Source organism: Pseudomonas sp. GM55, from assembly GCF_000282395.1.
Taxonomy (GTDB): domain Bacteria; phylum Pseudomonadota; class Gammaproteobacteria; order Pseudomonadales; family Pseudomonadaceae; genus Aquipseudomonas; species Aquipseudomonas fluorescens_CC.
In genome coordinates this window covers 1-55,871 of the sequence record NZ_AKJJ01000079.1, presented here as the reverse complement: position 1 = coordinate 55,871, position 55,871 = coordinate 1, and the positions used below count along the sequence as shown (strand labels likewise).

The window sequence follows — 55,871 nt, the reverse complement described above, 5'->3', positions numbered from 1 at the left end:
CGATTTCCGCGCCTGATCGTTTGCGACATTTCAGGTTATGGCGCCGGTGGCCCCTATGAAAAGAAGAAAGCCTACGACCTGCTGATTCAAAGTGAAGGCGGATTCCTGTCGGTCACCGGCGGCCAGGGCGAAGAAGAAATGGCCAAGGCCGGTTGTTCAATTGCCGATATCGCGGCCGGCATGTATGCCTACACCGGCATCCTGTCTGCGCTGTTGTTGCGTGAACGTACCGGTGAAGGCAGCCACCTCGATGTTTCGATGCTGGAAAGTCTGGTCGAGTGGATGAACTACCCGATGTACTACGCCTACGACGGGGCGCCTCCGCCCCCTCGCGCCGGTGCTGCGCACGCCACCATTTATCCTTACGGCCCCTTCCCTGTCGGTGACGGCACCACCGTGATGCTGGGTTTGCAGAACGAGCGTGAATGGCAGCTGTTTTGCGAGAAGGTGCTGCTTGCGCCTGAGTTGGCCAAAGACCCGCGTTTTTCGGCCAACTTCAAACGGGTCGAGAACCGCAACGCGCTACGGGAACTGATCATCGAATCGTTCTCCACGCTCAATTTCGATGCGGTGATCGATCGCCTCGACCATGCTCAGATCGCCAACGCCCGGGTCAACGATATGCAAGGTGTCTGGGACCACCCACAACTTCAGGCCCGTGGCCGTTGGCGAGAAGTCGAAACCCCTGCTGGCCCCATTCCAAGTCTGATCCCGCCCGGCAGCAACAGCGCATTCGAACCACGCATGGATGCTGTACCGGGCCTTGGCCAACACACCGAACAGCTGCTCAGGGAACTGGGGCTGGGCGCGGAGCGCATTGAAAAAATGCGCGCCGCCGGGGCCATCTGACTGCAACGATCAAAGATTTTCGAGAGAACACTGCCCAATGAAGATCCTCGTAGCTGTGAAACGCGTGGTCGATTACAACGTGAAAGTTCGCGTCAAGGCGGACCATTCCGGCGTCGATCTCGCCAACGTCAAGATGGCGATGAACCCATTCTGTGAAATCGCCGTGGAAGAAGCCGTACGCCTGAAAGAGCACGGTGTTGCGACTGAAATCGTCGTCGTCTCCATCGGCCCGTCCACCGCTCAAGAGCAACTGCGCACCGCGCTGGCTCTGGGTGCCGACCGCGCCATCCTCGTAGAAAACGCCGAAGACCTGACTTCCCTGGCCGTGGCCAAGCTGCTGAAGGCCGTTGTCGACAAGGAACAGCCTCAGCTGGTGATCCTTGGCAAACAAGCCATCGACAGCGACAACAACCAGACCGGCCAGATGCTCGCTGCATTGAGCGGCTACGGTCAGGGCACGTTCGCTTCGAAAGTCGAAATCAGCGGCGGCAGCGTTGCCGTGACTCGCGAAATCGACGGCGGCGCGCAGACAGTTTCCCTGAAACTGCCAGCCATCGTCACCACCGACCTGCGTTTGAACGAACCGCGCTACGCGTCTCTGCCAAACATCATGAAAGCCAAGAAGAAGCCTCTCGAGACGCTGACTCCGGACGCTTTGGGCGTTTCCACCGCCTCCACCAACACAACCTTGAAAGTCGAAGCGCCAGCTGCACGCAGCGCGGGTATCAAGGTCAGGTCGGTGGCTGAACTGGTCGAGAAACTGAAAAACGAAGCGAAGGTGATCTGAATGACGATCCTGGTTATTGCTGACTATTCAAACGACCAGCAGGACAACAAAGTGCTGGCCCCGGCCACGCTGAACACCGTGGCTGCTGCCGCCAAAATCGGTGGCGACATCCATGTGCTGGTGGCCGGCGCAGGTGTTGGCGCCGTGGCTGAAGCTGCTGCGAAAGTGGCTGGCGTGGCGAAAGTGCTGGTGGCCGACAACGCTGCCTACGCGCATCAACTGCCGGAAAACGTCGCGCCTCTGGTTATCGAGTTGGGCGCTGGTTACAGCCACATCCTGGCTGCCGCCACTTCCAACGGCAAAAACATCCTGCCGCGCGTTGCTGCTGCACTGGACGTTGACCAGATCTCCGAGATCATCTCGGTAGAAAGCGCTGACACCTTCAAGCGTCCGATCTATGCCGGTAACGCCATCGCTACCGTGCAATCGAACGCTGCGGTCAAAGTGATCACCGTGCGTGCCACCGGTTTCGACCCGGTGGCAGCTGTTGGTGGTTCGGCGGCCGTTGAAGCCGTTGCTGCTGCTCACGACGCTGGCATCTCCAGCTTCGTTGGCGAAGAGCTTGCTAAATCTGACCGTCCGGAACTGACCGCTGCCAGGATCGTTGTTTCCGGCGGTCGCGGCATGCAGAACGGCGACAACTTCAAACACTTGTACGCCCTGGCCGACAAGCTCGGCGCAGCCGTGGGAGCATCGCGCGCCGCGGTCGATGCAGGTTTCGTCCCCAACGACATGCAGGTCGGTCAGACCGGCAAGATCGTGGCGCCTCAGCTGTACATCGCCGTCGGTATCTCCGGCGCGATCCAGCACCTGGCCGGCATGAAAGACTCCAAAGTGATCGTGGCGATCAACAAGGACGAAGAAGCACCGATCTTCCAGGTGGCCGATTACGGCCTGGTGGCGGACCTGTTTGAAGCGATTCCAGAAATGGCCACCCTGGCCTGACTACCGACCGACAGGAGTGAAGTGTATGAACACTATCGATTTTTCGGCCTGGATTGGTCGTCGCCAGGAAAGCCAGGATCGGATCAGCTTCAACCTGGTAAAACGAATCGCTGCGACATTGAGCGAAAAGGCACCGCAGCCCGGCGAACCGCTGCCTCCATTGTGGCATTGGGCGTTCTTTCAGGAGCCAGTTGAAGCCAGCGAGCTAGGCCCGGACGGTCATCCCTCGCTCGGTGGTTTTCTGCCCCCCGCCCACAACCGCAATCGCATGTGGGCCGGCAGCCGAATCGAGTTCTACCAGCCATTGAAGGTGGAGGCTGATGTGAGCTGTGTATCGACCATTCTCAACGTCGAAGAGAAGCACGGCCGCACGGGGTCTTTATTATTCGTCACGGTACGCCATGAGTATTTCCAGGGTGGCCAGCGCGCACTGCAGGATGAGCAGGACATCGTCTATCGCGAACCCACTCCACCCAAGCTGAGCGGCACCGAAGCGATCCCCGAGGGCCAATGGCAGGAACACGTCGAGCCCTCCCCGACTTTGCTGTTCCGCTACTCCGCAGTCACCTTCAACGGCCATCGAATTCACTATGACTGGCCATACGTCACAGAGACGGAAGGCTATCCAGGGTTAGTGGTACATGGTCCATTGATCGCCACATTGAACCTGCGTGCCTTCACCAAAGCGCACCCGACCGCGCGCTTGAAGCGCTTTACCTTCCGTGGGGTCCGACCGCTGATTTCGCCTCAACCTTTCGAGGTCGGCGGACGTTTGATCGACAGCGGCAAAGCGCAGGTCTGGGCTGGCAATCAGGACGGCACCGCGCAGATCGGTGAGGTTGAGTTCAGCCAAGGAGAAACACCATGAGTGCATCGATCATTCGCTCGGCGCTGTTTGTGCCGGCCAGTCGTCCAGAGCGTATCCCCAAAGCTATCGCCACTGGCGCGGATCGGGTCATTGTCGACCTGGAAGATGCCGTGCAGGAAAACCTCAAGGAGCAGGCCAGGGACAACCTTGAGCGCTTTCTGAGTGAAAACCCGGATGCCCGAATTCTGGTTCGGGTGAACGCGCCCGATCACTGGGCACACGCTGCGGATCTGGATCTTTGCCGACGGCATGACGGCGTGATCGGAATTTTACTGCCCAAGACGGAAAGCGCCGCGCAAGTGTGCACCGCGGGTAGCACCGGCAAACCGGTCTGGCCAATCATCGAGAGCGCCAAGGGTCTGGCGGCACTCAGCTCCATTGCCAGTGCTCAAGGCGTTGAGCGGTTGTCGTTCGGCAGCCTCGATCTGGGCCTGGACCTGAACCTGACCACCGGTAGCTGTGCCGCCGAAGAGGTGCTCAGCCACGCCCGCTATGCCGTATTGCTTTGGACCCGGGTTGCCGGACTGGCCCCGGCACTGGATGGTGTTTTTCCCTCGATCGCGGACACCATCGGCCTGCACGCCGCCGTTCAATTTGCCCGCGACATGGGCTTTGGCGGCGCCCTGTGCATCCATCCGAGCCAAGTGGCAATCATCCATCAGGCGCTAAAACCCAATGCTGAAGAATTGCACTGGGCGAGACGCATCATCGAAGCCGCAGGCTCAGGGGAAGGTGTGTTCGTAATGGATGGGCAAATGGTCGATGCACCGGTCATTGCTCGTGCACAAGCCATTCTGGCGCGCGCTGCCTCTTGAGCTGCATCAATGACAGCCTGCTAGGCTCGGGACTCAGCCAATCTGTTGCATCGTCCGGTTGAATCCACAGCCAAAAGCTGCCCCTCCAGAAGGAGCGCTTACGACCCAAAGGTGCCCTTGGCAGAGGGCTGCTAACGCTACACCGGAAACGAAAAAGCCCGCTGTTTAGCGGGTTTTTCGTTTCCGGCGGTGATTACCAGTTCATGGCATACATCTCCGGTCTTGAGTGGGGGTCACTTCAAATGAACTTTCAGCTCTTCGCAAGCCTGCAGCATTGCAGAGCGTACCGCCGGAACCTGGCTGACCACGTTCAGCAAGCCGTAGTCATGGATCATGCCGTTGTAGCGCACCGCAGTGACCGGCACGCCGGCTTGGTCCAGTTTGCGAGCGTAGGCTTCCCCTTCGTCACGCAGCACATCGGCACTCGCGGTCTGGACCAGCGCTGGCGGCAGGCCTTTCAACTGCTCAGTGGTAGCGCGCAGCGGCGAGGCGTAGATCTTGGCACGTTGCTTGGGGTCGGTGGTGTAGTTGTCCCAGAACCACTTCATCATGTTCTTGGTGAGGAAGTACCCCTCGGCGTACTGGTTGTACGACGCTGTCTCGAAGTTGGCGTCGGTCACTGGCCACAGCAGCACCTGGTACTTAATGGCCGGGGTACCTTTATCCTTGGCCATCAGGCTGACCACGGCTGCCATGTTGCCGCCGACGCTGTTGCCCGCTACCGCCAGGCGCTTACCGTCGACATTGATTTCCTTGCCGTGCTCGGCCACCCATTTGGTTGCCCCGTAGGCCTGGTTGATCGCCGTCGGGTAGTGCGCTTCAGGGGACGGGGTGTAATTGACGAACACCGCCACCGCCCCGGACCCGACGACCAGATCGCGCACCAGGCGCTCATGGGTCGGGAAGTCGCCGAGCACCCAGCCACCGCCGTGGAAGTACATGAACACAGGCAAGGTCCCCTTCACACCCGCCGGACGCACGATGGTCAAGCTGATGTTCTGGCCGTCGACGGTGATGGTCTTCTCGCTGACATCCGCCTTGGGCAGTGTCAGTTTTACCCCGGCCTGAGCGCCGGTCAGTACCGCGCGGGCGTCCTTCGGCGAAAGCAGCTCGATGGGTTTACCACTGCCTGAGTTCAATGCATCGAGGAATGCCTGGGTGTTGTGTTCGACGCCAGAGTCAGCGAATGCGTTACCGATCGACAAGGCAAGGAGCGCGCCAACGAGTGTTTTGGTCAAAACGTTCATTTCATATCTCCTGTTTCTGGTGAGGCGGGAAGTTAGACGGTGACGTGCAGACGGACATCGACGTTGCCACGGGTTGCGTTGGAGTACGGGCACACTTGGTGGGCCGCCTCCACCAACGCTTGTGCATCGGCTTGCTCCAGGCCTGGCAGGTTGATGTTCAGGTCGATATCCAGGCCAAAGCCGCCTGGGATCTGGCCAATGCCGACCCGCGCAGTGATCGAGGCGTCGGCTGGAATGCTGCGTTTGCTCTGGCTGGCGACGAACTTCAGTGCACCGATGAAGCAGGCCGAGTAACCAGCGGCGAACAGTTGCTCAGGGTTGGTGGCATCACCACCGACACCGCCCAATTCCTTCGGAGTGGCCAGTTTCACGTCGAGGTTCTTGTCGCTGGAGATGGCTCGGCCATCACGACCACCGGTTGCGGTTGCGACTGCGGTGTAGAGAACTTTCATGGCTTTCCTCACTTTTGAATGTCTTCGGGGGATTCTGTTAGCGATTTAAATGTTTGCGTTATAATAATACGCAATAAATTGCCGCTAAAAAATTTAGCGCGCAAGCTTTTGAAAAATCGTCTGTAGCTGTAACAAATTGATTTTCAAGGGGGGTTACACCTCAGTCCGCTTGGGCTCGCCCGCGCGTTGATGATGCCTTACCGTCTCAAGCAACGACCGGAGTCGGGCAGATTGCTTGTTGCTGCCAAGCCTTCGGTGTCATGCCTTCAGCCTTCACGAATGTACGGCAGAAGTGAGATTGATCGCTGAAGCCGCATTCCTGCGCGATCTCTGTGAGCAACATCGTGGAAGCCTTCATTAACTCTCTGCTCTTCATGACCCGCTGTTCACGCAGCCATCGCTGCGGGGACATCCGGGTGCTTTCCTTGAACCTGCGTGAGAAGTGACTACGCGACAATGCGCAAGCTTCGGCTAGTTCAGTCACTGAAATGCCGGTATCCAGCCTGTCCAGCATCAGTTGTTTGGCAGTTCTTATCTGCCAGGATTTGAGCTGCCCTGTCGAAGCCAGTGTGAGAGTCGCCAGCACGGTAGATTTGTCCTTGTTCATACACATCCATTAATCCAGGTAACAGGATGCGAACGCCTGACTCGAACAGCGCTGGGCATTGGAAATCCTCAGAGGTTCCAGGCCAGGCTCGTTGACTCGGTTCAGTCGACTGCGCACCCTTCGCAAGTCTGTGAACAGCCCCCAGGGCAGGGGCTGGCGATGGCTCAGACAGATGCAGCGACAGGCGCCAAGGTGGGGCCGTGCTGAACGCGCTCAGGCGCCTTGTGCACCATGGTGTAGGCGTAGTCGACGCCCATGCCATATGCACCAGAATGTTCCTTTACCAGTTCCATTACGGCGTCGTAGGTGTCGCGGTTCTTCCAGTCCCGTTGCCATTCCAGCAGCACCTGCTGCCAGGTCACCGGTACCACGCCGGCCTGGATCATGCGCTGCATGGCGTAATCGTGGGCTTCTTTGGTGGTGCCGCCGGAGGCGTCTGCAACCATATAGATTTCATAGCCGGCATCGTTCATTGCCGACAGGGCGAAGGTGGCATTGCATACCTCGGTCCACAAGCCGGAGACGATGATCTTGTTGCGACCATTTCTCTTGAGTGCGTCGCGTACCTTCTGATCATCCCAGGAATTCATGGAGGTGCGCTCCAGCAGCGGGGCGTCCGGGAACACAGCGAGTAGCTCGGGGTAGGTGTGACCTGAGAAGCTTTCTGTCTCAACCGTGGTGAAGGTGGTGGGGACATTAAAAATCTTCGCTGCCTTGGCCAAGGCAACGGTATTGTTTTTCAGCGTTTGCCGGTCAATGCTCTGAACGCCGAAGGCCATCTGTGGCTGCTGATCGATGAAGATCAGTTGGCTATTCAGCGGAGTCAGGACTTCAGTTTTAGGATTGCTCATTTTTGTTTCCTTTCGGCTTGATGATGTTCAATCGCACAAGTCTCGGGGCCCGCACCTTGCAGGCATTACCGTAGCCACGAGTGCACTCCTCAGCGTCAGTGCTTGAGGACGAGCAAAAGATAACGAAACAAGGCGCCTTTCGGTGGCGCATTTTTGCGCTCCTGTCGGCTCATTTATGAGCCATAAAATGCGCGATCGCGCTGCTAGCATTCGCCCACCCATTCGGATCAAGTCGGTCCCTCATATGCAGGAGAATGCAATGGCAGCTTCACAACCGTTCAACAAGCAGACCGCCTACTGGGGCGTTTCCTGGGAGGAGGCGTATGGCTATCCGCAGGCACGGCGGGTAGGAAACGAGATCTACGTATCAGGTCAATTCAACCATGATGAGGCAGGTAATCTGGTAGCCCCGGCGCCGCTGAACGCCGACGGTAAGCCCAGTGATTTCTCTTCGATGGGAGAGCAGATGCGGGTCTCTTACGACAACATTTCGAAGCTGCTCGCCTTGTATGGCGCAACTATGCAAGATGTTGTCGAGGAAACGCTTTATGTGCTGGACATGGACGCTGCGTTCGCGGTGGTCGGCAAAGTGCGCAAGGCGGCCTATGGCACTGAGCGGCCTCAGTGCGCGAGCAATATCATTGGGGTGTCGAGACTTGCCCAGCGTCCGCAGCTGATTGAGATCGTGTGCAAGGCCGTGATTGGCGCCCGAGACATCTGAGCTGCACTCCCGGTTTCGATCTAGGTGACCGGGAGTATCAATTGCCCCTCGACCAAGGGCTTTTGACTGGCCACGGCAGCGGCGCAGAAGGTCATGAATGCTTTGACTCGCCACGATTTTCGAATGTCCTGGTGAGTCAGCAGCCACAACTCATCCTGAAGCTCTGGCACCACCGGGCCGGCGCGTACCAACCCTGGGGTTATGTCGCCCAACATGCAGGGAAGGAATCCAAATCCCAGACCCGCCGCGATTGCAGCGCTTGCTGCTGCAACAGAATCGGTGCGGTACGCTATGCGCTCAGCAGCGACTCTGCTTTCGACATAACTTGTCGCCTTCAAACCGCAGAGCGCTGAGGAGTATGACACCCATGCCTGGCCCTCTTCGAAAAGGGGCAAGGCAGTCATCTGCTTGGCACAGCAGTAAGGTGCCCAGGCAATGTTCGCCAGTTTACGGCCCACCAGGCTTTCTGCAGGTTTTCTCGTCGCTCGAATCGCGATATCCGATTCATCCCGGGCGAGGCTAAGGGTTTCATTGCCCACCAGCACCTCGATGCTGATCCCCTCGTTCAGGGCCTTGAAGTCCGCGATGATGGGGGTGAAGAAGTACAGCAGCAGCGAGTCGCTGGTGGTAATTCGAAGTTTCCCGAGGGGGCCTTGGCCTGAACGTGAAACACGCCGCGTGACGCTGACAATATCCAGCTCCACTCGCTCGGCGAGTGCTCGCAATTCAGCACCCTCGGCGGTGAGCAGATACCCTGATTTGCGGTGATCGAACAGCGCGATGCCGAGCGTTCGCTCAACTTGAGCAACTCGGCGCGAAACGGTGGATACATTGATGCCAAGCTTCTTGGCCGTAGCCGAACGATTGCCGCAATCACTGAGCGTCTTGATGATGCGCAAGTCGTCCCACGAGAGCTGATTGACAGCCTCGCCTACGTCCCACTTCGTCCCATCAGGGGCAGCCGGAGCTTTTCCAGTTGGCGATTTCACACAGTTCGTTCCAGATGCAAAGGCGCTGATGATACGAGAAGGGGTTGAGTGAAGCAGCTACATTGTTCCGGCGATTGGTTGAAAACTGTTATGCCGACTGGCTGCATTGGGTCGTTATGAACCTCTCAGCTTCGATTAATGGCTGGTCAAATCCCCCAGCAATCGGCAGTCAAGCCCAATGCAATTGACTGGTCTGGTCAATTGCAAACGCGCGGGTCAGTCACCACGCAGAATCAGCGCATTCGCACCATCCCACTCGGCGAAGATTTTTTGCCCGCAGTACACGCCAAGCAAGTTGTAATCGGCATGCCGTTTCTGCACCTGCAACTCAAGCCCGCCGCTGGCTTCGAGATAAATGTTGACCATCGATCCGATGAACTCTTCACCGACGACGGTGCAGTTCAACCGGTTGCGTCGCCCAGGCTGCGCGGTCAGGTCGATATGCTCGGCGCTTACGCAGACCGTAACGCGCTCAGCGGGAACAACCGTTTTACCCTCCGGCAGCCGCGCCAGGAATCCACCGTGCTCCGAATCGAGGCAAACCAACCCGCTATCGTCGAAGCCAACGACAGTGCAGTCAAGGATGTTTTTACCGCCAACGAACTCGGCAACAAAGCGGTTGTGAGGCTCAAGAAAAACTTCCTGCGGCGTGCCTATCTGTTCGACCCGGCCTCGACTCATGATCACTACACGATCGGCCATTGCAAAGGCTTCGGATTGACTGTGAGTGACGTAGACAAAGGTGATACCCAGGTCCTTCTGCAGTCCGGTCAGCACGCCTTGCATGCGCACACTCAGATGAGCATCGAGTGCGCTCAGCGGTTCGTCGAGCAGCAGGATCGGCGGTTCGGTGACCAGCGAACGCGCCAGCGCCACGCGTTGGCGCTGGCCACCGGAGAGCAGGCTGATATCGCGCTTGGCAAACTCTTGCAATCCCAGTCGCTCAAGCCATTCAAGCGCCTTCTTGCGTCGCTCTGCCTTGGCCATTCCTCTCATGCGCAGGCCGAATTCGACATTCTCCAGCACGTTGAGAAACGGGAACAGTGCCAGATTTTGCCAGACCAGCGGCGTCTCCCGGTCCCAGGAGTAGAGATCGTTGATGCGCTCACCGTTAAGACGAATTTCCCCTTCACAGGGTTTATCCAGCCCCGCGAGCATGCGCAGTGTCGTGGTCTTGCCGCATCCGCTCGATCCCATGATCGCGACGAACTCGCCTTTATGGATTTCCAGGTTCATGCGCTCGACAGCCTGGTAGCTGCCGAAATGCTTGACCACGTTGTCGAATACCACCAGCGGTTGAGTCATGGCTGAATCCTTCGTGTCCGGATGATTGTCAGGGTGGTATCAGGCACTCGCGGGCTTGCGCCGACGCATCAACAGCAATTGCGCGAGAATCACCAGGGTCATGGTCGTGATGAACACGATCGTGCCGATCGCGTTGATGGTCGGGCTCACCTGCCCTTGCAAGGTGTTGAGGATCCGCACCGGTACCGTCTCGTTGAGTCCCGACACGAACCAGGCGACAGCGAACTCATCGAAGGAAACGGCCATGGTCACGAACAGCGCGGCGAAAATGCTCGGCGCCGTGAATGGCAAGATTACATAGCGCATGACCTTCCACTGATTGGCCCCCAGGTTCCAGGCCGCTGCCTCGATGTTCGGGTCCATCTGCGCCAGACGCATCCGGATGACCGCCATTGCGAATGGGGCACACATCACGATGTGGCTGATCATCACGGCGTAAATCTCGCCGGAAAGCCCGATTCGCGACAGGAACGCCAGCATCGCCAGCCCCATGATCACCACCGGAATGGTGGGCGGCAGTAGCGCGAGCGCCATGTAGATCGACTTGCCGAAGAACTGGTAACGGAAGTCTGTGTAGGCCGCCGTAAACCCAAGCAAGGTTGAGACCAGCGACACGACCACACCCACCGTGAGGCTGTTCCTGAAGGCCTGCCACACCGCCGGGTCGGAGGCGATCGTCTCGTACCAGTGCAGGCTGAAGCCGCCCAGTGGCAAGGAAGGGAAACGGTCGATGTTGAACGAGAACACGAAGCTGCCGGCAATGGGCATGAAGATGAAGATGAGCACCAGTACGACAAAGCTGCGCAGCAAGAAATTGATCAGCCGATGCTCGTTCATGTACGCCTCCGGTAAGCGAAGCGAACCGCGGCAAAAGCCAAGATGAGCAACGTCACAATCATCATCGTTGCGATCACCGCCGCCCGTGGCCATTGCTGGCCGGACTTGGTGGTGTCAGTGATCAGCGTACTCAGGGTTGGCGGCTGGCCACCGCCCAGGTAAAGCGGGCTGACAAAGTCGCCGAACGTCAGTATGAAACAAAACAGCGCCGCAACGACTATGCCGATCCGCGCCGACGGCACTACCACCAGCAACACCGTTCGCCATCGTCCACAGCCGAGGTTGTGCGCGGCCTCGATCAACGAGCGGTCGATGTACATCAGGCTGAATAATTGCAGCAAGACCACCAATGGCAGACACAGCGTGAAATAGCCGACATAGGTGCCGAACGCCGTGTTCAGCATGGCAAAGGGCTCCAGTCCGACCAGGCCAAGCGCGGCATTGAAGATACCGTTGTCGCTGAGAAACACCTGCCATGAATAGGTGCGCACCAGATAGCTGGTGAAGAATGGTGTGACCAGCAGCAACACCAGCAATTGCTTTGCCGACTCGCGGAACTTGAAGGCGATCGTATAAGCGCAGGGAAAAGCCACCAGGCTGACCAGGACCGTGGCGCCCGCCGCCATTGCAAGGGTGTGGACGTAGGCATCCCAGAAGAAGCCGCGGCTGAGCATGTAGCTCCAGTTCTGCCACTCGAACGTCGGCACCATCCGGAAATTGCGTACCAGCCAAAAGCTGATGGCCACCAGAAACACCAGCGGCAATACGAAAAAAATCAATTGCCAGATCAGGATCGGCATCGAGACACAAAGGCCAAACCACGGTAAGCGCCACACCCTCTTGGTGGCGCGGCGCGTTTCGGCGTCCGCGTTATCGCAGTGCTCCGACGGCGAAGTCTTCAACTTGTCTGAAATCATGGGGACCACCTCCGCACGGCTCGTCAAGCACCCTTGTATTGCGACCAGAAGTCGTTCCACTCATCCAGGCTCTGCTGGACCGGGAGTTCGCGGTACTTGATGCGACCATCGCGGATGTCGTCCATGACATTGCGCTGACCGAGCACCATGCCTTGGCGCCTGGCTTCGGCGGGATCGGTGCGGTTGAGCAGCTCCCAGCCTTTTTTGCTCGGGATGAGCGCTGGATAGGCGGCCATCTTCGCCGACTTGACCTGGCCTTCCGGCGAGGTGATGTACTGGATGAACTTCTTCGCCAGATCCGGGCTGTGTGCTTTCCTGGCGATGCAGTAAGACTCCGTCCATTGCAACCCGCCCTCCTTCGGCAGCACGGTTTTCACCGGTGCGCCGGTGCGTTGTAAAACGCCGGTGATCCAGTCGCCTATGCCACACATGGCATGGATCTGCCCGTTCTTGAGCGAAGAAAAGGTTCCGCCGTAATCGAAGAAGCCACCGATCTGCGGGCGCAGACTCATCATCTTCTGCTGGACCCTTTGCCAGTGCGCGACATCGATGTCGTACGGGCGCGCATTACCACCCATCAAACTGATTTGCCCGAGGTTCGGCAGGTGCCAGTCGAAGTGGCCGACCTTGCCCTTGAGGCTCTCGTCCCAGAACACGTCATAGCTCTGCACCTTGGCTTCGGGAACCAGTTGGGTGTTGTAGGCGATGCCGAGGAAGCCGAAGCGGATCAGCACCGAGTAGAGCTTGTCCCCCTGCCAGTGGCCAGGGAAATGCTGGAACTCCGGGTAGAAGTCATCGAGGGGGTAGTCAGCGGGGTCGAGTGGCTCGATGTATTCGGCGGCATTGAGTTGCTGGACATATTCGGCGTCGGACAGGATCAGATCGAAGGTGCCGGGCGGGGATTGCGAGATCAGCCCGAGCATGTTGTCCCCACCGGTGTAGTACTTGGCCCGGACCTTGACCCCGTACTTGCGCTCGAAATCGGCGACTATGTCCGGCTCGGCGTGTCCGGCCCATGCGAGGATGACCAGTTCCTTTTCCGCTGCGGCAAAGCTTCTCAAGGGCAGCAAACCGGACAGCGCCGCGGTGCCTGCCATTATGCCGGTGGTCTTGAGGAATGTACGGCGTGAAAGGTCGATGGGATTATTCATTATTGTCTCTCCCGGGTGATGGAAAGTGCGCCTGTCGCTTCTGCCAACCACACTCGTCATTCGCTGGCTGGATGCATTGCAGCAGTTCGCCATCACGCGTTTTTGTGCACGCCCGACCTGGACTTTGCCAGATCCGACTTTTCGCCACTCTTGCTCAAAAGCGGCATGCACGTATCTGATATCACGGTCAGAAACGCCAAAACAGGTGGTATTTTGTCATTTACGGGTCGGATTTAGACAAGTTGCCCCCCTCCCCATCTGATCGAATTGCCCACACGCCCTCCTTCGATTCCTGCAATCCGAGGGGGCGGTCAAACGATAGGCAAACGCCCCGAACCACCGGTTTAAAACCATCAAGCGATCAATCATTTCCAAGGGTGTGCAGATGAACAACAGCGTCGTAATTGGAGAACTCACCTGGCCGGAATATGCAGAGAAGGTCGCTACCGGCTGCCCTGTCTTTCTGCCGGTCGGCGCACTGGAGCAGCATGGACATCACATGTGCATGGAGGTCGATGTCCTGCTGCCTACCGCCATTTGCAAGGCGGTAGCGCAAAACGTCAGGGGCCTGGTTTTGCCTGCCCTGGCCTACGGCTACAAGTCCCAGCAGAAATCAGGCGGCGGCAACCACTTTCCTGGAACCACCAGCCTCGATGGCGCCACGCTGACCAGTACCGTGCAGGACATCATCCGGGAACTTGCACGCCATGGCGCCCGCAAACTGGTGATGATGAACGGTCACTTTGAAAACTCGATGTTCATTGTCGAGGGCATAGACCTTGCCCTGCGAGAACTTCGCTACGGTGGAATCAGTGACTTCAAGGTGGTCGTGCTGTCCTACTGGGACTTCGTCAACGATCCGGCCGTCATCGAAAAGCTGTACCCCGACGGATTCCTCGGCTGGGATATCGAACATGGCGGTGTTTTCGAAACGTCCCTGATGCTGGCCCTTCACCCCGACAAGGTCGATCTGAGCCGTGCGGTTGACCACCCTCCCGCCACCTTCCCGCCTTACGACGTCTTCCCCATCATCCCGGAGCGCACTCCGGCCTGCGGAACACTGTCATCGCCTAAAGGCTCCAGTCGCGAGAAAGGCGAGCTGATTCTCGAAGTCTGTGTCTCGGGCATCAGCGCCGCTGTGCGCGAGGCTTTTGATTTGGACACCTGACGAACACACGGACGTGCCGAAACAAGTACCCACGGTTAATGCTTCACCCTCCCCAAATAAAATAAAAAGGGTAAGTCTCATGTCCAGCAGCTCAACCTTGGCCCCAGGCCTCAAGCAGCGTCACGTCACCATGCTGTCCATTGCCGGTGCCATTGGCGCCGGCCTGTTCATCGGTTCAGGACACGCCATCGCCTCGGCGGGGCCCGCCGCCATCCTGGCGTATATTTTTTCCGGCACCTTGGTCGTGCTCGTGATGCGCATGCTGGGCGAGATGGCCGTAGCGTCGCCCGATACAGGATCGTTTTCGACCTACGCCGAGCGGGCGATGGGACGCAGCGCCGGCTTCACCATCGGCTGGCTGTACTGGTGGTTCTGGGTGCTGGTCATTCCGATTGAAGCCATCGCCGCTGCCGCCATCCTGCATGCCTGGTTTCCCGCCATTCAGACCTGGGAGTTCGCGATTGCAGTCACCGGCCTGCTGACATTGACCAACCTGTTCAGTGTCGCCCGGTACGGGGAGTTCGAGTTCTGGTTCGCCATGCTCAAAGTCATCGCGGTGCTGGGGTTTATCGCGCTTGGCGCGCTTGCCCTGGCGGGCGGATTGCCGGATACGACGGTGAGTGGTGTCGTTCAATTAAGCCATGAGTTCGGTGGCTTCATGCCCAATGGCATGACCGCTGTCATCGGTGCGATGCTCACCACGGTGTTCAGCTTCATGGGCACGGAAATCGTCACCATTGCCGCTGCCGAATCGCAAAACCCCTCAAAACAGATCACCCGCGCGACCAACTCCGTCGTCTGGCGAATGGGGATTTTCTATATCGTCTCGGTGTTCCTCATCATCTCCATCGTCCCCTGGAACGATCCCATGCTCATGGAAGTCGGCTCGTACCAGAGAGCGCTCGAGTTGATGAACATTCCACACGCGAAACTGATCGTCGATATCGTCGTGCTGATTGCTGTAGCCAGCTGCCTCAACTCAGCCATCTATACCGCGTCACGCATGGTCTACTCCCTGAGCAAACGCGGTGATGGCCCGCGAGTACTGCAGAAAACTTCTTCTTCCGGAGTGCCCTTTGTGGCGGTGCTGGCCAGTACGGCGGTAGGTTTCCTGACCACGGCACTCAATTACTTTGCACCCAATGAGGTGTTCTCCTTCCTCTTGGCCAGCTCCGGGGCTGTTGCGCTGCTGGTCTATCTGGTGATTGCTGTTTCGCAACTGGTACTGCGTAAAAAAATGAATGCTTCGGGACAACCGATCGCCTTCAAGATGTGGTTTTTCCCCTGGCTCAGCTACCTGGTCATTGCCTGCATCTTGAGTATCCTGGTGGTCATGCTGATCTTGCCGCAGCACCGCATGGAGGTTATTGCAACGGGTGCGCTGACCCTGTCCATCGTCTGTATGGGTGCAATCTTCAATTCCAGGAAACAGCCCGTGCATATTGCTCAAACCAAAAACGCCTAGCGCCGCCCCCCCCTGTAGGAGCTGGCTTGCCAGCGAAGGCGGTGTGTCAGGCGACATATTTATCGGATGTCACGACGTCTTCGCTGGCAAGCCAGCTCCCACAGGTTTTCTCCTTCCCGTTCACCTCTTTCCGGCCGCTCTCCACCACGGAGCTGGCCGGTTTTTTTGCTGATCACCCATGCCTTATTCCCCCACGTTATCTACGCCCCCTTCAGACAATCCAGACTCATGGCATCTTGCGTGCGTATTCCTTTCGTCACGGTCTATTGACCGGACACTCGGTGTAAAATCCTGAAGCCTGTAAACAGGGCTTACAATCACAAAAACGAGATGACGTTGCCCGTATCGGCAGCTTGCCGCGGAGCACGTCACTGATGCAGTTGAGGAGCGGTAATAATGGCGAAACTCCAGGTGGCGAAACCCGCCGCAGGACGCTCGGCGAATGAACAACAGCCAGTGAAAACCGTGGGTTTCCTGGTCATCCCCAACTTCACCACCATCGGCTTCGCCTCCGCCGTGGAAACCCTGCGCATGGCCAACCTGGCCGCGCGCAAGCCGATGTTCCGCACTGTCATCATCGCCGCCAGCCTGGACCCGGTGAAGGCCAGCAACGGCATGCGCATCCTGCCCGACCACAGCATCACCGATGCACCAAAGCTGGACATGCTGTTCGTTGTCGGATCAAACCCGATCGTCTCCGATCACAGCAGCCGACCACTGCTCAATTGGCTACGCAAGCTGGCGCATGATCAGGTGCCACTGGGTGGGATTTGCACCGGCAGCCACTTGTTGGCGCGCGCCGATCTGCTCAAGGGCTATCGTTGCACGATTCACTGGGAAGACATCGAAGCACTGAAGGAGCGTTTCCCGGGGATCATCATTTCCAACCAGCTGTTCGAGCTGGACCGTGATCGCTACACCTGCTCCGGTGGCGTGGCTTCCATGGACATGACCCTGCAGTTGATCGCCCGCGAACCCGGTGGTCGGGACATCGCTGCCCACACCGCCGAGTTGCTGTTGTGTGATCGGATCCGGGGGGCGCAGGAACAACAACGTGTGCCATTGCGGCAGAAACTGGGCACCTCGCAGCCCAAGCTCAGCCAGATGGTGGCGATCATGGAAGCCAATCTCGAGGAGCCGGTGGGCCTTGAGGAACTCGCGCGGTTGAACGAGGTGTCGGTGCGCCAGCTGGAGCGTCTGTTTCACAAGCACCTGCAACGCACGCCGAGTCAGTACTACCTGGAGTTGCGCCTTGCACGGGCGCGACAGCTATTACTGCGCAGCGAATCGCAGGTACGTGACATCGCCCTCGCCTGCGGCTTCGTTTCGCCGGCGCATTTCTCTAAATGCTACAGCCGATTCTTCGGTGTATCGCCTATTGGTGAGCGCAAGCAAGTAGCCTCCTTACATTGATTTGATATTGATATTGGCTGCTAAGGCCTAATCGCGGGCAAGCCCGCTCCCACAGTGATCTTTGTTGAACACAGATTGCATGTTCACTGAAGACCCTGTGGGAGTGGGCTTGCCCGCGATGAGGCCAGTCAGGTCACCGATAAAGGTCAGTCCTGCAAAGCCTTATGAGCAGTCTCCCGGCTCGCCAGCATGGCAATCAACGCCACCGCCGCAGCCGCCAACAGATACCAGGCCGGGGCCATTTTGTTGCCGGTCAGTTGAATTAGCCAGGTCGCGATAAACGGCGCGGTGCCGCCGAACACTGCGTTGGCGATGTTGAAGCTGAAGGCAAAACCGCTGAAGCGTACGCGAGTGGGGAATATCTCGGCGAGGAAGCACGGCAAGGTGCCATCGTTCATCGCCAGGATCGCGCCGAAGGCAATCTGGATCATCAGAATCACGATCAAAGGCTGATTCTCCAACATCCCGAACAGCGGGAATGTCAGCGCCAGGAACAATACCGAAGCGGTCACCAACATGGTCTTGCGTCCGAACCGGTCCGACAGCTTGCCCATCAGGAAAATCAGCCCTATATAGGTCGCCAGCGACACCGTCGACGCCAGGAACGAATCACTTTCGCTCATGCCCATTTCGGTGGACAGGTAGGTTGGCATGTAGCTGAGCAACAGGTAAAACGCCACGGCATTCAGGCAGGTCGCGCCGATCCCGATCATCACGCTGCGTCGGTGCACGGTCAGCAGTTCGCGAACCGGAGCGTGGGTCGCGCACTCCTTCGCCTCAAGGCGTTTTTCCATCTCCAGGAACTTCGGCGTGTCTTGCAGACTCATGCGGATATAACGCCCCACCAGCCCAAAAGGTGCTGCCAGCAGAAAGGGTAAGCGCCAGCCCCAACTGTGCAGATCCTCGACACTCATCCATGCATGCAGGCCGGCGACAAACACCGCACCGAACAGCAAGCCAGCCGCTGTGCTCGCCGGGACAATACTGGTGTACAAACCGCGTTTGCCCTCGGGCGCATACTCGGCGAGAAAGGCCGAAGCCCCGGCGTACTCACCTGAAGCGGAAAAGCCCTGGAACAGGCGAATCAGCAATAACAAGGCCGGTGCCCACAGGCCGATATGGTTGTAGGTCGGCAGAATGCCGATGCAAAAGGTCGAGACCGACATGATCAGAATCGACCATGACAGCGCACTGCGTCGCCCGTATCTGTCACCGAAGTGCCCCCAAACCAGTCCCCCCAGCGGGCGGACGATAAACGACAGCGCGAACACTGCAAAAGTCGCCAGTAGCGCGGTCGCCTTGTCGGTTTGCGGAAAGAACGTCAGGGCGATGACGGTTGCCAGATAGCCGTAGGCCGCATAGTCGAACCACTCGACGAAGTTGCCCATGAAGCTGGCACTGGCTGCGCGCCGCAGGGCCTTGCGTTCGGCCGTCTGTTCGAGCTTCTGCGCCAGGGTCGGCGTCAGGCTTGCGCTTTGAGTGCTCATTGGGCACCTCCGGTGTCAGAGGTGCGGTTATCGAAACGAAGAGTCGAGGCGTAGAACATGACAAAACCCTCTATTGTTTTACTTGGCAGGGTTAAGGCTCGGTAAATGCTGCGCGCTTTTTAGCGTGCATGCATTGTTTTGTTCCGGTTTATCTCAGCCACCGGGAAGATTTTTCGCTACAGGTCAAAGCAAAACGCCGCACAGGTTCACTGTGCGGCGCAGGGTCTTACTTCTTGATGATGTTGTGTTCCGGACCATACGGGAACTTGGTGATGTTTTCCCCACCCTGTTCGTTGACGATCAGGATGTCGTGTTCACGATACCCGCCGGCACCTGGAAGGCCTTCGGGCAACATGATCATCGGTTCAATGGACACCACCATCCCTGGCTCCAGCACCGTATCGATGTCTTCGCGCAGTTCCAATCCGGCTTCGCGGCCGTAGTAGTGGCTCAACGTGCCGAAGGAGTGACCGTAGCCGAAGGTGCGGTATTGCAGCAGATCGTGTTCCAGGAAGATCTCGTTCAATTGCAGCGCGATATCGCAGCAGCGCATGCCCGGCTTGATCAGCTTCAGACCGGCCTCGTGCACTTTGACGTTGACTTCCCACAAGCGCAGATGCTCGTCGGAGCAATGGTCCAGGAACAACGTACGTTCCAGTGCGGTGTAGTAACCGGCGATCATCGGGAAGCAATTGAGGCTGAGAATGTCGCCCTTGTTGACCTTGCGCGATGTCACCGGGTTATGCGCACCGTCGGTGTTGATGCCGGACTGGAACCAGGTCCAGGTGTCCATCAGCTCGGAATCCGGGAAGGTGCGGGCAATTTCTCGCACCATGGCCTGGGTGGCGTGCAGGGCCACTTCGTATTCCGGTACCTGGTCACGCAAGGCCTCGACGATGGCGGCACCACCGATGTCCGCGATCCGTGCACCATGACGGATGATTGCGTGTTCTTCAGCGGACTTGATCATGCGCATGCGCATGCACGGTGCGGCGATATCCACCAGTTCAGCCTGCGGATAGCGACTGGCGAGCTTGTCGCGATTGAACAAGTTCAGATGGTCGAACTCGATACCGATGCGTCCGGCCTTGGGCAAGGCCTGCTGGATCGCAACGAAGTAGTTATCGCGCTGCCAGTCGGTGTAGACGATGTTTTCAGTGCCGACGGTACGGCGCCATGGCTGACCGCCGTCGATGTTGGCGCTGATGGTCACGGCGCTGTCCTGGGTCACGACCAGCGCGTACTGACGCCCGAAGGAGCAGTACAGGAAATCGCTGTAGTAGTTGATGTTGTGATAGGACGTGAAGACGGCCGCGTCGATATTGTTCTGCGCCAGGTAAGCCCGCAGTTTGGCCTGGCGGTTGGCATATTCTTGAGCCGAGAACGTCGGGCTGGTTTTTTCGCCGTTCTTGATCTGGATGGTTTTCGGCATTTGCATGTCATTTATCCTTGTCATTGATTGAGCTACAGGAGGCGCCAATCTGGCGGGCCGCTGAAGATCATTCGAACAGATGCAAGGTGAGGTTTTTTGCGCGAATCCGACCTGTAGTTGGTCATATCCGCTGTTTGCGAAAGCGCCCCTTCGGGGGCTGCACCCGAAACAAAAATGCCCCCGGCAAGCGCGGTAAAAGCCGCTTGGCGAGGGCATTGGCAAATGGGTAGCGCGGTCAGTGTGGGAGCGACGGTACGACGACACGACCTGCTCGCGAAGGGGCCGGTGCATTCAACATTGGAGCCCGCTGACTCTGCGCCTTCGCCCCCATATGGTCGCGAGGGTGCGCGCCGAAGTACTGGCGATAGCAGCGAAAGAAATGTTGCAGCGAGACGAAACCGCACTCCCTGGCGACATCCGACAGCGACTGCTCACCGGCACGCAACAACTGCCGCGCCTGTTGCAGCCGCAAGTCCAGGTAGTGTCGGGACGGCGAACAACCCAGGCTACGTTTGAACAGCCGCTCCAGATGGCGACGGGAAATGCCCATGGTCTCGGCCAGTTCATCGATACCCAGCGTTCGGCTCAAATGCTCGCTCATCAACGCCAGGGTTGCCTGAAGTTTTTTCGGGGTGTCCTGCACGGGCAGTAGCGGCCGGGCCTGGCGTGCTGCATGTTTTTCCATCCGTAGTATCAAGCCACGACCGTGAAACCTTGCGAGAAGCTCGTGCATCAACCCTTGAACAGCCTGCGGGCCGACACAAGTCAGGCGTTGGCGGTCGACGCAGAACGGCGCAGCCACCGGTGTCAACTTGCTGAAAGCGGCAAACTCCAGTGATGCGGCGGGCTCTGGCAAGCTGCAACGGACACCCTCCAGGGCGCCAATCTGCGCCAGCAGCCAGCCTGCCTCGCCCAATGCCCCGAGGCTGATCGGTTGCGCCGCCCAGTGGCTCAGCTGCTGGCGCAGGTCTGGATCAAGATGCAGGTTATCGCCACCACAGAGGATCAACACATCGAACGTTTGCCACTGACCCAGTCGCGCGGTGGCGGTTGCGATGCCGTTGCTGGCGTTCAGTTGCTGTCTGTCCAGGCTCAGCATTTGCCACTGGCAAACATCGTGCCCTGCCAACTGGTTGGCCAGGCGCAGTGGCTCCAGTGCATTGGCCAGGGTGTACATATCGAAGGCTTCCATCAACCAGAAGCCAATACGCAGCTTTGGCGGTTGTGGTCGCTCGGATTCAGTCAGTTGCAGCATGTCCTGCTCTCCCTTCGATCAAGGTAACTCAGCACTCGATAGCGCTGACCGCCAATCCGCCACGGGAGGTCTCTTTGTATTTGTCATGCATGTCGGCACCGGTATCGCGCAGGGTGCGAATGACCCGGTCCAGCGAGATGAAATGCGTACCGTCACCGCGCAGGGCCTCGATAAACAGAGCCTCCGCACGCATTGGGCCGACGGTATGGGAGCTGGAGGGGCCGACTCCAATCTTGAACAAGTCAAAAACACTGATAGCCATCGTCGATCTCCGTGTCGCTTCAGAGGTGTCAGGAAGTCACCCGATTGTCGGCGTCAGGAATCATCAAGATGTGTCAGATATCGACCCCTAAGTGCTCGTCACTACCAAAGACGAGCTGGATGTGTTGCTCGCGCTAAGCCCCGAACCTTTCGAAGTCGTCATGGTGCTGCCAGGCCTGTCGCTATTCGACGAGGCACTGCATGGTCACTGTCGCCAATGAAGCCGGCTACTCCATCCCCAGTCACTTCGCCCATGTATTTCGCCAGCACACCGGTCTTTCCCCAAGCGACTACCGGCGCCAGCGTCAGGGCTCTGCTGGCCGCAGATAGGGCTCGATAAAGCCGCAGCCAAGGATCTCGTTCAGGCGTTGCGCATCGTTCATTCGGCGAAACAGTCCAATAGTCTTCCACGGCGCGTGACCATCGACATTGGGCGCTCCCAATCCGGCCAACAGGTCGGCGATCAGTATTGATCGGGTCTCGAAAGAGATGCGTGTCAGCCCGGTGCTATTGCCGACGCCGGCATGGGCATGAGCCCCGGAAAAGGCGATCAGGCTCCCCGGAGCGATATCGACGGCAACCCCCTCCTGCGAGTCGATCGCTTCCAGCAGATGCGGAATGGCTTCGTCGGCATCCACGGCATTGCGGCCGTCTTGATGGGATCGCTGCAAAATGGCGCGCATATCGAAATCTGCGCTCGAATTACCCAGCGGTCGCTGCCAGAGGCCTGGATACAAGGCGACGGTACGCCCTGCCGCGATGGGATAGATGGGCGCCCACCAGTTGGTTTGTGCATAGATATTCGACCCCCAGGTATCGCGGTGAAACGCGATGGTGGCCGTCGTGCGGGCACGCGGCGTTGACTGCCCTGGATCGCAATGCGGCTGAAAACGCAAATGCAGGCGATCGCACGCCAGGGTATCGGGGGCGATGCCAAGGCTTTGCACGACGTCCTGCCAGCGCTGCTGGACCTCAGCCGAGCCTGCGAAGTCGTTCTGAATTTTCGCAAAGCGCTCAGTCTGCTCAGGGTGGCTCAAATAGCGATGGATCTGTTGCGGCGACCAGGGATGCAGCGCGTCTTCGAGGAACGCACGCGTATATTCCACCAGCGCCGTCATGGGCTGCAGGTCAGTGAAGCGAATGATCTCGCCAGCATAGATCCGGTCATGCAATTGGCGAGCGGTGCTCGGTATGGCAAGCGAGCTGTACATGACTGGAAGTCCCCTGAAGATGCGCCCCTGACTTTAGATCCACGCCGATTGTGGCGAAAGTGGCAGGTGGGGCGAAAAAACGCGGATCAGGCCCTGGGGAGGTGAGCAACAGGCGACCTTCAAGCCATGAACGGGGCGCTTATGGCTGTTCTTGGCAGTTCTTGGCAGGCAGTTAACGGCCAAAAGCAGTCGGTGGACAGACTAGTGGCAAATAGATACTGCCCTGCTACCCTCTTTACCTAGTCGGGCATGCTGTCACCCCTATCGCGTTACCCTTCGATAGATCTCGCGCTTACTGCGACATGAAACGCGACATGGCATGTCGCCTAATAAATAGTAGGTGGGCCTAAAAAACGTGAAGCGATTTCTTCAAGCATTCCTTCTAGTTGGCGTGGGGATAGCGCTCGGCGCATGGCTATCTTCACAAGGCAATGGAAAAAAAGGACACACACCCGAGTTGGAGCAGGCATGGCTATACAAGAGCATCCGGCCGTGTGCTAAGCCTACGGCAGAAGAGGGCGAGACGTTTTCGCTGGCTGCGGACGTTTTGGAACAAAGTCTGCGTACTGAGGGGCTCTGGCTAGACATTGGGGTTGAGAAGTTCCTTGCTCATGGCTTCTATCGGGCGACAGACAAGGGGCTGTCGATACCGGTATGCGCACCGCAGAGCATCTATTCCAGAGCGGGTAAAGTCATTACTCAACGTCGCGGGCTCAATGGTCATATTGAACGGTACCAACTCGAACTCGCGGCAAGCATTCCAGACCCCTCGCCCTACATCGTAGATAGGGTCGGAGAAGTAGCGTTTTCGCAAGAGCCACATACTGAAAGGGAGTGGCCCTACCGAGATATCCGACCGGTCGCAAGAAGCGTCCTCGCAAACTACGGTAAGCACGCCCTGAAGTACCTTGAGGTAGCACGAGCTCAAATGTCGGACGAAGACTCGCTTGGAACGAGCGCCTCACAGATTGCTGGCGCTGCGGGCGACGACTCCGACCTGAGAAGGGTTGAAATGCTTATGAGCCAAAGGCTAGCGTCCACACCGCAAGAGCGCACTCTTTCAATAGACGAGCGCAATCGCCTATACGAGCTGGCATACACGTTTACCTATGCCGGCACTCGCGCTATTGCTCATGTTGGCCCGGTCAAAACCCTCATGACCAGAAAGGTCAAAAGCAACGCGACGATGTTTGGCTTAGTCGATCTGAACCCGAAACAAATGTGCCACGTGCTCGAGGCTGTTGGAGATTTCAATGCACTCGCTGATTACGACTACTGCCAAGATCCAAAGTATCCGTATCCGCAATGAATGTATGGCCCAACAACAGGTTCGAGCCGCCGTCACTGCTTTCTCATCGAACTGGAAAACACGGTTACAGCATAATGCGATGACCGCTAAGGGTCGACTTAAGCCGGTCGCGACCGGCTGAGACCGGCCGGAAGCGACAACCTCTCATTCTCTTCCGTGTAGGGAGCACAACTTGGACAAAAGCACTACCTACCATACACTTGGCAAACAAAGGCACGTTTTTGTTTTCTGGCTAGCTAGCCTAGGTTAGGCCTATGAACCCTCGCTATCACGAGATACACCGGGCCGAGATCAAACGACGGCTGTATCGCTACGCCGATCAACAGTGGGATGCTCTTCTTGGTGCATTCGCCACAAGCATTATCCTTGCGGGCTTTGGGGTCAGTTTCTTTTTTTCGCCCATACCAGGAAGCTGGATTATAGGATTCGTATTCTTTTCCTTGAGTGCACTTTTTTTCGCCATGTATAGGTGGTTGCTTCGTACCCTGAGAAAGCGGGAAATAGACAGCGGATGGCTAAATACATCTGATCAATTAATTTTCATACTGCTTACTTGTCTGGCTATATTTTTATCTGACACTAATGAATGGATCTATTTTTTCGTCTTTCTTTGCGCAAGTGCATACAGTACTTGGCGTCTACGACAGAACCTGCGAACTCATTTGATGCGCTACTATTTTCGCGAAGCGCGCGAGTACATTCGAGAGGTAGAACGGTACAGCCCTCGCCCTAAACGCTCAACCGTGCTGAAAGCGCCACCATAGGGAAGGAGTACTTTGGTTCGCAAGCTGACCTTTTTGACCGGCAGCAACCGGCCAGGAGCAGTCACTCAGCGCGCTTACAAAAGGAGGGGCGATTCAGTTTCCCATTCAACTGAGCTTGCTGCGATACCAGACAGCAATACGTTCATTATCAGCTTGGGATTTTCGTATTTCGAACTGCTGTGACTCGCGCAGGGCATGCTTCCAGTCGCTGCAACCGTAGCGCTTGGGCGTCTGCTCTGGATAGGTACCACCGATCCAGCGGATGGCTGCTTCCAGTCGAGTCCAGCCACCTTCAGCAAGCTTGGTTTCCGCTTCACGTAAACAGCGGCATATCCCACTGCCAGGCCAATAGATTGAACCGTCCTCCCTGATACCATCGATGAGCACATCTTCAAATGCTTGGCTCCGCATAACCGAAGCCACTTTAGCTGCTGCCACATCAATGGTTTTGGCCCAACATTGCAGATTCAGACAATGCCGATTGATGGTTTCGTAGCGTTCCTCCAAGAAGCCATCCGCCGCCTGGCAGCCTGATTCAGTCCAGAGATCGAAACGCTCAATGAAGTGGTGAACCAGTTCATTGCGCAGGTCGACCAGCTCCTTGAGGGCGGCCTTCGTTGCCTCATAGTGCTCGGCTGGCATTTCCAACTGGTGTCGATAGCTGAACCAGATCTGGTCACCGGCATCGGCTTCCGTCTGTGACTCTTCATTTTGGGACGACTGGGTCAGAAAGCATTCGGTCAGCATTCCGACCAACGTGCCCATGGTCTTTTTCTGGGCACATGCGATCTTTTGCTCACGGATGGTATGCAGCCGATCCGCAGGGCCGCTCAACTCGCCATGCGCGACTATGACTTTCAGCAGCCGTTCGTATTGTTGCAAGCGCAACAGGCAGCGCCCGAGCTTGCGCTGCACTATACGTTGAAGGTCAGGTACATCATCCGAGGGCATGGTAGTGACTTCATCCATGATTAACGACTCAGGCATAAGTGGTAGGGCTGGAGCGATTCACTGCAATACGCTTGCCCTGCCAGGAGGGTTTGTAACGCGTAAATCGGACGCTTTTCAAACTCAGTGTAGGTTGAGTCAATCTGTTGCGTCGACCGGTTGAATCCACAGCCAAGAGCGGTCATTGAGTGTCTACGAAAGCCGGCGTGAGTCCCTGCGCTTTCTCGCTCCATCACGTGATGAAATAATTGCCTATACCTTAATCGCTCCACAGCGTAGTTGCCGCCGTTGCCAGGACTACCTCGAATAACATCTGTTGCCAAGAAATTGGAGAGCTGATGCCAGGAATCAGGGTTTTGATTACCACCGTACCAGAGCGCACTGAGTTGCTGCGTCGGGCAATAGCATCAGTCTGCGCTCAGACAATCTCGCCAAACTCGGTAGTAATCGTTTGCGACCGTGCCATGAGGCCGGCGGATAGCGCCACGGCGATTGAGCCGCTGATCGAGGATGTGCATTGGCTAGAGAACCAAGGTCCGTCCGGCGTGGCAAACGCTTGGAACACTGGCATCGACTACATAGCGCAGCGCTGGCCAGACGATTACCTGGCCATTCTGGATGACGATGACACGTGGGACCCGGAGCATCTCGCGAGATGCTTGAGCTGTGCGGCGCAGGCGGACTGGCCGGACCTGGTGATTTCCGGTATCCGCGCCTGGGTGGATGGTATCGAGCAACCCCGCGAGCCGATTCGATCTGTTTGTGTGAGCGATTTCCTTGTAGGCAATCCCGGTTGGCAGGGTTCCAATACCTTCATTCGTATCGCTGCATTGCTGCGGGCTGGGTGCTTTATCCCTGGGCTGGCAAGTTGCAATGATCGTGATCTCGCCATCCGGGTGTTGAGCCTCGAAAATGTCCGCCCTGCCTTTACCGCACGCCATACTGTGAATTGGCACCATGAGCGTAGGCGTGCCTGCCTCTCCTCTGTTGGATCAGATGGAAAGCTCAATGGCCTGGCGCGGTTCCATCAACTGCACGGCTGGCGGATGACACCTGAAATTGAGGTGCGCTTCTTTACCCGCGCGCAAGATCTATTTGGCCTGCCCCGTGATCTAATACTGCAACGCCAGAAGGAATTGGATCATGCACCTTAGTGCGCCACGCCTCCGCTCGCGCATCATCTGTTCTCGCGGGGTTCACTTGCTTGGTGAATTATCTGCCAGCGCTAGGGCTGCTGAGGTAGTCATCGGTATCTGTCTGCACAATCAGGCTGCCAAGTTGCCTAGGGCTCTCGACTCGGCACTGACGCAGCAGATCGTACAGCAGGGTCGCGGAGTAATCGTGATCCTGGATGATGGTTCCACTGATGGCTGGCAATCAGCCGTCGAGTACATGTTGTCCGATCCGAAAGTGATTGTGCTCACAGCCAACTGTGGCAGCGCCGCCAAGGCCCGCAATGCGCTGCTGGATTGGGTGGATGAGCACCTGCCTGCGGCGGCCTGGGTCGCGCGGCTGGATGCGGATGACCGCTTCGCCTGCGCCGAGGCGGTTACCGCGATGGTGGGCGTCGGCGAGCAGGCTGAGGCGCGTTTTGTATTGGGCAGCAATCACCTCGAACTGGGTGGAGTGCCGCAGCCGCATAGCAATATCGCCGACTCGAAATGGCTACATGACACCGAGCGCCTGGTTCGATTCATCGAGGCCTTTTGCCTGGGGCAGGCGGATCAGGAGTTGCCGTCTTGCAACTTGCTGTTGCGCACCCGTAGCGAGATTCGCTATCCACATACGCGTAGTGCCGAAGATCACTGGCTCGTGGCCCGACTACTCATCCTTGAGTATGAGCGAGGGGTAATTCTTCCGTATCCAGTAGTGAGCGTCTATTCGTTGGGCGGTGAGCTGACCAGCGCCAACCGCCATTCGGATCATTGGTATCGTCAGCGGGAGCGTTTGGCGCAAGCAGCCCGGATGTGGACCACGCTTCGCGGGCACGGCGAATCACTGCTGGGGGTGGGGCAGGAAGGTGTGGTTTGGCGGGAAGGCGAGTGGGTACACAAGCAGTTCTACCCTTGGGCCATGAGTGCGGAAGATGCAGCACTCATTGAGACCTTAGTTCAGGGCGACGGAGGGCCGGTGCCGGGGGCACAATGGTGGCAAGCAGATGGAGGCAGCTGGCACTGCCGATACGAATGGTTCGAGAGTTTCCCCTTGCCACAGCACCTTCCCGTCGAGACGGTGAAGAGCTTTCTTCTGCAACTGCTCACCTGTGGCTACGTCACTGGTAATGTCACCCGAGCCAATTTTCGCGTTCGCCCGAACGGGCGCCTGGTGTGTATCGATATCGGGGCGGATATCACCGAGTTCACTGTGTCACGGTTTCTGGATACTGCAGCGCGTCTCTACAGTATCGGGATACTGGGCCAAGCCGACCACGATATGGCTCGACGGGATTCGACACTACGCCAACATGAGGCACTGGATACCCTGCCGGGGTTCGCGACGTTCTTCCGTGAGCTGATTGAGGCGGCCTATCCGCATGTGGATGTCGCGCGTTACTCACCAGTGTTTCCACCAGTGCGGCATGAGTCGCGGGTAACTTTATTAATCAAGGCCTGCGCCCAGGATGCTGAACTGTTGGATGTTCAGGCACGGCATATTGTCAGCCAGTTGTCTTACCCCGCTACGTTCTCACGTCGCATCCTGTTGCTCGATACCTATCCGGGTCCATTCCTGAGGCAGTACGCCAGCGCGGATTTGGCTGGGTTGGTGCGCGTGGCTGAGCGGCTTCTGGAGGACCAGGTGATAGATGCCATCTGGATTGCACCCACCAACAGCGGCGACATCAAAACAGCCTACCGCCGCTGGTTCGGTCGAGATGATGTTACCTCTAGTCACACGCACATTGGCGCACCGCTGTTCGCACAGCTTTGGGCATTTGATCAGCTTGATACGCCGCTGGTATTGCAATGCGATGTCGACATCCTGATCGGTCGGCGTGACTGGGGGCATGACTTCCTTGACGACATGTGTCGTGCCATTGAAGCCCCAGGTGTCGTCACGGTCGGTTTTAACATCCCGCAGCTAACACCAGATGTGAAACCCTATATCGGGAGGCCCGGTGAGTACCCACCGGAGGTTCGATGCGCTCTGCTTCATATTCCGCGCATGCGGGCTATGTGTCCGTTGCCTAACCGAGTCGTTGAAGGGCGCTTCGAGCTCATGTGGCATCGCAGTGTTCAGCAGGCCCAATCCAGTGCAGCGTCGCGCTCACTGCGAGGCGGTGACTCTCGTACTTACTACCTGCACCCACCGAATGTGGACAAGCACTCAGATAGCCTACCGCGCTGGCGTGATTTGGTGGCCCAGGGAAAAGAGCCGCCGCGCCAGAGAGGAAAATGGGACTTAGTTGCCGATGCCGGTTGGAGCTACCCTCCACGCGATGAGTCGTTGGTGTTTCTGTTGAAAGGGCGGCATACCGGAATCGCCAAGCTGCGGCGTAGTTTGGCTTCGCTGGCACTGCAGCGTGAGCAGGGGTTTGGCCTGATCGTGATCGATGATGGCAGCCCGGCTAACGAAACATGGCAAATTCCCATGCTGCTCGGGGACCTGCGTGATCGCACCACATTGATTCGGCGCGAACGCCGCTATGGGTATATCCCGAACTTTCTGATCGCTGTGGTGGATATCTGCCGCAACCCTGAGACGCTCATAGTCACCCTGGATCTGGATGATGCACTTATATCACCCGATGTGGCCTCCCGCTTGTTGACCGCTCAGGCGGTAGGGGCGGATCTGATCAACGGCGTGATGTTTCGCCCGGACAAACCGTTACAGGAGTATCCGCCGAACTATGAGAACGCACGCTCGCTCGGTGGCGGCAACGTCTGGTCGCATCTACGTGGTTTTCGTAAGCGACTGTTCAATGTGCTACCCAAGGACTATCTCCGGTATGACGGCGCCTGGCTGGATGAGGTGACCGACTACGGGATCATGCTGCCTCTGAGTGAGTTGGCTAGGCACCCTTATTTTATCGACGATCTGTATTGCTACTATCACCAACGTGAGGCCTACCCTGCCGATCGGAAAGCGCGACAGAAGATGCTGCTAGATTGGATCTTCAGCCTACCGCTTGCTCGAGATAGAGGAACTGCTGTACTTGAGTGAGCCGCGTGAGCAGTGTATCTATAGTTATCGAGAGTGAATTACTGTATAGCCACCAATTCGGTGTCTCCTGCCTGGTTCGGTCCAGATGAAAAAAAGGTTCGAGTTGACGTAGACGCTCGTGATTCGCATGTCCCTCCCAATCGAATCGTGAGGAGGTGGCCAATTCCACGAGGTTCGCCCGATCAACAGAGTTAGGGCCTCTCAATGCGGCGCCTTGCATCCAATCGAAAATGCAAGGATAGGGATCTAAGTGCCGCTCTGCTTCACTGGTAACTGGGTGACTTTTTGCCGTCATGTCCAGCCATTTCAGGCGCTCGCCTTGAGCAGCAATCAGATGCCACGCCAAGCGCTGTTCGCCCAGCCAATTGTGAAATGCCGCCGCCAATGGTTGCCTCGGTGCAAGTTCGGGAGCCCGGAATAGTGTGGGGCGCAGCGGCATACGAAATACTTGTAGCGATAGCCCCTGTTCCATACAGGCGTTAACGGTAGCAAGACCAGTTGACGGCAGGCACCCCAATTCGGCACCAAGTTTAGATGCCTGCTGTGAGAGTAAGTGCTGGAATTGGTCGCGCTCCGCGTCCCTCATTCCCCAACTCTGAACCTGAAATACGGCTGACTCGTTGGACCGTCGGGTCACTCGCTGATTGGATACTCGGACCTCCATCAGAGACAAGGGAGTATCGTCACTGAGATTAAAGCGAATGAATGGCCGGTCGCACTCAAACTTAGGCATTTCCCCGGGGCCATTCCCGATAACGCAGATGCCTGCGGCGGCTTGGATAGTCCATTTGTCGGTCGGGATATTCATTTTACGATATCGATTGAAGGTAGGCTGAATTCAGATCCTACAGGGGAGTGACGATTGACTGGTTCACGTTCTGACGCTCACTGAATCCTTAAAAATTTGAGCTTAATGGACAGGCGCCGATTGCGCCTGAGTGATCGCACTCTGCTCTGCGCTGCATCGTGTCCGTGGACAAGGAAAATGCGGCTATGCACAGTCCTTCGCTCGCTTACCTTGGCTTGGCTTGGCTTGGCTCGGCTTACTGACCGCTTTGGGATGTGGATTTCAGCCCATCGCGACAGACCACACAGCCAATACCGGACATGCTCCCGTCAACTGCCAGAGCATACTGACGTGAATTCCCCAGGTTCGTTCGAGTGTGAAGCAAGTCTGCTGTCGACTCATGACCCTCCGTCAACGAGTCTCACCCTGTGGCAATCAGAGGGTCCAAGTTTCTGACCGCTTGATGAACGTACATCAAGCGGCATCAGAGGCTGGCCGGACTCGTTATCCAGCAGCACAGAACGCGTCTCGTCCGGCTTGAACAGGAAACGTTCGCCCCACTGCCTCAAACTGACCACAACCGGAAAGATCTCCCGTCCTTTTTCCGTCAGCACGTACTCTTTATAGGCACTGCCATCTGATGCCGGTCTAACATCGAATACCCCGACTTCAACCAGGGTTTTCAGTCGCGATGCCAGAATATTCTTGGCTACGCCCAGGCTCTTTTGAAATTCGCTGAAGCGGCGAATGTCGTCAAAAGCGTCGCGGATGATCATCAGCGACCAGCGATCACCAATGGCCTCAAGTGTTCTTGCTACCGGGCATTCGCTGCCTTGCGGTGACGTGTCTGCGACCATCTTTTTGACCTTCCAGAATTTCGATTTGCCAAGTCTGTCCACCGGCCCGGCACAATGTGGTTGCAATTTGAAACAAGATCCAGTAACAATCGATCAGGTTTTAAATTGAAACCAGTTTAGCGCCATGGAGGCGTACATGACAGCAGATGCCGACTCAGCTACCAAACGTTTCTCCAGCCAGCCTTCGGCATTGCTGCCTGCGGACATTGAAAAAAGCAGCAGGACCGAGCGACCTCCAGGGCTTTCTCCGTCGCTCACGCTGTTGTTTTCTTTCACCTGCGCGCTTGCAGTAGCCAACGTTTACTTCGCACAACCATTACTCGACTCCATGGCTCAGAGTCTGGGTGTGGCCTCATCAACGATCGGGGTTGTGGTGACTGCGAGTCAAGCTGGATACGCGCTGGGGTTGCTGTTCATTGTCCCGCTCGGCGATCTGGTCAACCGTAAGCGGCTGATCCTGACTCAAGTACTGCTGTCTGCCATTGCACTGGCGGCAATCGGCGCATCACAGCAATGGCTGGCACTGCTGGGGGCCATGATCGTGATGGGCTTGCTGGCAGTGGTCGTTCAGGTGCTTGTGGCATACGCCGCGGTGCTGGCAACGCCATCACAACGCGGGCACGCTGTGGGGACGGTAACCAGTGGCATTGTCCTGGGCATTCTACTGGCGCGGTTTACCTCTGGCCTGATTGCGGACATCGCAGGCTGGCGCGCCGTTTACTTTGTGTCCTCGGCAATGATGCTGACCCTCGCGGCGGTGTTGTGGAGAGTGATTCCTGTCACAGCGTCGCTAAGGCATCAAGACGCCTATCCGGTGCTCTTGGGTTCGCTCTTCAAACTATTCATCACCGAGCGCACGCTGCGCGTCAGGGGCCTGTTGGCGCTGCTGATCTTTGCCGCTTTTTCCGTGCTGTGGACATCGATGGTGCTGCCATTGAGCGCCCCGCCGCTGTCGCTTTCACACACGGCCATCGGCCTGTTTGGCCTGGCCGGCGTTGCCGGCGCGCTTGCTGCCAGAAGCGCCGGTCGCTGGGCCGATCAAGGCCTGGGGCAACGAGTGAGCGGTATTTCGCTGGGGCTGCTGACGTTGTCCTGGCTGCCCATCACGTTTGCCGAGACTTCCCTGGTCGCGCTGGTCTGCGGTGTAGTGCTGCTCGACTTCGCGGTGCAGGCAGTACACGTCACCAACCAGAGCATCATTTTCGGCGCACGGCCCGACGCCCAAAGTCGCATGGTCGGCGCCTACATGTGCTTCTACTCGGTTGGCAGCGCACTGGGCGCCGCAGCCGCGACCCAGGTGTACGCGCTATGGGGCTGGATGGCCGTCAGTCTGCTTGGCGCCTCGATCAGCGCCAGTGCCCTGGTTCTGTGGTTTCTCACGCGTCATTGCTCAACGGCCAATAAAGGAAGCTCAACATGAGAATCAGGCACCTGCTGCTCGCCATCGCGATCACTGCCATATGGGGAGTGAATTTCTCGGTTATCAAACTGGGCCTCACCACCGTTGATCCGCTGATGCTTGCTGGCATTCGCTTCACGCTTTGCGCACTCCCCGCGATCATTTTCATTCCAAGACCTGATGTGCAGTGGCGTTACATCATCGGTTACGGACTGTTCTTCGGTATCGGACTTTGGGGCGTCGTCAATCTTGGCATCAAGTCTGGTCTGTCGGCAGGCATCGCGTCGCTGGTGCTTCAGTCCAGCGCGTTTTTCACCATCCTGCTCGGCTCATGGATATTCAAGGAAGCGATTTCCCGATTTCAGTATGCGGGCATGGGTCTCGCGTTGTGTGGTTTGTTGAGCATCATCTCCATCGTTGACGGGACAGTCACCATGGCCGGCCTGAGTCTGGTGCTACTGGGAGCGGTTGCCTGGAGTGCAGCCAACGTGATCATCAAGAAAGCCAGGACAACGCAAGTCTTCGCCTTCCTGGTGTGGTCGAGCGCGTTTTCGCCCATCCCTCTTTTCGCGCTTGATTACGCGATCAACGGCTCGACGGGTTACAGCTCATTGCTGGATCAACTCGACTACCGCGCCGTCCTGTCGATCCTGTTCCAGGTATACCCCAATACACTGCTGGGCTACTGGGTATGGAATTCACTTCTGAAACGTTATCCAGTGTCGACAGTCGCGCCATTATCGTTGCTGGTGCCGGTCTTCGGACTGCTTGGCTCAGTGATGATTTTCAATGAAAACCTGTCAGCCAACAAAATCGCTGCAGTCGCTCTCATTGTCTCAGGCCTTGGCATCGGTTTATTCGGACAGCGCGTCTACAGTGCTTTGCTCAAGCGCACCGGCCGGTGCCCATCGTGAAGCAACTCTAGGGCTTCTTCGCAGCGCACTGGAGCTCTTCGATTTCCTGTGCGACCAGGCTTTGTATGCGCCACATATTACGGTCACGGATGCCATGGTCTTTGAGCATTGTCACGGTCCGGTATAGATACTGGGCAGCCGAGCCCCAGTGCCCGGCTGCTCGAGCCAACACATGGGCAACCTTTTCCATGGGCAACTTTCCGGCATAGGCCATTCCGTCGCGTGCTGCGACAAAGGCCAATGCACGCAATATCCCGGACTCGGTTTTAACCGAAATCCAGCGCGGAACATTGGTCGGCGGGTTTGCGTCGATTTCCCGGAACATCAGCAGTCCCAGTTGTTTGAAGTGATCTTGTGCTGGAAGCCGGTAGGCCAACCCGTTGCAACTTCCGCCGCGGTCGAGGGCCAACATCAGGGCTGGCAACTCGCGTGTGCCGCGCCAGCGAGTCAGCTTCAGGCAGAACGACCGATGCCATCCATAGGCGGTGGCGCTACGGCTCTCGACAAATTCGAACTCCGGATTCCATATCAGTGAGCCATAGGCAAAGATCCAAAGATCTTCCGGTTTGTACTCACGAAACAGCCTCTCCACCATCGCATCAAACTCTGCTTTGGTGTGCTCGGTCGTGCCCGGCTCGGGTCCGGGGTCGGGCTCAAACCGCTCAACACAAGCAACGAGCTCCGCTGTCAGGTTTCGCCCTTGCAATCGCGTGGTTTTGTTCATCGTTCATACCGGGCTCTCAGGGCTGATCAACCGGAAAGTCTAGCACCGCAAACAACCTCACCGCCGTCCAGATCGAAAGACAGGTCATCGCCTGCGGTCAAATGGCCCACGGAGGCGAAGGGATAAACTTTGACTCGATCCATTGTTTGAACGCGACAACCACGGCACCTGGAAACTTGGCCGATGGCCTGACCAGATAGACCCCACCTGCGGTATCCAATTGCCAGTCAGGAAGCACATGCAACAGTCTCCCGGCAGCAATATCACGACTCATCAACCAGTCGCCCGCCCCCAGGATTCCCGCATCGGCGCGGGCCGCGGCAAGTAATGATTCGCTGTCATTGGCAGTCAGGTTTCCTTTAGGGGAAACCGCTTGAAGCTCGTTGCCACGATGAAGTCTCCACAGGGGAAAAGACGCAAGACCGCTGAAGCGAAGGCAATTGTGCCTGATCAAATCCTGTGGGGTTTCGGGCATGCCGTGCTTTTTGATGTAGCCAGGCGAGGCGCACAGAATCCGGCGATGGTCGCTCAGCTTCCTGGCGATCAGCCTGTTGTCTTCCAGTTCTCCAATCCGGATGGCCGCGTCAAAACCTTCATCAATGATGTCGACCAGACGCTCGCTATAGTCTGCAAGGATCGAGACCTGCGGATAAGCCGCAAGAAACTCCGGCAGCATCGGGCCGAGCCAAAGTCGCCCCATGGCTGCTGGCAGTGCAAGTCGCAAAGTACCGCGAATTTCGCTGGCACCTTCGGCCGCCTGCTGTTGCGCTTCATTCATCAACCCGATGGCTGAGCGCAGACGCTGCTCCAGCCTGGCACCGACTTCAGTGATTCGCACCTGCCGGGTCGAGCGCTCCACGAGCCGAACGCCAAGGCGCTTTTCCATTGCCGCGAGCCGCTTTGAGACGACTGTCGGGTGTCGCTGCAAAAGCCGGCCGGCACCGACAAACGAGCCTTGCGAGGCCACGGCCAGAAACGCAGCGATTTCGTCACTGTGCTGATTGTTCAGAACATCAGGATTCATGGTTTTAGAATGATCGCCCCCGAAGAACGCCCCGACTCCAGATCGGCATGTGCCAATGCTGCATCAGCCAGCGAGTAGCTGGCCCGGATCCGGGGCTTGATAATACCCGCGTCTATCGCGGCCAAAACATCCTGTGCACGCTCCTGGTACTCAGCGACACTCGTGGTATGGGCTGCCAACGAAGGGCGTGTCAGGAACAGCGAGCCTTTGGCGTTGAGTGTCGACAGCTCCACGGCTGACGGCGCACCGGATGAAGCGCCGAACGATACCATCAGACCACGGGGTCGCAAGCTGTCCAGGGATGCCTGGAAAGAAACACGCCCTATCGGGTCATAGACGACGTCGACCTTTTTCCCGTTGGTGATACGTGCGACATCCGATGCCAGGCTGTCAGCATCAAACACCAGGACTTCATCGCAGCCCGACGCTCTGGCTTTTTCGACACTGGCCTGCTTTGAAACCACGCCAATCACGGTGGCACCCAAGTGTTTGGCCCATGGCACCATGATTTCCCCCAGCCCTCCGGCCACACCGTAAAGGAGAATGGTTGTGCCCTGCCCTACGGGATAGGTGGTTTTCAAAAGGTACTGCGCAGTGATGCCCTTGAACATGACGGCTGCAGCATCATCGAACGACAGTGCATCCGGAATTTTGACCAGCCGCTGCGCCGGATAAAGCCGGGCCGAAGCATACGAGCCAATAGGGCCGGTGGCATAGGCGACGCGATCCCCAACTTGCACATTGCTGACACCGGCACCCGCAACGGCGACACGCCCGGCGCCTTCCAGCCCAAGCCCGGACGGCAATGCCATGGGCACCGCGCCCTTACGCTGGGTGACGTCGAGGAAGTTGACGCCAATGGCTTCTTGCTCAAGCCAGACCTCGCCTGGCCCTGGCGATTGTTCGCTCAGTGTCTCGAGGTTCAGTACTTCAGGATTGCCGCACTGGCTAAACCGGATCGCAGATACCATTGTCATTACCCCTTCAGTCAGAAGCTGCCTTCACATAGATGCCGCTAGTGTGAGAACTGACCCTCCAATGAACAAGACGGGTTGCGTGCAGATCATTAGTGCACAGATTGCAGCAATCACATCACAGATACCACGCGTCATTGCGTGGAACGATGCGGGTCGTAGCGATTATGCAGACGCCACCGATGCCCCCAGGCCTCGAGCAACAGCAATTCATTAATTTTATTAAATGCATTCTCACAAGGAATACAAACCGCGCATCCTGTTGTCGATTTCGCAGCGCCTGGTTCGACTATCTATCGGGGATATGATCCCAAGGGGTCGCAGACATCCCTGCACAAACACTTTCACCCGGATGAATCAGGAGAAGAGCATGCGCACACTGACCGTTGCCGCGTTCATCAGTCTGGACGGCGTCATGCAGGCGCCCGGCGGGCCTGAAGAGGATCCCGCTGGCGGATTCCGATTCGGTGGCTGGATCGTGCCCTACGCCGACAAAACTACCGGCCAGGCCGTACAGGACCTGTTCTCACAGCCATTCGAATTGCTGCTGGGGCGTCGCACCTACGACATCTTTGCCTCCTATTGGCCGCGCATTCAGCCCGACTCAACCAACCGCCCCCTTGCTGACCTGTTCAACGGCGTACCCAAGCATGTGGCCACGCATCGCGCCGATTCACTCGACTGGCAGAACAGTCATGCGCTGCAGGGCAACCTGGTCGACGCGATCAGCGCGCTCAAGCGTCAGGACGGTCCCCGGCTGTTGACACAAGGCAGCGGCGACCTGGTGCGTCAGCTGCTTGCTGCCGGCCTGGTGGACGAATTGCGGCTGATGATTCACCCCATCCTGCTGGGGCGCGGCAAGCGTCTGTTCGGCGACAACGCCCAAGCGTCGGCTTTCACCTTGTTGAACTCGATCAGCTCCCCCGGGGGTGTACTGATCGCCCGTTACATCCGCAGCGGCGAGGTGCGAACAGGTACGTTCGAGGGCGTCAGGCAGCAATAGCCTGCGCCCCTGGCAGCGCTTCAAAACCGTGCGCCCGTCTCGACACCAACGGCCCAGCTGAAATTAAGCTTGGGCTAAGGTTGCCTCTTTAAACTTCGATGCTTTTGAGTCGTCGAGCATTTCGCAGATGGGTAGTGTCGATACAAACGCCAAACCACCGTTCAGCATCGTACTGGTCAATTACAAGACCCTTGATCTGACCAGGATCTGCCTGGACCTCTTGCGCGAGCCTGTACAAAAAGCCGGGATTGCCGTCTGGGTGGTGGATAACGATTCGGCGGATGCCAGCGTCGAATATTTGCGCTCACTCGACTGGATCAATCTGATCGAACGGGATGCCCCCACCAAAGAGCCGGGCCACATCGCCCATGGCAAGGCGCTGGACATGGCGCTGGCCAGGGTCGATACCGACTACCTGTTCCTGATGCACACCGACACGTTCGTCTTCGATGCCAATGTTTTTGCGATGATGATGGAGCACTGCACAAAGGATCGAAAAGTCATCGCGGTCGGCTGTACCGAGCAACTCAATCGCGGCTTGCCAAGGACTGTCTGGCGCTTCACTTCACGCTTCGCCAAGCACCATTTCCGCCGCCTGAAACTGTCCCTAGGCCTGCGCTCAAAAGAACCGAAGCCCTACACCGAGACATACCTGAAAAGCTTCTGTACCCTGTGGAATTGCAGGCTGATGAAACAACAGGGTCTGCATTTTCAGATCGATGATCGTGTGCCCGGCTATGAGCTGCAGGATCGTGTGATCGGGCTTGGCTACAAAGTCGTGTTTCTTTCGCCCGGCAAGATATTCAAGTACCTGGACCACGTCCAGGCCGGCACCGTCGCCGCCGCTGGCGGATATGGCCAGGATCACCGACGGACCAGAATGTACCAGGACATTCTCAAGCGCTTCAGTGCGGACAGCACCTCGATGTCTAAATAAATCTGCACATCCGCTACCAAAAAGCCCACTGGCCGTTGTCGGCTCAGTGGGCTTTTTTGCATCAGGTTGACGCTGATTCACTGTTTCATGATGAACGTCGCCAGGCTTTTCAGGTCGTCCGAGCTTAACTGCGCAAAAGGTGGCATGGGGACATCCCCCCACTTACCGCTACCGCCGTGCTGAATGCTGGACATGACCCGGGCCAGTGCCTGCGGGTCATTGGCATATTTGGCCGCCACATCATGATAGGCCGGGCCGACGACCTTATGATCGACCGCATGGCAGGACAGGCAGGCGTTGTCCTGAAGCAAGGCCGAGGCGACTTTCGCAACCGACACCGTGGGTGGCTGATCCGCCGGGGGGGTCGAGGCCGCCTGAACATCGGCATCGCTCGCCTGGGCACTGCCGTAGGTCACCGCCAGGTAGGCGCCGATAACACTCACATCCCGGTCGCTGATCGGCGCACCGTACACGTGCTGCATCTTGCCCGCTTCGGCGGTCCACTGCGCCAGGCTCATGCCCGGCGGCTGGAAGTTGATGTAATCGGCCGAATGGCAGATGGAACACTTCTGCCGGGCCAATGGGTAGCCCGGCAATGTACTGGGCTTCAAGGCAGCCGTTTCGGCCGGCAACGTAATCGAAAGGGGTGCGGCGCCAGCCATGCTGGCCAGACCGACCTGAGCCGCGCACAGCAAGGCGGTCATGAATTTCATGGGTTTCATGCGGCCTCCTCAGGCGACGGTCACGTGGCTGGTTTCTACGACGTGGCGGCGATAGCCACCGGGGTTCCAGTCGGCTTGCAGCGGTTGCGTCTCGCCGGCACTGTTGCTGGCTCGTACCATCAACTGTGTGGCGCCCTTGCTGGTAAAGGTGATCGGCAATGTCCACTCGCGGAAGGAGAAGCGGCCAAGGTCCTGCCCGAGGGTGGATTCACGCCAGGTCTTTCCGCCGTCGATCGACACCTCCACCTTGTTCACCCCGGTACCACCGTCGAACGCGATGCCCTTGAGCACCACGCTTTTGTTCAGAGGCAGTACGTCGCCATGCTTGACGCTGGTAATGAAACTGCGCACCGGCAATCTGGAAATCGGTTGGGTTTTCGCCGGCGTAGTGCCGGGAGCAACGCAGAAGCAGTCGTTATCCGGAACCCGATAACCCTTGGCCATGAAGAAACCGTCGTAGGCATGGTCGACGACTTCGATCTCGCTCAGGTGCTTGACCCAGTACGTGCCGAAATAACCAGGCACCACCAGACGAATCGGATAACCGTTGAGGAATGGCAGGTCAGTGCCATTCATCGACCAGGCAATCATCGGCTCGCCGTCCAAGGCATGGCCGATGTCCAGCGCCTTGATGAACTCCGGCGTGCTTGGCAGCACCGGTTTATCCAGCCCACGGAAGGTCACTTGCCTGGCCTCGGCCTTCACGCCGGCCTTTTCCAGCACCGCCTTGAGCGGCACCCCCAGCCAACGCGCATTGCCCATGGAGCCATTGCCCAACTGAGCGCCGAACACCCGCGGCATCGAAAAGCCACGGCTGTTGCCCGAACACTGATTGACGGCCACCACCTCCACCGGCTCGGCGAGGGCCTTGAGCTCGGCAAGGGACAGTGACAGCGGCGTGTCGACCACACCCTTGATCGTCAGGCGGTAGGTGTCGGGGTCGATGCTGGTCGGAAAATTGGCCAGGTGATAACGCACGAAAAAGGCGTCATTGGGCGTGATGGCCCCTTCATTGAAGACAGAGAACGGCGTCTCCAGATGCGGTGGACGCGTGGTCACCAGGGTCAAAGGGCGTTTTTGCGGGTATTGCACCAGCGGTCGTGGGCCCGCGGCAAAGGTCACCTCATTGGCAGACTCACTGGCGGCACCGGTTTCCTCGGCGGCCCTGGCAAGGTTGGCCAACGGCGAGGCCGCCAAAGCCAAGGTAAAAGCATCGCGTAAAACCCGCCGCCGGCTCGGCTGGCTGCTGTCTACAAAACTGAACTTCATTGCACGCTCTCCTTGATTGTTTTATCGAGATGCAACTGACAGTCCCTCGTCAGGATGAAGAGGCATCAGCCTTGATGTGTCAGTGCGGGTTCTCTTTATTGTTCGGTGTCGATAAACAAACCAGTATCGTCACGTGCACATGGGTTGCTTCGCATTGAACGTCAGGGACTTGGCAATTGATGACAGGGGCTGCGAAAGAGAAATTCATGGCTTGCGCGCAAACGTCCTACAGCCCCCCACCAACACCGAGTAGGAAAAATCTGATTTCACCCATTAGCGGCTTTGGGATGAACCCTGCCTGCCCGGAAGAACGTACATTCCCTCCCGCAAATATTGATTGCCAAGGAGAGGTCGCATGGCGTTTGACGCATACATCAAAATCGAAGGCATTCCGGGCGAAGCCCTGGACGAAAAGTACCGCGACTGGATCGAGGTCAACGGCTACAGCTTTGGCACTCGCCAAAGCACTTCAGCCACCGCCAGCTCTGCCGGTGGCGCGACGGCCGGCCGCACCACGCTAAGCACCTTCACCTTTACCAAGGTCTTGGACAAATCCAGCTGCAAGTTGATGGAGGCGAGTTGCGCCGGCGACCACCTGAAAGAAGTCACGCTGGTGCTCAGCCGTGCGGGGGCTGACAAGCTCAAGTATTTCGAGATCGTGCTCGAGGAAGTCATCATTGCCGACTACATGCAAAATGCCAGCGCCGGCATTCCGGTAGAAATCGTGCAACTGGACTATGGCCGCATCAAGACAGTCTATACCCAGCAAAAACGCAGCGATGGCGCCGGCGGCGGCAATGTAGCCGGCGGATGGGATCGCATCGGCAACAAACGTTATTCGTGAGGCTGACATGGCACAGCCTCTGGCGTTCATCAATGCGCAATCCCAGACTTACGCGTCCCTCAAGGCCCACCTGGGCCTGACCGGTATCGCCAAGAACAAGTTCGATGCACTCAACAGCCATATCGCCAACTCGGTGGTGCTGGCGGGCGAGCTTGTGATCATCGGCGACGTGTCGACTCAATCGAGTACCCATGAAGAGGCGTACCTGATGGCCAGGGCGCGGGAAATCCACATCGCCCTGCTGACCAATCAGGTCGACGCCGACGACTTCCTGCTCGATAACTTCGAACTGCTCCAGGAAATGCTCGCTGACGGTGCTATCGGCGCCGGTGTCGTCAGTGACGGCTGGAGCAAACACATGGCCGCGATCAAGACCACCCTGGAGGAGATCGAACAGGCCCATAAAGACTATCTGCGCAGCGGATCGATAGCGGCCCGGGACCGGTTTTACACCGAACGCGCCCGGTTGTTCGGCAAGCTGGAAACACAACTCGGCAATGTAACGTCCTACGGCTCTGGGCTGCGTTATCGAGGCTCGATAAAACGCATGCTGGGGATTTCGACCAAGAGCTACATGAGCACCGGGGAGATTGCCGGTTATGCGCAGAAGGTCAGCGGCGTGGCCAGGGCGGCGAAGCTGATCAAGCGAGGGGTCTATATTGGCGTCGCGCTGGACGTTGCCTCTGCCGGGCTGAGTATCCGGCAAGCATGTGCGTTGGGGCGGGAGGATGAATGCACGAAGGCCAAGTATGTTGAGGGGGCTTCGCTGGCGGGAACCTTAGTGGGGGGTAGCGCTGGGGGAGTCATTGGCGGCTATACGGCAACTCTCGGATGTTTGTTTGTTTTGGGAATAGCAACTGGTGGTCCTGGGGGACTCATGTGCGGCGTCGCAGGTGGAGCAGTGGGTGGATGGCAGGGTGGAAAATTATTGGGTGGCGCAGGCGAAAAAATTGGTGAGTTCCTATATGAAGGAATGAGCCAATGAACCACGTACCTCTTGGTCTAATATCAATTTTTCTTTTAACCCCCCTTGCACTCATAGAGGTATGGTTGATTTATATAATCCATGCCTATACAGAAAAGGCGGAAGACTTATTACCAAAGAGCAGTTTTGTAAGAACAAATAAGGCAGCATATTCTCACGCCGGATTTATTGGGAAAGCCATGCGCAATGGTTTTCTTACCATGGTGTTATTACTACAGGGAATCAGCATCAGAAAAGGGATTTTAGATACGACCGAAGCAAGAGACTTCCCAAAACACCTGAAGCGGATCTTATTCACATCCTGGGGGTTATGTTGGTTTTTTTTATTCACCTCCATGGCTTTCGGTCTTTATCTTCGCTGCACAAATCAAGTATCTGGAAGTTGAGTCCCCCTAAAAGGCGAGCTTCTGAATACCTGCAATATATCAACCTCGTCAACTACAAGTCAGGGTGATTCACTTGAACGCGCCAGACTGTTCGGCAAGCTGGAAACACAACTGGGCAATGTCGCGTCCTACGGCTCCGGGCTGCGTTATCGAGGCTCGATAAAACGCATGCTGGGGATTTCGACCAAGAGCTACATGAGCACCGGGGAGATTGCCGGTTATGCACAAAAAGTCAGCGGCGTGGCCAGGGCGGCGAAGCTGATCAAGCGAGGGGCCTATATTGGCGTCGCGCTGGACGTTGCTTCAGCCGGGCTGAGTATCCGGCAAGCATGTGCGTTGGGGCGGGAGGATGAGTGTACGAAGGCCAAGTATGTTGAGGGATCTTCTTTGGCGGGAAGCCTTGTTGGTGGAGGCGTAATAGGAGGTTTTGCAGGACAAGCGGCTATCGTGGGGTGCATGTTAGTGTTAGGGATCGCAAGTGGCGGGTCCGGCGCAATCGCATGCGGTGTAGTTGGCGGCGCAGTAGGAGGAATAGAAGGTGGTTTACTCGGAGAAATGGTGGGTGAACGCGTTGGTGAATTCTTGTATGAAACGATAGAAAAATGAGTAATATCCCTCTCGGTCTGATAGCACTATTTATACTGGGCCCATTAACGCTTGTAGCGATATGGCTAGTTTACATCGTGCAAGCCTACACCGAAAAAGCGGAAGCATTGCTACCAAACAGTCATTTCGTAAAAGTTAACAAGTCTGCATTTTTTCACATGGGAATTATCGGAAAAGTTCTGCGCAGCGGCGTTCTTACCATGGTTCTAATAATGCCAGCACTTTCCGTAAAGAGAGGAATTGTGGATGCTACGGATGTCGAAAAATTCCCAAACGACTTGAAGCGAATGCTGGTTATTTCATGGGGTTTAGGCTGGCTACTAAGCATTGCTCTAATGATATTTGGAACATATCTTAAATACATTGAGTAAATTGCTAATTGAACTGATTTCGAAAACCCACATGTCATCTGGTGGGTTCCGCCCCTCACAAAAAACCATAAAAAAACCCGCCTACCATTACTGGTTCAGCGGGTTTTTCATTACAGCTCCAAGTGACTCAAACGCCTCACCATTACGGGTGAGGCATCCTTTTACAGAGCCATATCACTCGCAGCATTAGCCTTCGGCGCCTTCACAGCCGTATCGACAGTCACCGGAGTCACAGCCGGCGCAATCACCGCGGGTGGCGGAGTCAGCTCCAGCACCTTGGCGGTGTAGGCCCACTCTTCAGCAACCTTCTCAGCGCTGGCGTTCAGCTGGGTGCCGTAGCTCGGCACGATCTGGTGCAGTTTTGCCTGCCAGTCAGGGGTCGCGACCTTGTCCTTGAACACCTTCTGCAGCACGGTCAGCATGATCGGTGCGGCGGTCGAAGCGCCTGGGGAGGCGCCCAGCAGGCCGGCGATGCTGCCGTCTTGCGAAGCAACAATCTCGGTGCCCAGTTTCAGCACGCCACCGGCCGCTTCGTCACGCTTGATGATCTGCACGCGCTGGCCGGCTTGCCACAGGCGCCAGTCTTCGGCCTTGGCGTTCGGGAAGTATTCTTTCAGGGCGTTCATGCGGTCTTCGTCAGACAGCATCAGCTGGCCTGCAAGGTACTCGACCAGCGGGTATTCCTTGATGCCGACCTTGGTCATTGGCCACACGTTGTGCGTGGTCGTGGTGGTCAGCAGGTCCAGGTACGAGCCTTCTTTCAGGAACTTGGTGCTGAAGGTCGCGAATGGGCCAAACAGGATCACGCGCTTGCCGTCCAGCACGCGGGTGTCCAGGTGTGGAACCGACATTGGCGGTGCACCCACCGAAGCCTTGCCATAGGCCTTGGCCAGGTGTTGCTCGGCGATGGTCGGGTTCTCGGTCACCAGGAACGAGCCGCCTACCGGGAAGCCTGCGTATTCCTTGGCTTCAGGAATGCCGGACTTCTGCAGCAGGTGCAGGGCACCGCCGCCGGCGCCGATGAACACGAACTTGGCGTCGGTTTCGGTCTTGCTGCCGTCTTTCAGGTTTTTGTAGCTGACGCGCCAGCTGCCGTCTTCGTTCCTGGTGATGTCCTGCACTTCGCTGGACAGCTTCAAGTCGAACTTCGGTGTGGTTTGCAGGTGCGCAACGAACTGACGGGTGATTTCGCCGAAGTTCATGTCGGTGCCGATCGGGCTCCAGGTGGCCGCGATCTTCTGGTTCGGGTCACGCCCTTCCATCATCAGCGGCACCCACTGCTTGATCACAGCCGGGTCTTCGGAGTACTGCATGCCGGCGAACAGCGGGCTCGCCTGCAGGGCTTCGTAGCGTTTTTTCAGGAACTTGATGTTGTCATCGCCCCACACGAAGCTCATGTGCGGAGTGGAGTTGATGAACGAACGCGGATTCTTCAGCACGCCTTGCTGAACCTGCCAGGCCCAGAACTGGCGGGAGATCTGGAAGGCTTCGTTGATTTCAACGGCCTTCTGGATCGAGACCTTGCCGTTCTCGTCTTCCGGGGTGTAGTTCAGCTCGGCCAGGGCGGAGTGACCGGTACCGGCGTTGTTCCAGCCATTGGAGCTTTCCTGGGCGACGCCGTCGAGGCGCTCGACCATTTCCATCGACATGCCGGGTTCCAGCTCATTGAGCCACACACCCAGGGTCGCACTCATGATGCCGCCGCCAATCAGCAACACATCGACTTTCTTTGCCTCTTGTGCGTGGACGGAAGTCATCCCCATCGACAACGCCAGCCCCAACAGGGCCGTGTTCACTTTCTTAAACATCTGTAGCACCTATGATAAAACGCCATCCGCCCTTCCATCCTCACGTGCACAGCCCCGTGTTTCACGGCAGTCACGGGTGCGGCACTCAAGGATTGCAGGGTGGGCACACAAGGCCGACGAACCGCGTCGACCCCAGTTTTAATGTCCCTTCTGAACTGACTTTTTATCTTTATTGGCTTCAGCTACTTGAGCGACAGTGATTCTGCCGGCACGTCTCGAGGACACGCCAACTGAATAGGTCAAACCAAGTTGGCGCGAAGAATATCACGACAAGGCTTACCCGCGCGCCATGGGTCTGTAGGAGCCGGCTTGCCGGCGAAGGCGGTCTTGAGCCGTGTATTGACCAATCGGGCGCTTTCGCTGGCAAGCCAGCTCCTACGGGAGGCAACGGCTACAGGCACCGGCGGAGGGGGGACTATACTCATCGGGTTTCCCTGGTGAGACTTTGAGGAATTGTCATGAGCGACAAAGACGATCTGCGCAAGTACTCCTCTCAAGTGATCGACGGCGTGGAAGCCGCACCGGCACGCGCCATGCTGCGGGCCGTGGGCTTTACCGATGCAGACTTCAGCAAGCCGCAGGTCGGCATCGCCTCGACCTGGGCCATGGTCACGCCCTGCAACATGCACATCGACAAGCTGGCGCTCGAAGCCGAAAAAGGCGCGAATGCCGCGGGTGCCAAGGGCGTGATCTTCAACACCATCACCATTTCCGACGGCATCGCCAACGGCACCGAAGGCATGAAGTATTCGCTGGTGTCCCGCGAAGTGATCGCTGACTCCATCGAAGTGGTCACCGGTTGCGAGGGCTTCGACGGCCTGGTGACCATCGGCGGCTGCGACAAGAACATGCCGGGGTGCCTGATCGGCATGGCGCGGCTGAATCGCCCGTCGATCTTTGTCTATGGCGGCACCATCCAGCCGGGGGCCGGCCATACCGACATCATTTCCGTGTTCGAGGCCGTGGGCCAGCACGCGCGGGGCGATATCAGCGAGATACAGGTCAAGCAGATCGAGGAAGTGGCGATTCCCGGCCCCGGTTCCTGTGGCGGCATGTACACCGCCAACACCATGGCCTCGGCCATTGAAGCATTGGGCATGAGCCTGCCCGGCTCCAGCTCCCAGGACGCCATCGGCGCCGACAAGGCCTCGGACAGTTTCCGCGCCGGCCAGCAGGTCATGGAACTGCTCAAGCTCGACCTCAAGCCTCGCGACATCATGACCCGCAAAGCCTTCGAGAATGCCATCCGCGTGGTGATCGCCCTCGCCGGCTCGACCAATGCCGTGCTGCATCTGCTGGCCATGGCCAATGCCGTGGATGTCGAGCTGACCCTGGATGACTTCGTCGAGCTGGGCAAGATTTCTCCGGTGGTCGCCGACCTGCGCCCCAGCGGTAAATACATGATGAGCGAACTGGTGGCCATCGGCGGTATTCAACCGCTGATGAAGCGCATGCTGGATGCCGGCATGCTGCACGGCGATGTTCTGACCGTCACTGGCCGGACCCTGGCGGAAAACCTGGCCAGCGTGCCCGATTACCCGGCCGGCCAGGACGTGATCCGGCCTTTCGACCAGCCGATCAAAAAGGATTCCCACCTGGTCATTCTGCGCGGCAACCTCTCGCCCACCGGCGCCGTGGCCAAGATCACCGGCAAGGAAGGCCTGCGCTTTGAAGGCACGGCGCGGGTCTATCACGGCGAAGAAGGTGCGCTGGCCGGCATTCTCAATGGCGAGGTGCAGCCCGGCGAAGTGATCGTGATCCGCTACGAAGGCCCCAAGGGTGGGCCGGGCATGCGCGAAATGCTCTCGCCGACGTCGGCGGTCATGGGCAAGGGCCTGGGCAAGGATGTGGCGCTGATTACCGACGGGCGTTTTTCCGGCGGCTCCCACGGTTTCGTGGTCGGTCACATCACGCCGGAAGCCTTTGAGGGCGGGCCGATTGCGCTGGTCGAGAATGGCGACAGGATCATCATCGATGCTGAAACCCGGCAGATTACCGTGGATGTTTCCGAGGCGGTGCTGGCCGAGCGCAAGTCGCATTGGGTGCGGCCGCCATCCAAGTACAAACGCGGAGTGCTGGCCAAGTATGCGAAGACAGTGTCCAGTGCTTCGGAGGGGGCTGTGACGGACAAATACCTTTAACCCCTGACCTGTAGGAGCTGGCTTGCCAGCGAAGGCGGCCTTGAATTGTGCATCGATCCTTCCGGCCTCTTCGCTGGCAAGCCAGCTCCTACGGTGTTCTGCAGCTTTAAAGCCGAAACCGATCCACCGACTGCGCCAACTGCCCCGCCAGGCTGGACAATTCATCGGTGGTCGAAGCCGTTTGCCCGATCACCTTGCTGTTGCCTTCCGACATGCCGGCAATCATCTCCACCTGATGGGCAATTTCGTTGCTGGCCAGGCTTTGCTCGCCGATGGTGCGGCTGATGTCATTGACCAGTTGCGTGGTGTTGAGCGTGGCGTCGAGGATTTCACGAATGGCGCGCTCGACATCGGCCGTCACCGCCATGCCTTTGTCGACCTGGGCCACGCCCTCCTCCATGCTGATCACTGCCTCGCGGGTGCTTTGCTGGATGCGTGCGACCATGCTGGCGATTTCCTGGGTGGAAGCGCTGGTGCGCCCCGCCAGGCTGCGGACCTCATCGGCCACCACGGCGAAACCACGGCCCTGCTCGCCGGCTCGGGCGGCTTCGATGGCGGCGTTCAGCGCCAACAGGTTGGTCTGGTCGGCGATGCCCTTGATCACTTGAATGATGCTGAAAATCCCCTCGGACTCTTTGTCCAGCGTGCGGATCACCTGCGCCGAGTGCTGCGCCGAACGCGCGATGCCGTCCATGTCGTTGACCACCTGGTGGATCACCCGGCCGCCGTCCTTGGCCAACGCCTCGGCCTGATTGGCCATGTCCAGCGCCCGCTCGGCATGCCGGGTGATTTCCTCGATGCTCGCGGTCATTTCGCTGGCAGCCGCGGCCATGGTGCTGGCTGCCGCGCTTTGCTGCTGGCTGCTGCCGGCCACCTCATGGCAGCCATTGCTCAGTTGCTCGCTCATGCCGCTGACGCCGTGGGCATTGCTGCGCACCACCTCGATCATGCCGCGCAAATCCCGCTGCATGGTTGCCAGGCTACGAATCAATGCGCTGGCTTCATCCTTGTGGGTGGGCTCGACAATCGGCTCACCGAGGTTGCCATGAGCGATGCCCTGGGCAATGCGGCTGGCGGTTTGCAGCGGGCCCATGATGCTCAGGATCGCCGAACGCCCAAGGGCCAGCAGCAACAACAAACTGGCGATCAGCATGCCGCCCAGGGTCAGGTTGGCGTTGCTGATGGCTTGCGCCGTGCCCTGGCTGGTCTGTTGCGTGTTGCTTTCGATCAACTCGCTGAGGGCTTCCATCTGGTCTTCCAGCTGGCTGAAGGCGTTGTTGAACGTGCCCAGTTCCTGTTGCGCGGCTTCCGGGTTTTCCAGCGCCAGCCCGGCGATGCGCTCGGCGGCACTGATGTAGGTGTCGATGCTCGGCTTGATCTTGTTCAGACTGGCCTTGATGGTGTCGTGGACCGGCAGCTTGAGGTTTTCCCCGAGCACTTCACGAAAGCGTCGGGTGTGCTCTTCGATGGAACTGCGCACCTCGGCCTTGCTGCTGGTGCTTTTGTTCAAGCCCACCAACATGGCCGATAACACATCGGCGCGCAAAGCGTCGTGCATCATGTCGGCTTCGAGGTGATTGCGCAGCGCGGCCATGCTGACATTGTTGTCGTCCACGGCCTCGGCCATCCGGGCGTTCCCCAGGTAACTGACCAGGCTCATGATCAACGCAGTGAGCAATCCGGTGCCGATCAGCAATATTAAACGCAGTTTTATGGACACTCTGTGGTTCCTCTCTGGCACGTTTGGCGACGGGGTTTACCCTGCGCGGATGGCACGCTTGAAGAGGTTATCGACGGGTTCGAGCAGGAGTTGAAGGCTATTCCCACAGATTGTCCTTTTTACGACATGCGGTCGCCGGGCAAGTTCGCTTTTTCCCTCCACCGCATGATAGGTTGTACGATGTCTGATGAATATTCAAACAATCTTCGTGCTATCCCTACAACAACAAGGAAACACCCATGAAAAAAGCAACAGTGCTGATTGGTTTTCTGTGCCTGTTCAGCGGCTACGTCGCTGCCGCCCCGGCTGCAGCGGACAAGGACGTGGCCCAGGCGGTCGACCACCTGACCCAGGCCATGCTGCACAAAGACATCCCGGAGTTGAACGCCTTGACCGCCGAGAACCTGACCTACGGGCATTCCAGCGGCAAGATCCAGGACAAGCAGGCATTCATCGCCGACATCGAAACCGGCAAAAGTGCCTTCAAGACCCTGGAGATGCAGAACCAGACCATTACCCTCTCGGGCGATGTCGCGCTGGTCCGCCACCACTTCTCGGCGCAAGCGCTCAAAGGCACCGAAGTGGTGCCCACCGAAATCGAAAACTTGCAGATCTGGCAAAAGCAGAACGGCAAATGGCTGCTGGTAGGACGGCAGGCGTACAAGTTCTGATGCACACGTAGGCAACCGCAAAACCTGCGGGAGCGGGCTTGCTCCGGGCGGCGTTCCGACGAAGGCGCAGTGTCAGACACCTATGAGATCGACTGATACACCGCATACGCGAGCAAGCCCGCTCCCACAAAGGGGATAGGCGGTGGTCAGTTGCCCTTCCACTCCCGTGGGCTGAGCCCTGTCTTGCGCCGAAACGCCCGAGCCAGCGCCGAGGGGCTTTCGTAACCGACTTCCTCGGCAATCAGCGCAATCGGCCGGCCCTCGCGCAAGCGTTTCTGCGCCAGGCTGATGCGCCAGCTCACCAGGTAATCCACCGGCGTCTGCCCGACCACCCGGCGAAAATGTTCGGCGAAACTGGCCCGCGACATGTTGGCGGCGACCGAGAGTTCGGCCACGCTCCAGGCCTTGGCCGGGGTTTGATGCATCAGGCTCAGGGGGCGCGCCAGGCGCGCATCGGCGAGGCCGGCCATCATGCCGGGTTGCTGGCCACCCGTACTCAGAATGTGCCGCAGCAACAGAATCACCACCAATTCAAACAACCGGTCCATTACCGCTTCACGCCCGCACGTACCGTCAAACGCCTCGTTGAACAGCCATTCCAGGGTCCCGGCCAGCGCCGGGATTTCATCGAGCTTGAGCACCAGGTAATCCGGCAGTGCCGCCGCCAGGGCATTGCCCGCACCGCCGTCGAAATCCAGGGTCGCGCAGACCAGTTGCGTGCCGGCCGCTTCTGAAGCGAGCAGGCGATGCCGATAGGGCCGGGGGAAAAAGATCAGGGTCGGTTCGGTCAGTTGCAGATCCGGTTGATCCCCCAACCTGAGCAGCAACTCACCCGCCTGAAGCAGGTGCAAATGACCGCCGACCTGTTGGCCGTCGAAGGCGGCAGTACCGCAAAACGTACCGCTATGGAACGTGCCGGCATTGACGCCAAAGTGTGTGAGCAACGTGGACAAGCGATCCATGACAAGGCTCCCGAGGGCAGTTCTGGACGATCTGTCGCATATCCTCGACGATTTGCACCCAACAAGCCAAGCACTCTCCCTAACATCAGCTCCGTACCCAGCGCATTCCGCGCTTTACACCACGGAGTATCACCATGACCCGCATTGCCCCGATCAGCCTGGAACACGCCACCGACGCCACGCGCCCGCTGCTGGAAGGCGTGCAGAAGAAAATCGGTTTTTTGCCCAACGTATTCAAGGTATTGGCCCACGCCCCGGCGGTGTTGGCCTCGTACCTGCAAAACTCGACCGCACTGGGCAAGACGTCCTTGAGCGCCACGGAGAAAGAAGCGGTGTCCCTCGCCACTTCGCAGGTCAACGGCTGCGACTACTGCCTGGCGGCCCACACGCTGTTCGCCGGCAAGGCCGGGCTGTCAGGCCAGGACATCCTCAGCGCGCGTCAGGGTGAACTCAACGCCTATGCCACCCTCGCCCGCCAGGTCACCGAAAGCCGTGGCCACCTGACGGTCGAACAGATCGCCGCTGCCCGTGCTGCCGGTATCGGTGACGGCAAGATCGTTGAAGTGATTGCCCACGTGGCTGCGCAGACGCTGACCAACTACCTGAACAACGCTGTGCTGACCGACATCGACTTCCCGGCCATCGACGCCTGAATGACTTGAACGACGGAGTATCCACCATGAAAACCGTGACCCTGTACACCACCGACACCTGCCCTTATTGCCGCAACGCCAAGGCCTTGCTGGCCAGCAAAGGCGCGGCGATGCAGGAGATAAACATTCAACGCGAGCCAGGCAAATTCGAAGAAATGCTCAGCCGCAGCAACCGCCGCAGCGTGCCGCAGATTTTCATCGACGACACGCACATCGGCGGCTTCGACGACCTGGCCAGGCTGGACCGTCAGGGCGGGTTGATGTCGATGCTGGCCTGAGTCGGTCAGGTATTGGTTTTCAGCTTGGTCCACAAACGCGTGCTCAGGCGTGCGATGGCCGCGGGCAAGTCCTCGACGGTGAACAGCTTGTCCATCACGGCTTTCGGCGGATAAATCGCCAGGTCCTGCTTCACCGCCGGGTCGACATAGGCATCCGCTGCGCTGTTGGGGTTGGCGTAATGGATGCTGTTGCTGATGTTGGCGATCACCTTCGGCTGCAACAGGTAGTTCATGTAGGCATAGCCGTTGTGTTCATGGGGCGCGCTCTTGGGCATGACCACCATGTCGAGCCACAGCGTGGAACCTTCGTCCGGGATCGAGTAGGCAATATCGATCCCGTTCTTCGCTTCCCTGGCGCTGGCGGCGGCCTGCACGATGTCGCCGTTGAAACCGATCACCGCGCAGACGTTGCCGTTGGCCAGGTCGCTGATGTACTTGGACGCGTGGAAATACTGGACGTATGGGCGGATCTTCAGCAGGGCCTGCTCGGCTTTCTTGTAATCGGCCGGCTCATGGCTGTGGGGCGGCAAGCCCAGGTAATTGAGGGTAATCGGCAGGATCTGCGTCGGGTTGTCGATGATCGCCACACCGCACTCGCTGAGTTTCTTGATGTTGTTCTCGTCGAAGAACAGGCTCCAGGAATGGGTGACGTCGGTGTTGCCGAAGATCGCCTTGATCTTCTCGACGTTGTAACCGATACCCGCCGTGCCCCACATGTAGGGGAAGCCGTATTGGTTACCCGGATCGTTGACCTCGAGTTTCTTCATCAACGCCGGGTCAAGGTTCTTCCAGTCGGGCAGCTGGCTCTTGTCGAGTTTCTGGATGGCCCCGGCCTTGATCAGGCGCGACAGGAAGTGGTTCGACGGGCTGACCACGTCATAACCGGTGTTGCCGGTCATCAGCTTCGATTCCAGCACTTCGTTGCTGTCGTGGATGTCGTAGGTCGCCTTGATCCCGGTTGCCTGGGTGAAGCTGGGCAAGGTGTCGTCGGCGATGTAGCCGTTCCAGTTGGAAATGTTGACGGTTTCGTCGGCATAAGCCGCGGCGCAAAAGGTCGAGATCAGGGCCACAAGGGAAAGCGTATTGACGCGCATGTTGAATCACCTTCGATGGGAAGTGCTTTTGTTCTTGTCGTTAAACGGGTGTTTTCAGATTTCGCTTCTGGCCCGGACCGCTTCCACGCGCATACGCAGCATGGCACCGATATCGAGCAACGGCTTGGGCGGCAGCCAGCCGGGCTGCGCCCGTTGGATGACCGAGTGCAGCAGCGGCGATTCGCGACCCGAGGCCCACTCCGCCAGCAAGCGGCCCCACAGCGTGCCCCGCGCCACGCCGGAGCCATTGCACCCGGCCACGGCGAAAACGCCCTCCTCGACCTTGGCGAAATACGCTTGCCCGGAACGCGAAGCGCTGAGGTGGCCGGTCCAGGTGTATTCGATGTCCTGCTCGCCGAGCATCGGGAACCGCCGCTGCAACCCCAGCACATGGTGCTGGCGGCGGGTCGACAGTTCGTCCAGGGACAGATCCCGGGAGCGGTATTCCGCGGTGTTGCGGATCATCACCCGGCGATCCGGCGTCAGGCGCACCGTGGCGCCCAACGGGCGGGTCGACAGCACGCCCCAGGACGCAGGCGCGCCCATGGCCTGAAACTCTTGATCGCTGAGCGGCCGCGTGAGGCTGGCGCTGAGTTCCATCGCAAATGTGCCGCTGTCATCGATACCCGCGCGCGGGACAAAGGCGTTGAGGCAGACCAAAACTTGCCTGGCCTCGACGCAGCCATTTTGGCCCCGGGCGCGAATTCGCCCGTCGCCCAGGCGCTCAAGGCCGGTGATGTCGGTGTTCTCGCAGACCGTCACTGTCTGCGGCAAGGCGTCGAGCAAGCCCTTCACGTACTTCGCCGGTTGCAGCAGCGCATTGCCGTTACCGCACCAGATCGCGGCGCGGTAGTGCCGGCTGCCGAGTTTCTCGATCAATGCCTGGCCCTGCAAAAAATGTGCGCTGGCGCCAACGGCACGCAGGGTCTGCAGTTTGGCCTCGACCTGGGTCAGCTTGCGTGGATCGCTGACGGCAAAGAAATAGCCCGATTCCCTGAAGTCGCACTCGATGCCATGGCGGGTGATCTGCTTGCGGACTTCGTCGGCGGCTGCGCGGCCTATGGCCGTATCCACTTGATACCCGGCAAACCCGGCGCTACCCACCAGTTCGCCAGCGGCGGGATGCTCGTGGGCCACCACAAAACCGGAGTTGCGCGCCGATGCCCCCTGCGCAGCCCGCTGGCGATCAACGACCACAATGCGGGCCTGGGGGTGCATTTGCGCCAGAGCGTGCGCCGCACTGAGGCCGGTGATGCCGCCACCGATCACCAGCCAGTCGGCGTGTTGCGTGCCTTTGAGCGGATCGCGCAACGGAGACCTCCCCGCTTGCGCAATCCAGCCACAGATATTTTCCATGCGTCACCTCAGGTTCTTGTTCTGCCGACCGTCTCGATCCAAAGCAACACTGCATGCAGGATTCGCATGAGTGGTTTTCGAGTACGGTGGCAATGGCTAGAATCTAAAGGGTCAAAACGCGGACAACCAACGTTATTAAATCATCAAGGCATTCTGAAAACGCATGGATAAAATTCGCCACGTGCCCTCGCTGCAGGGCTTGCAGGCCTTGGTCGAGGTCGCCGGGTCAGGCAGCTTCACCCAGGCGGCGCAAAAGCTCTGCCTGACCCAAAGCGCCGTGAGCCGACAGATCCAGCAGTTGGAGAGCCACTTTGGCGTGCCGCTGTTTGTCAGGAGCAGCCGCAGTATTCAACTGACCTCAGAGGGTGAACAGGTACTGGCCAGCGCCCGCAGCATCCTCGAACAGTTACGGACCCTCGAAGAGCGGCTCGCGCCGCAGGAACGCCCGTTCCGCATCCGCATGCATGTGTCGTTGGCGGTGCGCTGGCTGCTGCCCAAACTGAGCGATTTCTACCGGCATCACCCGGACGTATCCCTGGCAATTGAAACTGTGGCCACCGAAGTGGTTGAGCCGGCCAGTGACAGTGACGCCTACATTCTCTATCTGCCCGAGCCATCCACAGCGCCCGATTGCTTGACCCTGTTCGAGGAGGCCCTGGTGCCGGTGTGCGCGCCGGGCCTGGGCAACCCTGACCGGCCAATGACGTCGCTGGAAGATTTATCGGGGTTCGCCCTGTTGCACCGCTCTTCCGATCAACATGACTGGCAGGCCTGGCTGTCGGCCAACGGCGGCCTGTCGTTGCAGGACTATCGGCATATCCCCTTCAACCTCGACGAACTGGCCCTCGATGCCGCCGCCCGTGGCCTGGGGGTGGCGATGACCGACATGACCCTGGCAGGCGAGTCGATCCAGCGCGGCGAACTGGTGATTCCGTTTGGTGAGCCGCTGAAGACCCGGGGGATTTACTCGCTGTGCCTGCAACCCTCGGCCGCCGCGCATCCCGCCTGCGGGGCGGTGATGCAGTGGTTCACCGCGCAAGCCACTGCATGACCCTGTGGGAGCGGGCTTGCCCGCGAAGAGGCCCTCACATTCAACATCAATGTCGACTGACCCACCGCCTTCGCGGGCAAGCCCGCTCCCACAGGGTGAGTGGGTGTACGCAATATTCGT

At 58.2% G+C, this 55,871-nt stretch carries 55 protein-coding genes and 1 pseudogene (1 of these 56 running past the window's edge); 28 read left to right on the top strand and 28 right to left on the bottom strand.

All coding sequences use genetic code 11. The annotated features are described in order from the left end of the window. The 5 genes in view from PMI31_RS20160 to PMI31_RS20140 are tightly spaced (at most 37 nt apart) and all read left to right on the top strand, a layout consistent with a single transcriptional unit that may run on beyond the window. Positions 1-849, top strand: partial view of a CaiB/BaiF CoA transferase family protein gene (locus PMI31_RS20160; RefSeq protein ID WP_008020178.1) — the 3' portion only. 354 nt of this gene lie to the left of the window's left edge; only the last 849 of its 1,203 coding nucleotides appear in the window; its start codon lies off the left edge, out of view; the stop codon is at positions 847-849. Positions 850-886: 37 nt separating this feature from the next. Beyond that, entirely contained in the window at positions 887-1,636 is a 750-nt protein-coding gene (locus PMI31_RS20155; RefSeq protein WP_008020177.1) for an electron transfer flavoprotein subunit beta/FixA family protein, read from the top strand. Beyond that, positions 1,637-2,581, top strand: a complete 945-nt coding sequence (locus PMI31_RS20150) for an electron transfer flavoprotein subunit alpha/FixB family protein (protein ID WP_008020176.1) — start codon at positions 1,637-1,639, stop codon at positions 2,579-2,581. It begins immediately after the preceding gene. A 25-nt stretch (positions 2,582-2,606) separates the two neighbouring features. Then, on the top strand, positions 2,607-3,449 hold the full coding sequence (locus tag PMI31_RS20145) for an FAS1-like dehydratase domain-containing protein (protein ID WP_008020175.1): 843 nt from the start codon (positions 2,607-2,609) through the stop codon (positions 3,447-3,449). Beyond that, positions 3,446-4,264, top strand: a complete 819-nt coding sequence (locus tag PMI31_RS20140; protein WP_008020174.1) for an HpcH/HpaI aldolase/citrate lyase family protein — start codon at positions 3,446-3,448, stop codon at positions 4,262-4,264. The genes PMI31_RS20145 and PMI31_RS20140 overlap by 4 nt, the downstream gene beginning before the upstream one ends. A gap of 233 nt (positions 4,265-4,497) precedes the next feature. On the opposite strand, the gene PMI31_RS20135 is transcribed toward PMI31_RS20140, so the two are convergent. From PMI31_RS20135 to PMI31_RS20120, 4 genes are all read right to left on the bottom strand, one after another. Further along, positions 4,498-5,511, bottom strand: coding sequence for an alpha/beta hydrolase (locus tag PMI31_RS20135; protein ID WP_008020173.1), 1,014 nt, complete (start codon positions 5,509-5,511; stop codon positions 4,498-4,500). 32 nt (positions 5,512-5,543) lie between these two features. Beyond that, the gene (locus PMI31_RS20130; protein ID WP_008020172.1) at positions 5,544-5,963 is read right to left on the bottom strand and encodes an organic hydroperoxide resistance protein; all 420 of its coding nucleotides are present in this window, start codon (positions 5,961-5,963) and stop codon (positions 5,544-5,546) included. 205 nt (positions 5,964-6,168) lie between these two features. Next, on the bottom strand, positions 6,169-6,570 hold the full coding sequence (locus PMI31_RS20125; protein ID WP_008020171.1) for a helix-turn-helix domain-containing protein: 402 nt from the start codon (positions 6,568-6,570) through the stop codon (positions 6,169-6,171). 164 nt (positions 6,571-6,734) lie between these two features. Then, positions 6,735-7,421: a hydrolase gene (locus PMI31_RS20120; protein ID WP_008020170.1), complete on the bottom strand. Its 687-nt coding sequence runs from the start codon at positions 7,419-7,421 to the stop codon at positions 6,735-6,737. 259 nt (positions 7,422-7,680) lie between these two features. On the opposite strand from PMI31_RS20120, the gene PMI31_RS20115 reads away from it, so the two are divergent. After that, complete coding sequence (locus tag PMI31_RS20115) at positions 7,681-8,142, top strand: RidA family protein (RefSeq protein ID WP_008020169.1); 462 nt, start codon at positions 7,681-7,683, stop codon at positions 8,140-8,142. Between the two features lie 20 nt (positions 8,143-8,162). Here PMI31_RS20115 and PMI31_RS20110 read toward each other — a convergent pair whose 3' ends face one another. The 5 genes from PMI31_RS20110 to PMI31_RS20090 form a co-directional block, all read right to left on the bottom strand. Further along, entirely contained in the window at positions 8,163-9,131 is a 969-nt protein-coding gene (locus tag PMI31_RS20110; protein WP_008020168.1) for a LysR family transcriptional regulator, read from the bottom strand. A 216-nt stretch (positions 9,132-9,347) separates the two neighbouring features. Then, positions 9,348-10,436: an ABC transporter ATP-binding protein gene (locus PMI31_RS20105; RefSeq protein WP_008020167.1), complete on the bottom strand. Its 1,089-nt coding sequence runs from the start codon at positions 10,434-10,436 to the stop codon at positions 9,348-9,350. Between the two features lie 39 nt (positions 10,437-10,475). Then, a complete protein-coding gene (locus tag PMI31_RS20100; RefSeq protein ID WP_008020166.1) occupies positions 10,476-11,273 on the bottom strand; it encodes an ABC transporter permease in 798 nt (265 codons plus the stop codon). After that, positions 11,270-12,190: an ABC transporter permease gene (locus PMI31_RS20095; protein ID WP_008020165.1), complete on the bottom strand. Its 921-nt coding sequence runs from the start codon at positions 12,188-12,190 to the stop codon at positions 11,270-11,272. The genes PMI31_RS20100 and PMI31_RS20095 overlap by 4 nt, the downstream gene beginning before the upstream one ends. A 23-nt stretch (positions 12,191-12,213) precedes the next feature. Continuing rightward, positions 12,214-13,341, bottom strand: coding sequence for an extracellular solute-binding protein (locus PMI31_RS20090; protein ID WP_008020164.1), 1,128 nt, complete (start codon positions 13,339-13,341; stop codon positions 12,214-12,216). Between the two features lie 385 nt (positions 13,342-13,726). Here PMI31_RS20090 and PMI31_RS20085 point away from each other — a divergent pair, with 385 nt between their 5' ends. The 3 genes from PMI31_RS20085 (at position 13,727) to PMI31_RS20075 (ending at position 17,387) form a co-directional block, all read left to right on the top strand. Next, complete coding sequence (locus PMI31_RS20085; RefSeq protein WP_008020163.1) at positions 13,727-14,509, top strand: creatininase; 783 nt, start codon at positions 13,727-13,729, stop codon at positions 14,507-14,509. Between the two features lie 79 nt (positions 14,510-14,588). Then, entirely contained in the window at positions 14,589-15,974 is a 1,386-nt protein-coding gene (gene gabP, locus PMI31_RS20080; RefSeq protein ID WP_008020162.1) for a GABA permease, read from the top strand. Between the two features lie 396 nt (positions 15,975-16,370). Further along, the gene (locus tag PMI31_RS20075; protein WP_008020161.1) at positions 16,371-17,387 is read left to right on the top strand and encodes a GlxA family transcriptional regulator; all 1,017 of its coding nucleotides are present in this window, start codon (positions 16,371-16,373) and stop codon (positions 17,385-17,387) included. Positions 17,388-17,533: 146 nt separating this feature from the next. Here the strand turns inward: PMI31_RS20075 and PMI31_RS20070 are convergent, their stop codons facing one another. The 4 genes from PMI31_RS20070 to PMI31_RS31650 form a co-directional block, all read right to left on the bottom strand. After that, positions 17,534-18,874 carry an MFS transporter gene (locus PMI31_RS20070; RefSeq protein WP_008020160.1) on the bottom strand — a complete coding sequence of 447 codons (1,341 nt, stop codon included), beginning with the start codon at positions 18,872-18,874 and terminating at the stop codon, positions 17,534-17,536. A gap of 226 nt (positions 18,875-19,100) precedes the next feature. Then, entirely contained in the window at positions 19,101-20,312 is a 1,212-nt protein-coding gene (locus PMI31_RS20065; RefSeq protein ID WP_008020159.1) for a M24 family metallopeptidase, read from the bottom strand. A gap of 229 nt (positions 20,313-20,541) precedes the next feature. Beyond that, a complete protein-coding gene (locus PMI31_RS20060) occupies positions 20,542-21,561 on the bottom strand; it encodes a GlxA family transcriptional regulator (protein WP_008020158.1) in 1,020 nt (339 codons plus the stop codon). A 28-nt stretch (positions 21,562-21,589) separates the two neighbouring features. Next, positions 21,590-21,823, bottom strand: a complete 234-nt coding sequence (locus PMI31_RS31650) for a serine dehydratase beta chain (RefSeq protein WP_008020157.1) — start codon at positions 21,821-21,823, stop codon at positions 21,590-21,592. Between the two features lie 91 nt (positions 21,824-21,914). On the opposite strand from PMI31_RS31650, the gene PMI31_RS31645 reads away from it, so the two are divergent. Together PMI31_RS31645 and PMI31_RS30180 are read left to right on the top strand one after the other, a co-directional pair. Then, positions 21,915-22,043, top strand: coding sequence for a hypothetical protein (locus PMI31_RS31645; RefSeq protein WP_258394890.1), 129 nt, complete (start codon positions 21,915-21,917; stop codon positions 22,041-22,043). Further along, the gene (locus PMI31_RS30180; protein WP_008020156.1) at positions 22,024-22,152 is read left to right on the top strand and encodes a helix-turn-helix domain-containing protein; all 129 of its coding nucleotides are present in this window, start codon (positions 22,024-22,026) and stop codon (positions 22,150-22,152) included. The genes PMI31_RS31645 and PMI31_RS30180 overlap by 20 nt, the downstream gene beginning before the upstream one ends. Here the strand turns inward: PMI31_RS30180 and PMI31_RS20050 are convergent. Then, positions 22,128-23,033 (bottom strand): hypothetical protein, encoded by a 906-nt coding sequence (locus tag PMI31_RS20050; RefSeq protein WP_008020155.1) that lies wholly within the window; start codon positions 23,031-23,033, stop codon positions 22,128-22,130. The two genes, PMI31_RS30180 and PMI31_RS20050, sit on opposite strands and share 25 nt — an antisense overlap. A 355-nt stretch (positions 23,034-23,388) precedes the next feature. On the opposite strand from PMI31_RS20050, the gene PMI31_RS31410 reads away from it, so the two are divergent. Further along, positions 23,389-24,342 carry a hypothetical protein gene (locus tag PMI31_RS31410; protein WP_238539304.1) on the top strand — a complete coding sequence of 318 codons (954 nt, stop codon included), beginning with the start codon at positions 23,389-23,391 and terminating at the stop codon, positions 24,340-24,342. Between the two features lie 869 nt (positions 24,343-25,211). Here PMI31_RS31410 and PMI31_RS20040 read toward each other — a convergent pair. Next, positions 25,212-26,075 (bottom strand): OST-HTH/LOTUS domain-containing protein, encoded by an 864-nt coding sequence (locus tag PMI31_RS20040; RefSeq protein ID WP_008020152.1) that lies wholly within the window; start codon positions 26,073-26,075, stop codon positions 25,212-25,214. 335 nt (positions 26,076-26,410) lie between these two features. Between PMI31_RS20040 and PMI31_RS20035 the strand changes: the two genes are divergently transcribed. Both PMI31_RS20035 and PMI31_RS20030 read left to right on the top strand, forming a co-directional pair. Then, a complete protein-coding gene (locus PMI31_RS20035) occupies positions 26,411-27,208 on the top strand; it encodes a glycosyltransferase (protein ID WP_157213293.1) in 798 nt (265 codons plus the stop codon). Beyond that, positions 27,198-30,215 carry a glycosyltransferase gene (locus PMI31_RS20030; protein WP_008020150.1) on the top strand — a complete coding sequence of 1,006 codons (3,018 nt, stop codon included), beginning with the start codon at positions 27,198-27,200 and terminating at the stop codon, positions 30,213-30,215. Before PMI31_RS20035 ends, PMI31_RS20030 begins: the two co-directional genes overlap by 11 nt. On the opposite strand, the gene PMI31_RS30170 is transcribed toward PMI31_RS20030, so the two are convergent. Both PMI31_RS30170 and PMI31_RS20020 read right to left on the bottom strand, forming a co-directional pair. After that, a complete protein-coding gene (locus tag PMI31_RS30170; protein ID WP_008020148.1) occupies positions 30,169-31,023 on the bottom strand; it encodes a hypothetical protein in 855 nt (284 codons plus the stop codon). The two genes, PMI31_RS20030 and PMI31_RS30170, sit on opposite strands and share 47 nt — an antisense overlap. A 377-nt stretch (positions 31,024-31,400) precedes the next feature. Then, on the bottom strand, positions 31,401-31,859 hold the full coding sequence (locus PMI31_RS20020; protein WP_008020147.1) for a winged helix-turn-helix transcriptional regulator: 459 nt from the start codon (positions 31,857-31,859) through the stop codon (positions 31,401-31,403). Positions 31,860-31,995: 136 nt separating this feature from the next. Here PMI31_RS20020 and PMI31_RS20015 point away from each other — a divergent pair, with 136 nt between their 5' ends. Beyond that, entirely contained in the window at positions 31,996-33,279 is a 1,284-nt protein-coding gene (locus PMI31_RS20015; protein WP_008020146.1) for an MFS transporter, read from the top strand. Continuing rightward, entirely contained in the window at positions 33,276-34,172 is an 897-nt protein-coding gene (locus tag PMI31_RS20010) for an EamA family transporter (RefSeq protein WP_008020145.1), read from the top strand. The genes PMI31_RS20015 and PMI31_RS20010 overlap by 4 nt, the downstream gene beginning before the upstream one ends. Positions 34,173-34,179: 7 nt before the next feature. Here PMI31_RS20010 and PMI31_RS20005 read toward each other — a convergent pair whose 3' ends face one another. From PMI31_RS20005 to PMI31_RS19995, 3 genes are all read right to left on the bottom strand, one after another. After that, positions 34,180-34,896, bottom strand: a complete 717-nt coding sequence (locus tag PMI31_RS20005; protein WP_043302510.1) for a gamma-glutamylcyclotransferase — start codon at positions 34,894-34,896, stop codon at positions 34,180-34,182. Between the two features lie 97 nt (positions 34,897-34,993). Further along, a complete protein-coding gene (locus tag PMI31_RS20000; protein ID WP_008020143.1) occupies positions 34,994-35,920 on the bottom strand; it encodes a LysR family transcriptional regulator in 927 nt (308 codons plus the stop codon). Beyond that, positions 35,917-36,891, bottom strand: a complete 975-nt coding sequence (locus tag PMI31_RS19995; RefSeq protein ID WP_008020142.1) for a quinone oxidoreductase family protein — start codon at positions 36,889-36,891, stop codon at positions 35,917-35,919. The genes PMI31_RS20000 and PMI31_RS19995 overlap by 4 nt, the downstream gene beginning before the upstream one ends. Before the next feature lie 373 nt (positions 36,892-37,264). On the opposite strand from PMI31_RS19995, the gene PMI31_RS19990 reads away from it, so the two are divergent. Both PMI31_RS19990 and PMI31_RS19985 read left to right on the top strand, forming a co-directional pair. After that, positions 37,265-37,897, top strand: coding sequence for a dihydrofolate reductase family protein (locus tag PMI31_RS19990; RefSeq protein ID WP_008020141.1), 633 nt, complete (start codon positions 37,265-37,267; stop codon positions 37,895-37,897). Between the two features lie 127 nt (positions 37,898-38,024). Further along, a complete protein-coding gene (locus tag PMI31_RS19985) occupies positions 38,025-38,834 on the top strand; it encodes a glycosyltransferase family 2 protein (RefSeq protein WP_008020140.1) in 810 nt (269 codons plus the stop codon). A gap of 77 nt (positions 38,835-38,911) precedes the next feature. Here PMI31_RS19985 and sorB read toward each other — a convergent pair whose 3' ends face one another. Then, positions 38,912-39,556, bottom strand: a complete 645-nt coding sequence (gene sorB / locus PMI31_RS19980) for a SorB family sulfite dehydrogenase c-type cytochrome subunit (RefSeq protein WP_008020139.1) — start codon at positions 39,554-39,556, stop codon at positions 38,912-38,914. 9 nt (positions 39,557-39,565) lie between these two features. After that, positions 39,566-40,825 (bottom strand): SorA family sulfite dehydrogenase catalytic subunit, encoded by a 1,260-nt coding sequence (gene sorA, locus PMI31_RS19975; protein ID WP_008020136.1) that lies wholly within the window; start codon positions 40,823-40,825, stop codon positions 39,566-39,568. A gap of 355 nt (positions 40,826-41,180) precedes the next feature. On the opposite strand from sorA, the gene PMI31_RS19970 reads away from it, so the two are divergent. The 5 genes from PMI31_RS19970 (at position 41,181) to PMI31_RS19950 (ending at position 44,017) form a co-directional block, all read left to right on the top strand. Then, the gene (locus PMI31_RS19970; RefSeq protein WP_008020135.1) at positions 41,181-41,669 is read left to right on the top strand and encodes an Hcp family type VI secretion system effector; all 489 of its coding nucleotides are present in this window, start codon (positions 41,181-41,183) and stop codon (positions 41,667-41,669) included. Between the two features lie 7 nt (positions 41,670-41,676). Continuing rightward, positions 41,677-42,654 (top strand): hypothetical protein, encoded by a 978-nt coding sequence (locus PMI31_RS19965; RefSeq protein ID WP_008020133.1) that lies wholly within the window; start codon positions 41,677-41,679, stop codon positions 42,652-42,654. Then, entirely contained in the window at positions 42,651-43,040 is a 390-nt protein-coding gene (locus PMI31_RS19960; protein ID WP_052037658.1) for a hypothetical protein, read from the top strand. The genes PMI31_RS19965 and PMI31_RS19960 overlap by 4 nt, the downstream gene beginning before the upstream one ends. A 168-nt stretch (positions 43,041-43,208) precedes the next feature. Continuing rightward, positions 43,209-43,646 carry a hypothetical protein gene (locus PMI31_RS19955; protein WP_238539303.1) on the top strand — a complete coding sequence of 146 codons (438 nt, stop codon included), beginning with the start codon at positions 43,209-43,211 and terminating at the stop codon, positions 43,644-43,646. Continuing rightward, complete coding sequence (locus tag PMI31_RS19950; protein ID WP_043302509.1) at positions 43,643-44,017, top strand: hypothetical protein; 375 nt, start codon at positions 43,643-43,645, stop codon at positions 44,015-44,017. Before PMI31_RS19955 ends, PMI31_RS19950 begins: the two co-directional genes overlap by 4 nt. A gap of 161 nt (positions 44,018-44,178) precedes the next feature. Here PMI31_RS19950 and mqo read toward each other — a convergent pair whose 3' ends face one another. Continuing rightward, positions 44,179-45,825: a malate dehydrogenase (quinone) gene (gene mqo / locus PMI31_RS19945; RefSeq protein ID WP_008020132.1), complete on the bottom strand. Its 1,647-nt coding sequence runs from the start codon at positions 45,823-45,825 to the stop codon at positions 44,179-44,181. Between the two features lie 458 nt (positions 45,826-46,283). Between mqo and ilvD the strand changes: the two genes are divergently transcribed. Further along, positions 46,284-47,966 carry a dihydroxy-acid dehydratase gene (gene ilvD, locus PMI31_RS19940; RefSeq protein WP_008020131.1) on the top strand — a complete coding sequence of 561 codons (1,683 nt, stop codon included), beginning with the start codon at positions 46,284-46,286 and terminating at the stop codon, positions 47,964-47,966. A gap of 106 nt (positions 47,967-48,072) precedes the next feature. Here the strand turns inward: ilvD and PMI31_RS31925 are convergent, their stop codons facing one another. Together PMI31_RS31925 and PMI31_RS31920 are read right to left on the bottom strand one after the other, a co-directional pair. Then, positions 48,073-48,726, bottom strand: coding sequence for a methyl-accepting chemotaxis protein (locus PMI31_RS31925; RefSeq protein ID WP_443217025.1), 654 nt, complete (start codon positions 48,724-48,726; stop codon positions 48,073-48,075). Positions 48,727-49,176: 450 nt separating this feature from the next. After that, positions 49,177-49,686 (bottom strand): annotated as a pseudogene (locus PMI31_RS31920) (MCP four helix bundle domain-containing protein); the annotation flags it as partial. 239 nt (positions 49,687-49,925) lie between these two features. Between PMI31_RS31920 and PMI31_RS19930 the strand changes: the two are divergent. After that, positions 49,926-50,357, top strand: a complete 432-nt coding sequence (locus PMI31_RS19930) for a nuclear transport factor 2 family protein (RefSeq protein ID WP_008020128.1) — start codon at positions 49,926-49,928, stop codon at positions 50,355-50,357. 146 nt (positions 50,358-50,503) lie between these two features. Here PMI31_RS19930 and PMI31_RS19925 read toward each other — a convergent pair whose 3' ends face one another. Continuing rightward, on the bottom strand, positions 50,504-51,319 hold the full coding sequence (locus tag PMI31_RS19925) for an AraC family transcriptional regulator (protein ID WP_008020127.1): 816 nt from the start codon (positions 51,317-51,319) through the stop codon (positions 50,504-50,506). Between the two features lie 134 nt (positions 51,320-51,453). On the opposite strand from PMI31_RS19925, the gene PMI31_RS19920 reads away from it, so the two are divergent. After that, a complete protein-coding gene (locus tag PMI31_RS19920; protein WP_008020124.1) occupies positions 51,454-51,972 on the top strand; it encodes a carboxymuconolactone decarboxylase family protein in 519 nt (172 codons plus the stop codon). A 26-nt stretch (positions 51,973-51,998) separates the two neighbouring features. After that, positions 51,999-52,250: a glutaredoxin 3 gene (grxC, locus tag PMI31_RS19915; protein WP_008020123.1), complete on the top strand. Its 252-nt coding sequence runs from the start codon at positions 51,999-52,001 to the stop codon at positions 52,248-52,250. Positions 52,251-52,255: 5 nt separating this feature from the next. On the opposite strand, the gene PMI31_RS19910 is transcribed toward grxC, so the two are convergent. Both PMI31_RS19910 and PMI31_RS19905 read right to left on the bottom strand, forming a co-directional pair. Next, on the bottom strand, positions 52,256-53,344 hold the full coding sequence (locus PMI31_RS19910) for a polyamine ABC transporter substrate-binding protein (protein WP_008020122.1): 1,089 nt from the start codon (positions 53,342-53,344) through the stop codon (positions 52,256-52,258). 54 nt (positions 53,345-53,398) lie between these two features. Further along, positions 53,399-54,700, bottom strand: coding sequence for an NAD(P)/FAD-dependent oxidoreductase (locus PMI31_RS19905; RefSeq protein WP_008020121.1), 1,302 nt, complete (start codon positions 54,698-54,700; stop codon positions 53,399-53,401). A 163-nt stretch (positions 54,701-54,863) separates the two neighbouring features. Between PMI31_RS19905 and PMI31_RS19900 the strand changes: the two genes are divergently transcribed. After that, positions 54,864-55,751: a LysR substrate-binding domain-containing protein gene (locus tag PMI31_RS19900; RefSeq protein ID WP_008020120.1), complete on the top strand. Its 888-nt coding sequence runs from the start codon at positions 54,864-54,866 to the stop codon at positions 55,749-55,751. The last annotated feature ends 120 nt before the right edge of the window (positions 55,752-55,871 follow it).

What these genes read in the sequence shown, in the direction of transcription:
- PMI31_RS20155 (WP_008020177.1), top strand. Translation starts at nt 887, where the DNA reads ATGAAGATCCTCGTAGCTGTGAAACGCGTGGTCGATTACAACGTGAAA.
- PMI31_RS20150 (WP_008020176.1), top strand. Translation starts at nt 1,637, where the DNA reads ATGACGATCCTGGTTATTGCTGACTATTCAAACGACCAGCAGGACAAC.
- PMI31_RS20145 (WP_008020175.1), top strand. Translation starts at nt 2,607, where the DNA reads ATGAACACTATCGATTTTTCGGCCTGGATTGGTCGTCGCCAGGAAAGC.
- PMI31_RS20140 (WP_008020174.1), top strand. Translation starts at nt 3,446, where the DNA reads ATGAGTGCATCGATCATTCGCTCGGCGCTGTTTGTGCCGGCCAGTCGT.
- PMI31_RS20135 (WP_008020173.1), bottom strand. Translation starts at nt 5,511, where the DNA reads ATGAACGTTTTGACCAAAACACTCGTTGGCGCGCTCCTTGCCTTGTCG.
- PMI31_RS20130 (WP_008020172.1), bottom strand. Translation starts at nt 5,963, where the DNA reads ATGAAAGTTCTCTACACCGCAGTCGCAACCGCAACCGGTGGTCGTGAT.
- PMI31_RS20125 (WP_008020171.1), bottom strand. Translation starts at nt 6,570, where the DNA reads ATGAACAAGGACAAATCTACCGTGCTGGCGACTCTCACACTGGCTTCG.
- PMI31_RS20120 (WP_008020170.1), bottom strand. Translation starts at nt 7,421, where the DNA reads ATGAGCAATCCTAAAACTGAAGTCCTGACTCCGCTGAATAGCCAACTG.
- PMI31_RS20115 (WP_008020169.1), top strand. Translation starts at nt 7,681, where the DNA reads ATGGCAGCTTCACAACCGTTCAACAAGCAGACCGCCTACTGGGGCGTT.
- PMI31_RS20105 (WP_008020167.1), bottom strand. Translation starts at nt 10,436, where the DNA reads ATGACTCAACCGCTGGTGGTATTCGACAACGTGGTCAAGCATTTCGGC.
- PMI31_RS20100 (WP_008020166.1), bottom strand. Translation starts at nt 11,273, where the DNA reads ATGAACGAGCATCGGCTGATCAATTTCTTGCTGCGCAGCTTTGTCGTA.
- PMI31_RS20095 (WP_008020165.1), bottom strand. Translation starts at nt 12,190, where the DNA reads ATGATTTCAGACAAGTTGAAGACTTCGCCGTCGGAGCACTGCGATAAC.
- PMI31_RS20090 (WP_008020164.1), bottom strand. Translation starts at nt 13,341, where the DNA reads ATGAATAATCCCATCGACCTTTCACGCCGTACATTCCTCAAGACCACC.
- PMI31_RS20085 (WP_008020163.1), top strand. Translation starts at nt 13,727, where the DNA reads ATGAACAACAGCGTCGTAATTGGAGAACTCACCTGGCCGGAATATGCA.
- gabP (WP_008020162.1), top strand. Translation starts at nt 14,589, where the DNA reads ATGTCCAGCAGCTCAACCTTGGCCCCAGGCCTCAAGCAGCGTCACGTC.
- PMI31_RS20075 (WP_008020161.1), top strand. Translation starts at nt 16,371, where the DNA reads ATGGCGAAACTCCAGGTGGCGAAACCCGCCGCAGGACGCTCGGCGAAT.
- PMI31_RS20070 (WP_008020160.1), bottom strand. Translation starts at nt 18,874, where the DNA reads ATGAGCACTCAAAGCGCAAGCCTGACGCCGACCCTGGCGCAGAAGCTC.
- PMI31_RS20065 (WP_008020159.1), bottom strand. Translation starts at nt 20,312, where the DNA reads ATGCAAATGCCGAAAACCATCCAGATCAAGAACGGCGAAAAAACCAGC.
- PMI31_RS20060 (WP_008020158.1), bottom strand. Translation starts at nt 21,561, where the DNA reads ATGCTGCAACTGACTGAATCCGAGCGACCACAACCGCCAAAGCTGCGT.
- PMI31_RS31650 (WP_008020157.1), bottom strand. Translation starts at nt 21,823, where the DNA reads ATGGCTATCAGTGTTTTTGACTTGTTCAAGATTGGAGTCGGCCCCTCC.
- PMI31_RS30180 (WP_008020156.1), top strand. Translation starts at nt 22,024, where the DNA reads ATGGTCACTGTCGCCAATGAAGCCGGCTACTCCATCCCCAGTCACTTC.
- PMI31_RS20050 (WP_008020155.1), bottom strand. Translation starts at nt 23,033, where the DNA reads ATGTACAGCTCGCTTGCCATACCGAGCACCGCTCGCCAATTGCATGAC.
- PMI31_RS20040 (WP_008020152.1), bottom strand. Translation starts at nt 26,075, where the DNA reads ATGGATGAAGTCACTACCATGCCCTCGGATGATGTACCTGACCTTCAA.
- PMI31_RS20030 (WP_008020150.1), top strand. Translation starts at nt 27,198, where the DNA reads ATGCACCTTAGTGCGCCACGCCTCCGCTCGCGCATCATCTGTTCTCGC.
- PMI31_RS30170 (WP_008020148.1), bottom strand. Translation starts at nt 31,023, where the DNA reads ATGAATATCCCGACCGACAAATGGACTATCCAAGCCGCCGCAGGCATC.
- PMI31_RS20020 (WP_008020147.1), bottom strand. Translation starts at nt 31,859, where the DNA reads ATGGTCGCAGACACGTCACCGCAAGGCAGCGAATGCCCGGTAGCAAGA.
- PMI31_RS20015 (WP_008020146.1), top strand. Translation starts at nt 31,996, where the DNA reads ATGACAGCAGATGCCGACTCAGCTACCAAACGTTTCTCCAGCCAGCCT.
- PMI31_RS20010 (WP_008020145.1), top strand. Translation starts at nt 33,276, where the DNA reads ATGAGAATCAGGCACCTGCTGCTCGCCATCGCGATCACTGCCATATGG.
- PMI31_RS20005 (WP_043302510.1), bottom strand. Translation starts at nt 34,896, where the DNA reads ATGAACAAAACCACGCGATTGCAAGGGCGAAACCTGACAGCGGAGCTC.
- PMI31_RS20000 (WP_008020143.1), bottom strand. Translation starts at nt 35,920, where the DNA reads ATGAATCCTGATGTTCTGAACAATCAGCACAGTGACGAAATCGCTGCG.
- PMI31_RS19995 (WP_008020142.1), bottom strand. Translation starts at nt 36,891, where the DNA reads ATGGTATCTGCGATCCGGTTTAGCCAGTGCGGCAATCCTGAAGTACTG.
- PMI31_RS19990 (WP_008020141.1), top strand. Translation starts at nt 37,265, where the DNA reads ATGCGCACACTGACCGTTGCCGCGTTCATCAGTCTGGACGGCGTCATG.
- PMI31_RS19985 (WP_008020140.1), top strand. Translation starts at nt 38,025, where the DNA reads ATGGGTAGTGTCGATACAAACGCCAAACCACCGTTCAGCATCGTACTG.
- sorB (WP_008020139.1), bottom strand. Translation starts at nt 39,556, where the DNA reads ATGAAACCCATGAAATTCATGACCGCCTTGCTGTGCGCGGCTCAGGTC.
- sorA (WP_008020136.1), bottom strand. Translation starts at nt 40,825, where the DNA reads ATGAAGTTCAGTTTTGTAGACAGCAGCCAGCCGAGCCGGCGGCGGGTT.
- PMI31_RS19970 (WP_008020135.1), top strand. Translation starts at nt 41,181, where the DNA reads ATGGCGTTTGACGCATACATCAAAATCGAAGGCATTCCGGGCGAAGCC.
- PMI31_RS19965 (WP_008020133.1), top strand. Translation starts at nt 41,677, where the DNA reads ATGGCACAGCCTCTGGCGTTCATCAATGCGCAATCCCAGACTTACGCG.
- PMI31_RS19960 (WP_052037658.1), top strand. Translation starts at nt 42,651, where the DNA reads ATGAACCACGTACCTCTTGGTCTAATATCAATTTTTCTTTTAACCCCC.
- PMI31_RS19955 (WP_238539303.1), top strand. Translation starts at nt 43,209, where the DNA reads ATGCTGGGGATTTCGACCAAGAGCTACATGAGCACCGGGGAGATTGCC.
- PMI31_RS19950 (WP_043302509.1), top strand. Translation starts at nt 43,643, where the DNA reads ATGAGTAATATCCCTCTCGGTCTGATAGCACTATTTATACTGGGCCCA.
- mqo (WP_008020132.1), bottom strand. Translation starts at nt 45,825, where the DNA reads ATGTTTAAGAAAGTGAACACGGCCCTGTTGGGGCTGGCGTTGTCGATG.
- ilvD (WP_008020131.1), top strand. Translation starts at nt 46,284, where the DNA reads ATGAGCGACAAAGACGATCTGCGCAAGTACTCCTCTCAAGTGATCGAC.
- PMI31_RS31925 (WP_443217025.1), bottom strand. Translation starts at nt 48,726, where the DNA reads ATGGCCAATCAGGCCGAGGCGTTGGCCAAGGACGGCGGCCGGGTGATC.
- PMI31_RS19930 (WP_008020128.1), top strand. Translation starts at nt 49,926, where the DNA reads ATGAAAAAAGCAACAGTGCTGATTGGTTTTCTGTGCCTGTTCAGCGGC.
- PMI31_RS19925 (WP_008020127.1), bottom strand. Translation starts at nt 51,319, where the DNA reads ATGGATCGCTTGTCCACGTTGCTCACACACTTTGGCGTCAATGCCGGC.
- PMI31_RS19920 (WP_008020124.1), top strand. Translation starts at nt 51,454, where the DNA reads ATGACCCGCATTGCCCCGATCAGCCTGGAACACGCCACCGACGCCACG.
- grxC (WP_008020123.1), top strand. Translation starts at nt 51,999, where the DNA reads ATGAAAACCGTGACCCTGTACACCACCGACACCTGCCCTTATTGCCGC.
- PMI31_RS19910 (WP_008020122.1), bottom strand. Translation starts at nt 53,344, where the DNA reads ATGCGCGTCAATACGCTTTCCCTTGTGGCCCTGATCTCGACCTTTTGC.
- PMI31_RS19905 (WP_008020121.1), bottom strand. Translation starts at nt 54,700, where the DNA reads ATGGAAAATATCTGTGGCTGGATTGCGCAAGCGGGGAGGTCTCCGTTG.
- PMI31_RS19900 (WP_008020120.1), top strand. Translation starts at nt 54,864, where the DNA reads ATGGATAAAATTCGCCACGTGCCCTCGCTGCAGGGCTTGCAGGCCTTG.